This is a genomic window from Rhodococcus sp. PSBB066, from assembly GCF_017068255.1.
Taxonomy (GTDB): Bacteria; Actinomycetota; Actinomycetes; order Mycobacteriales; family Mycobacteriaceae; genus Rhodococcus; species Rhodococcus aetherivorans.
In genome coordinates this window covers 340,037-395,812 of the sequence record NZ_CP070859.1, presented here as the reverse complement: position 1 = coordinate 395,812, position 55,776 = coordinate 340,037, and the positions used below count along the sequence as shown (strand labels likewise).

At 69.4% G+C, this 55,776-nt stretch carries 59 protein-coding genes (2 of these 59 only partly in view); 30 read left to right on the top strand and 29 right to left on the bottom strand.

The window, feature by feature from the left end; all coding sequences use genetic code 11:
• The 9 genes in view from JYA75_RS01930 to JYA75_RS28665 are tightly spaced (each overlapping or abutting the next) and all read left to right on the top strand, a layout consistent with a single transcriptional unit that may run on beyond the window.
• Positions 1-784: the 3' portion of an ABC transporter permease gene (locus tag JYA75_RS01930; RefSeq protein WP_006947487.1), read on the top strand. Its footprint begins 77 nt before the window's first position; the window shows 784 of its 861 coding nt (coding positions 78-861); the start codon falls outside the window, past its left edge; the stop codon is at positions 782-784.
• Positions 781-2,079 (top strand): MCE family protein, encoded by a 1,299-nt coding sequence (locus JYA75_RS01925; protein ID WP_239010520.1) that lies wholly within the window; start codon positions 781-783, stop codon positions 2,077-2,079. The genes JYA75_RS01930 and JYA75_RS01925 overlap by 4 nt, the downstream gene beginning before the upstream one ends.
• Entirely contained in the window at positions 2,076-3,098 is a 1,023-nt protein-coding gene (locus tag JYA75_RS01920; protein ID WP_203329630.1) for an MlaD family protein, read from the top strand. Before JYA75_RS01925 ends, JYA75_RS01920 begins: the two co-directional genes overlap by 4 nt.
• Positions 3,095-4,132 (top strand): MCE family protein, encoded by a 1,038-nt coding sequence (locus JYA75_RS01915; RefSeq protein WP_006947493.1) that lies wholly within the window; start codon positions 3,095-3,097, stop codon positions 4,130-4,132. Before JYA75_RS01920 ends, JYA75_RS01915 begins: the two co-directional genes overlap by 4 nt.
• Positions 4,129-5,256 carry an MCE family protein gene (locus JYA75_RS01910; RefSeq protein WP_231772082.1) on the top strand — a complete coding sequence of 376 codons (1,128 nt, stop codon included), beginning with the start codon at positions 4,129-4,131 and terminating at the stop codon, positions 5,254-5,256. The genes JYA75_RS01915 and JYA75_RS01910 overlap by 4 nt, the downstream gene beginning before the upstream one ends.
• Positions 5,253-6,308, top strand: a complete 1,056-nt coding sequence (locus tag JYA75_RS01905) for an MCE family protein (RefSeq protein WP_203329629.1) — start codon at positions 5,253-5,255, stop codon at positions 6,306-6,308. Before JYA75_RS01910 ends, JYA75_RS01905 begins: the two co-directional genes overlap by 4 nt.
• On the top strand, positions 6,305-7,516 hold the full coding sequence (locus JYA75_RS01900) for an MlaD family protein (RefSeq protein ID WP_203329628.1): 1,212 nt from the start codon (positions 6,305-6,307) through the stop codon (positions 7,514-7,516). The genes JYA75_RS01905 and JYA75_RS01900 overlap by 4 nt, the downstream gene beginning before the upstream one ends.
• On the top strand, positions 7,516-8,055 hold the full coding sequence (locus tag JYA75_RS01895; RefSeq protein WP_161995538.1) for a hypothetical protein: 540 nt from the start codon (positions 7,516-7,518) through the stop codon (positions 8,053-8,055). Before JYA75_RS01900 ends, JYA75_RS01895 begins: the two co-directional genes overlap by 1 nt.
• Positions 8,045-8,560 carry a hypothetical protein gene (locus JYA75_RS28665; RefSeq protein WP_239010519.1) on the top strand — a complete coding sequence of 172 codons (516 nt, stop codon included), beginning with the start codon at positions 8,045-8,047 and terminating at the stop codon, positions 8,558-8,560. The genes JYA75_RS01895 and JYA75_RS28665 overlap by 11 nt, the downstream gene beginning before the upstream one ends.
• A gap of 46 nt (positions 8,561-8,606) precedes the next feature.
• On the opposite strand, the gene JYA75_RS01885 is transcribed toward JYA75_RS28665, so the two are convergent.
• Both JYA75_RS01885 and JYA75_RS01880 read right to left on the bottom strand, forming a co-directional pair.
• Entirely contained in the window at positions 8,607-8,747 is a 141-nt protein-coding gene (locus JYA75_RS01885; RefSeq protein WP_006934528.1) for a hypothetical protein, read from the bottom strand.
• A 216-nt stretch (positions 8,748-8,963) separates the two neighbouring features.
• Positions 8,964-9,197, bottom strand: a complete 234-nt coding sequence (locus tag JYA75_RS01880) for a hypothetical protein (RefSeq protein ID WP_043801681.1) — start codon at positions 9,195-9,197, stop codon at positions 8,964-8,966.
• Between the two features lie 257 nt (positions 9,198-9,454).
• On the opposite strand from JYA75_RS01880, the gene JYA75_RS01875 reads away from it, so the two are divergent.
• Positions 9,455-10,171, top strand: a complete 717-nt coding sequence (locus tag JYA75_RS01875; protein ID WP_161996970.1) for a GAF and ANTAR domain-containing protein — start codon at positions 9,455-9,457, stop codon at positions 10,169-10,171.
• Positions 10,172-10,345: 174 nt separating this feature from the next.
• Here JYA75_RS01875 and JYA75_RS01870 read toward each other — a convergent pair whose 3' ends face one another.
• Positions 10,346-11,053 (bottom strand): glutamine amidotransferase, encoded by a 708-nt coding sequence (locus JYA75_RS01870; RefSeq protein WP_203329627.1) that lies wholly within the window; start codon positions 11,051-11,053, stop codon positions 10,346-10,348.
• Positions 11,046-12,299 carry a Mur ligase family protein gene (locus JYA75_RS01865; RefSeq protein ID WP_203329626.1) on the bottom strand — a complete coding sequence of 418 codons (1,254 nt, stop codon included), beginning with the start codon at positions 12,297-12,299 and terminating at the stop codon, positions 11,046-11,048. The genes JYA75_RS01870 and JYA75_RS01865 overlap by 8 nt, the downstream gene beginning before the upstream one ends.
• Positions 12,300-12,500: 201 nt before the next feature.
• Here JYA75_RS01865 and JYA75_RS01860 point away from each other — a divergent pair, with 201 nt between their 5' ends.
• Positions 12,501-13,874, top strand: coding sequence for an NAD(P)-binding protein (locus JYA75_RS01860; RefSeq protein ID WP_006932597.1), 1,374 nt, complete (start codon positions 12,501-12,503; stop codon positions 13,872-13,874).
• A gap of 49 nt (positions 13,875-13,923) precedes the next feature.
• Entirely contained in the window at positions 13,924-14,451 is a 528-nt protein-coding gene (locus JYA75_RS01855) for a DUF488 domain-containing protein (RefSeq protein ID WP_203329625.1), read from the top strand.
• Here the strand turns inward: JYA75_RS01855 and JYA75_RS01850 are convergent.
• From JYA75_RS01850 to leuA, 3 genes are all read right to left on the bottom strand, one after another.
• Positions 14,448-15,230, bottom strand: a complete 783-nt coding sequence (locus tag JYA75_RS01850; protein ID WP_203329624.1) for a crotonase/enoyl-CoA hydratase family protein — start codon at positions 15,228-15,230, stop codon at positions 14,448-14,450. The genes JYA75_RS01855 and JYA75_RS01850 overlap by 4 nt on opposite strands.
• Before the next feature lie 25 nt (positions 15,231-15,255).
• Positions 15,256-15,630: an SHOCT domain-containing protein gene (locus JYA75_RS01845; RefSeq protein ID WP_006932600.1), complete on the bottom strand. Its 375-nt coding sequence runs from the start codon at positions 15,628-15,630 to the stop codon at positions 15,256-15,258.
• 155 nt (positions 15,631-15,785) lie between these two features.
• Positions 15,786-17,594, bottom strand: coding sequence for a 2-isopropylmalate synthase (gene leuA, locus JYA75_RS01840; protein WP_050034480.1), 1,809 nt, complete (start codon positions 17,592-17,594; stop codon positions 15,786-15,788).
• A 355-nt stretch (positions 17,595-17,949) separates the two neighbouring features.
• Here leuA and JYA75_RS01835 point away from each other — a divergent pair, with 355 nt between their 5' ends.
• Entirely contained in the window at positions 17,950-19,167 is a 1,218-nt protein-coding gene (locus JYA75_RS01835; RefSeq protein ID WP_050034481.1) for a DUF4185 domain-containing protein, read from the top strand.
• Positions 19,168-19,182: 15 nt separating this feature from the next.
• Here the strand turns inward: JYA75_RS01835 and JYA75_RS01830 are convergent, their stop codons facing one another.
• Entirely contained in the window at positions 19,183-20,385 is a 1,203-nt protein-coding gene (locus JYA75_RS01830) for a low temperature requirement protein A (protein WP_203329623.1), read from the bottom strand.
• A gap of 175 nt (positions 20,386-20,560) precedes the next feature.
• Here JYA75_RS01830 and JYA75_RS01825 point away from each other — a divergent pair, with 175 nt between their 5' ends.
• Both JYA75_RS01825 and JYA75_RS01820 read left to right on the top strand, forming a co-directional pair.
• A complete protein-coding gene (locus tag JYA75_RS01825) occupies positions 20,561-21,826 on the top strand; it encodes an aspartate kinase (RefSeq protein ID WP_006932606.1) in 1,266 nt (421 codons plus the stop codon).
• 5 nt (positions 21,827-21,831) lie between these two features.
• On the top strand, positions 21,832-22,863 hold the full coding sequence (locus tag JYA75_RS01820; protein WP_006932608.1) for an aspartate-semialdehyde dehydrogenase: 1,032 nt from the start codon (positions 21,832-21,834) through the stop codon (positions 22,861-22,863).
• An 86-nt stretch (positions 22,864-22,949) separates the two neighbouring features.
• Here JYA75_RS01820 and JYA75_RS01815 read toward each other — a convergent pair whose 3' ends face one another.
• Entirely contained in the window at positions 22,950-23,336 is a 387-nt protein-coding gene (locus JYA75_RS01815; protein ID WP_050034482.1) for an SPW repeat protein, read from the bottom strand.
• Positions 23,337-23,437: 101 nt separating this feature from the next.
• On the opposite strand from JYA75_RS01815, the gene JYA75_RS01810 reads away from it, so the two are divergent.
• Entirely contained in the window at positions 23,438-23,995 is a 558-nt protein-coding gene (locus JYA75_RS01810; protein WP_065923112.1) for a TetR/AcrR family transcriptional regulator, read from the top strand.
• 82 nt (positions 23,996-24,077) lie between these two features.
• On the opposite strand, the gene couM is transcribed toward JYA75_RS01810, so the two are convergent.
• From couM to couN, 3 genes are read right to left on the bottom strand one after another with little or no spacing between them, the layout of a single operon-like run.
• The gene (couM, locus tag JYA75_RS01805) at positions 24,078-24,557 is read right to left on the bottom strand and encodes a p-hydroxycinnamoyl-CoA hydratase (RefSeq protein WP_006932658.1); all 480 of its coding nucleotides are present in this window, start codon (positions 24,555-24,557) and stop codon (positions 24,078-24,080) included.
• Positions 24,558-24,586: 29 nt separating this feature from the next.
• Positions 24,587-25,477 (bottom strand): 4-hydroxyphenyl-beta-ketoacyl-CoA hydrolase, encoded by an 891-nt coding sequence (couO, locus tag JYA75_RS01800; protein WP_006932660.1) that lies wholly within the window; start codon positions 25,475-25,477, stop codon positions 24,587-24,589.
• Positions 25,474-26,385, bottom strand: a complete 912-nt coding sequence (gene couN, locus JYA75_RS01795) for a 4-hydroxyphenyl-beta-hydroxyacyl-CoA dehydrogenase (protein WP_029547165.1) — start codon at positions 26,383-26,385, stop codon at positions 25,474-25,476. Before couN ends, couO begins: the two co-directional genes overlap by 4 nt.
• Positions 26,386-26,500: 115 nt before the next feature.
• Between couN and JYA75_RS01790 the strand changes: the two genes are divergently transcribed.
• The gene (locus JYA75_RS01790; RefSeq protein ID WP_050034484.1) at positions 26,501-26,950 is read left to right on the top strand and encodes a MarR family transcriptional regulator; all 450 of its coding nucleotides are present in this window, start codon (positions 26,501-26,503) and stop codon (positions 26,948-26,950) included.
• Positions 26,951-26,989: 39 nt separating this feature from the next.
• On the opposite strand, the gene JYA75_RS01785 is transcribed toward JYA75_RS01790, so the two are convergent.
• The 3 genes from JYA75_RS01785 to JYA75_RS01775 all read right to left on the bottom strand — a co-directional run bounded on the left by JYA75_RS01785 (position 26,990) and on the right by JYA75_RS01775 (position 29,528).
• The gene (locus JYA75_RS01785; protein ID WP_065923111.1) at positions 26,990-27,607 is read right to left on the bottom strand and encodes an AmiS/UreI family transporter; all 618 of its coding nucleotides are present in this window, start codon (positions 27,605-27,607) and stop codon (positions 26,990-26,992) included.
• A gap of 73 nt (positions 27,608-27,680) precedes the next feature.
• Positions 27,681-28,799: an acetamidase/formamidase family protein gene (locus JYA75_RS01780; RefSeq protein ID WP_037202250.1), complete on the bottom strand. Its 1,119-nt coding sequence runs from the start codon at positions 28,797-28,799 to the stop codon at positions 27,681-27,683.
• A gap of 297 nt (positions 28,800-29,096) precedes the next feature.
• Complete coding sequence (locus JYA75_RS01775; RefSeq protein WP_203329622.1) at positions 29,097-29,528, bottom strand: MarR family winged helix-turn-helix transcriptional regulator; 432 nt, start codon at positions 29,526-29,528, stop codon at positions 29,097-29,099.
• Positions 29,529-29,614: 86 nt separating this feature from the next.
• Here JYA75_RS01775 and JYA75_RS01770 point away from each other — a divergent pair, with 86 nt between their 5' ends.
• Positions 29,615-30,667, top strand: coding sequence for a substrate-binding domain-containing protein (locus JYA75_RS01770; protein ID WP_006932670.1), 1,053 nt, complete (start codon positions 29,615-29,617; stop codon positions 30,665-30,667).
• A 193-nt stretch (positions 30,668-30,860) separates the two neighbouring features.
• On the opposite strand, the gene JYA75_RS01765 is transcribed toward JYA75_RS01770, so the two are convergent.
• Entirely contained in the window at positions 30,861-31,883 is a 1,023-nt protein-coding gene (locus tag JYA75_RS01765; protein ID WP_006932671.1) for a helix-turn-helix transcriptional regulator, read from the bottom strand.
• Between the two features lie 136 nt (positions 31,884-32,019).
• On the opposite strand from JYA75_RS01765, the gene JYA75_RS01760 reads away from it, so the two are divergent.
• The gene (locus JYA75_RS01760; protein WP_029547170.1) at positions 32,020-33,456 is read left to right on the top strand and encodes an amidase family protein; all 1,437 of its coding nucleotides are present in this window, start codon (positions 32,020-32,022) and stop codon (positions 33,454-33,456) included.
• A gap of 398 nt (positions 33,457-33,854) precedes the next feature.
• Positions 33,855-35,087, top strand: a complete 1,233-nt coding sequence (locus tag JYA75_RS01755; protein ID WP_139310938.1) for an SLC13 family permease — start codon at positions 33,855-33,857, stop codon at positions 35,085-35,087.
• 89 nt (positions 35,088-35,176) lie between these two features.
• Here JYA75_RS01755 and JYA75_RS01750 read toward each other — a convergent pair whose 3' ends face one another.
• Together JYA75_RS01750 and JYA75_RS01745 are read right to left on the bottom strand one after the other, a co-directional pair.
• Positions 35,177-35,506, bottom strand: a complete 330-nt coding sequence (locus tag JYA75_RS01750; protein WP_037201361.1) for a hypothetical protein — start codon at positions 35,504-35,506, stop codon at positions 35,177-35,179.
• 124 nt (positions 35,507-35,630) lie between these two features.
• Complete coding sequence (locus JYA75_RS01745; protein ID WP_006942042.1) at positions 35,631-36,275, bottom strand: dihydrofolate reductase family protein; 645 nt, start codon at positions 36,273-36,275, stop codon at positions 35,631-35,633.
• Positions 36,276-36,797: 522 nt separating this feature from the next.
• Between JYA75_RS01745 and JYA75_RS28660 the strand changes: the two genes are divergently transcribed.
• Positions 36,798-36,968 (top strand): hypothetical protein, encoded by a 171-nt coding sequence (locus JYA75_RS28660; protein WP_231385998.1) that lies wholly within the window; start codon positions 36,798-36,800, stop codon positions 36,966-36,968.
• A 256-nt stretch (positions 36,969-37,224) separates the two neighbouring features.
• Here JYA75_RS28660 and JYA75_RS01735 read toward each other — a convergent pair whose 3' ends face one another.
• The 5 genes from JYA75_RS01735 to JYA75_RS01715 all read right to left on the bottom strand — a co-directional run bounded on the left by JYA75_RS01735 (position 37,225) and on the right by JYA75_RS01715 (position 42,044).
• Entirely contained in the window at positions 37,225-38,064 is an 840-nt protein-coding gene (locus JYA75_RS01735) for a CoA ester lyase (RefSeq protein WP_006942036.1), read from the bottom strand.
• A 27-nt stretch (positions 38,065-38,091) separates the two neighbouring features.
• Positions 38,092-38,880, bottom strand: a complete 789-nt coding sequence (locus JYA75_RS01730) for an SDR family oxidoreductase (RefSeq protein WP_006942030.1) — start codon at positions 38,878-38,880, stop codon at positions 38,092-38,094.
• A 90-nt stretch (positions 38,881-38,970) separates the two neighbouring features.
• Positions 38,971-40,332 carry an MFS transporter gene (locus tag JYA75_RS01725; protein WP_006942028.1) on the bottom strand — a complete coding sequence of 454 codons (1,362 nt, stop codon included), beginning with the start codon at positions 40,330-40,332 and terminating at the stop codon, positions 38,971-38,973.
• A 38-nt stretch (positions 40,333-40,370) separates the two neighbouring features.
• Positions 40,371-41,375: an alcohol dehydrogenase catalytic domain-containing protein gene (locus JYA75_RS01720; protein ID WP_065923109.1), complete on the bottom strand. Its 1,005-nt coding sequence runs from the start codon at positions 41,373-41,375 to the stop codon at positions 40,371-40,373.
• A 132-nt stretch (positions 41,376-41,507) separates the two neighbouring features.
• The gene (locus JYA75_RS01715) at positions 41,508-42,044 is read right to left on the bottom strand and encodes a 2,4'-dihydroxyacetophenone dioxygenase family protein (protein ID WP_006942026.1); all 537 of its coding nucleotides are present in this window, start codon (positions 42,042-42,044) and stop codon (positions 41,508-41,510) included.
• A 250-nt stretch (positions 42,045-42,294) separates the two neighbouring features.
• Here JYA75_RS01715 and JYA75_RS01710 point away from each other — a divergent pair, with 250 nt between their 5' ends.
• Positions 42,295-43,356 carry a LacI family DNA-binding transcriptional regulator gene (locus JYA75_RS01710; protein WP_050034490.1) on the top strand — a complete coding sequence of 354 codons (1,062 nt, stop codon included), beginning with the start codon at positions 42,295-42,297 and terminating at the stop codon, positions 43,354-43,356.
• 266 nt (positions 43,357-43,622) lie between these two features.
• Positions 43,623-44,288, top strand: a complete 666-nt coding sequence (locus tag JYA75_RS01705; protein WP_006942023.1) for a GAP family protein — start codon at positions 43,623-43,625, stop codon at positions 44,286-44,288.
• Positions 44,289-44,403: 115 nt separating this feature from the next.
• On the opposite strand, the gene JYA75_RS01700 is transcribed toward JYA75_RS01705, so the two are convergent.
• The 3 genes from JYA75_RS01700 to JYA75_RS01690 all read right to left on the bottom strand — a co-directional run bounded on the left by JYA75_RS01700 (position 44,404) and on the right by JYA75_RS01690 (position 46,960).
• The gene (locus JYA75_RS01700) at positions 44,404-45,519 is read right to left on the bottom strand and encodes a nitroreductase/quinone reductase family protein (protein WP_203329621.1); all 1,116 of its coding nucleotides are present in this window, start codon (positions 45,517-45,519) and stop codon (positions 44,404-44,406) included.
• On the bottom strand, positions 45,513-45,728 hold the full coding sequence (locus JYA75_RS01695) for a hypothetical protein (RefSeq protein WP_006942019.1): 216 nt from the start codon (positions 45,726-45,728) through the stop codon (positions 45,513-45,515). The genes JYA75_RS01700 and JYA75_RS01695 overlap by 7 nt, the downstream gene beginning before the upstream one ends.
• A 602-nt stretch (positions 45,729-46,330) precedes the next feature.
• Positions 46,331-46,960 (bottom strand): TetR/AcrR family transcriptional regulator, encoded by a 630-nt coding sequence (locus JYA75_RS01690; RefSeq protein ID WP_235194115.1) that lies wholly within the window; start codon positions 46,958-46,960, stop codon positions 46,331-46,333.
• A 50-nt stretch (positions 46,961-47,010) separates the two neighbouring features.
• On the opposite strand from JYA75_RS01690, the gene JYA75_RS01685 reads away from it, so the two are divergent.
• The 3 genes from JYA75_RS01685 (at position 47,011) to JYA75_RS01675 (ending at position 49,420) form a co-directional block, all read left to right on the top strand.
• Positions 47,011-48,252: an oxygenase MpaB family protein gene (locus JYA75_RS01685; protein ID WP_043802265.1), complete on the top strand. Its 1,242-nt coding sequence runs from the start codon at positions 47,011-47,013 to the stop codon at positions 48,250-48,252.
• Between the two features lie 167 nt (positions 48,253-48,419).
• Entirely contained in the window at positions 48,420-48,932 is a 513-nt protein-coding gene (locus tag JYA75_RS01680) for a GNAT family N-acetyltransferase (RefSeq protein ID WP_203330139.1), read from the top strand.
• A gap of 80 nt (positions 48,933-49,012) precedes the next feature.
• Positions 49,013-49,420: a hypothetical protein gene (locus tag JYA75_RS01675; protein ID WP_203329620.1), complete on the top strand. Its 408-nt coding sequence runs from the start codon at positions 49,013-49,015 to the stop codon at positions 49,418-49,420.
• Positions 49,421-49,438: 18 nt separating this feature from the next.
• Here JYA75_RS01675 and JYA75_RS01670 read toward each other — a convergent pair whose 3' ends face one another.
• Complete coding sequence (locus tag JYA75_RS01670; RefSeq protein WP_203329619.1) at positions 49,439-50,119, bottom strand: NUDIX hydrolase; 681 nt, start codon at positions 50,117-50,119, stop codon at positions 49,439-49,441.
• Positions 50,120-50,195: 76 nt separating this feature from the next.
• On the opposite strand from JYA75_RS01670, the gene JYA75_RS01665 reads away from it, so the two are divergent.
• Entirely contained in the window at positions 50,196-51,194 is a 999-nt protein-coding gene (locus tag JYA75_RS01665) for an ADP-ribosylglycohydrolase family protein (protein WP_072634143.1), read from the top strand.
• Positions 51,191-51,700 carry an O-acetyl-ADP-ribose deacetylase gene (locus tag JYA75_RS01660; RefSeq protein ID WP_168578999.1) on the top strand — a complete coding sequence of 170 codons (510 nt, stop codon included), beginning with the start codon at positions 51,191-51,193 and terminating at the stop codon, positions 51,698-51,700. The genes JYA75_RS01665 and JYA75_RS01660 overlap by 4 nt, the downstream gene beginning before the upstream one ends.
• Positions 51,701-51,784: 84 nt before the next feature.
• Here JYA75_RS01660 and JYA75_RS01655 read toward each other — a convergent pair whose 3' ends face one another.
• A complete protein-coding gene (locus tag JYA75_RS01655; protein WP_006942004.1) occupies positions 51,785-54,217 on the bottom strand; it encodes a glycosyl hydrolase family 65 protein in 2,433 nt (810 codons plus the stop codon).
• Between the two features lie 37 nt (positions 54,218-54,254).
• Positions 54,255-55,070 carry a trehalose-phosphatase gene (otsB, locus tag JYA75_RS01650; protein WP_006942003.1) on the bottom strand — a complete coding sequence of 272 codons (816 nt, stop codon included), beginning with the start codon at positions 55,068-55,070 and terminating at the stop codon, positions 54,255-54,257.
• A gap of 160 nt (positions 55,071-55,230) precedes the next feature.
• On the opposite strand from otsB, the gene JYA75_RS01645 reads away from it, so the two are divergent.
• Together JYA75_RS01645 and JYA75_RS01640 are read left to right on the top strand one after the other, a co-directional pair.
• A complete protein-coding gene (locus JYA75_RS01645; protein ID WP_029547178.1) occupies positions 55,231-55,623 on the top strand; it encodes a metalloregulator ArsR/SmtB family transcription factor in 393 nt (130 codons plus the stop codon).
• Between the two features lie 72 nt (positions 55,624-55,695).
• Positions 55,696-55,776 carry the beginning of a hydrogenase maturation nickel metallochaperone HypA gene (locus JYA75_RS01640; protein WP_006941999.1) on the top strand. Its footprint extends 249 nt past the window's final position, so the window shows 81 of its 330 coding nt (coding positions 1-81); its start codon is at positions 55,696-55,698; the stop codon falls past the right edge of the window.

Below are 55,776 nucleotides of genomic sequence, written 5' to 3'. Positions count from 1 at the left end.
GGTAGGTCGGCACGTGGTGTTCGCGGTCGAGGCGATCGCCGGTGTCCCCACGGCGCTGCGCCGCTACTTCAAGCACGTGATGTACCACGTGGGGGAGGTCAGCTTCGGCTACGCCTCCCTGCTCGCCGGGGGCGGCACCATCGGCATCGTGTTCGCGATGTCCGCCGTCGCCGCGATGATGGTCGGAGTCGAAACCCAGCGGGGTCTCGAACTGATCGGGATGACCTCGCTGTCGGGCATGCTCTCCGCTCTGGCCAACACCCGCGAACTGGCGCCGGTGGTCGCGTCCATCGCCCTGGCCGCGAAGGTGGGCACCGGCTTCACCGCGCAGCTCGGCGCCATGCGGATCTCCGACGAGATCGACGCCCTCGACGCCATGGCCGTGAAGTCGGTGCCCTTCCTGGCCAGCACCCGGCTCATCGCCACGGCCGTGTGCGTGGTCCCGATCTACATGGTGGGCCTGCTGTCCGCGTTCGTCGCGACGCGCCTCGTGGTCGTCACCTTCCAGGGCAACTCGGCCGGCACCTACGACTACTACTTCCACCTCGCGCTCTCCCCGGCCGACCTGTGGTACTCGCTGACCAAGGCCGTCGTGTTCGCGGTGATCGTCGGCATCGTGCACTGCTCGTACGGCTACCACGCCACGGGCGGCCCGGAGGGCGTCGGCCGGGCCGCCGGGCGCGCACTGCGCACCAGCATCCTGGCCATCGGCATCACCGACGTGGTCCTGACCTTCGCGTTGTGGGGTCTCGTGCCCACCGTGCCGGGGGTGGGGCTGGCGTGACGACCCAACGCGACCGGACGACTCCGTCCGGCACGGGCATCCCGCCGAACGGCCGGACCCGGTCCGCGGCGCCCCGCCGCAGTCGCCGGCTCGGACTGCGCACCGGCACGCTGGCCTTCGTCGGTGCGCTCGCCGTCGCGGTGCTCACCGTCACCGGCGGACTGCTCGTCGTCTCCGGATCCGGTGGGCTGTCGAGGGATCCGGAGATCACCGCCGTCGTCCCGGCCGGCGCCGGGGTGATCTTCGGCGCCGCGGGTGTGCAGTACCAGGGCGTGCACGTCGGCCGTCTCGCCCACCTGGACGCGGGCGTCACCGGCTCGCGTATCACAATGCAGCTCGACCCGGACGCGATCCGGAACATCCCGGCAGCAGTGCGGGTGCGAATCGTGCCGCGCACCCTGTTCGGTGACGTCTTCCTCGAACTGGTGCCGCCCCACGACCCCGCCGCCGGGCCGCGCCTGCGCGACGGTGCGCAGGTCACCGCGGACACCTCGGCCGAGGGCGTGCAACTGGCCGGCCTGTACTACACCACCACGGAGCTGCTGCAGGAACTGCGCCCGGACCGGCTCGCGGTCGCGCTCGACGCGATGAGCCAGGCGCTCGCCGGCCGCGGTGAGACCCTCGGCCGGACCCTCGACCGCACCGCCGCGCTCACCGAGCAGCTCGGTCCCCGGATCGACGCAGGCCTGGCGGCGTCGCCGCAGCTGGCGGCGGTGACCGAGGCCATGGCCGCAGCGACGGACGACATGATCGGCACGATGCAGAACGCGGCCGCGCTCTCCGAGATCGTCCTCGAGCGCCGGGACGGCATCGCGCGGCTGCTGCGCGGCGGCGCCGGCCTGGCCGCCGAGGGCTCCGCGCTGATGTCGGAGAACACCGACCGGATCATCTCGGTCGTCCGCAACGGCGGCCCGGTGCTCGGTACGTTCGCCGCGGACACCACCGGCCTCGACGACACCCTGCGCTACCTCACGACCTTCGGCGACGCCGGCGCGCGGGTCTTCGCCACCGGCCGGTTCGACATCACCGCGGTCGTGGATTTCTCCGATCCGATGCCGTATACCGCGGCGGACTGCCCGCGCTATCCCGGGCTCGACGGCGCGAACTGCGGTGACCCGGTCGACGGCCGGCCGGTCCTCTCGGCCGCCACCGAACGCGACACCCTCGGCTACCTGGAGCAGATCGCGGGCGGTGTGGATCCGTCCGACCCGAAGGCGACGGAGGTGGACCCGTCCACCGCGGCCTCGGTTCTGCTGGCCCCCCTGGTCCGCGGCACGGAGGTGGCGGTCTCGTGAACACGCTGCTCCGGCCGGCGCTGCGCCTGGCGGCGTTCTGCACGGTGGGGGTCCTCGCCGCGGTCGTCGTCGGCAACACCCTCGACAGGACCGTCACCGGGCCCACCCGCGACTACGCCGCCGAGTTCACCGACGTCGAGGGGCTGAGCCCCGGCAGCGACGTCACGCTCGCCGGCGTGCGCGTCGGGCGCGTCTCGGACGTGACGTTCGCCCCCCGGGACGACGGGACCTCGCGGGCAGTGGTGGATTTCGAGATCGACTCGGAATTCGAGCTCACCACCGATGTCACCGCCGACATCAACTACGGCGACATGATCGGCGTCCGGTACGTCGCGCTGACACTGCCGGAGCGCAGCACCGGCACGGTACTGCCGGAGGGCGCGACGATCCCGATCGAGCAGACCGCACCCGCCCTGGATCTCACCGCGCTCGTCAACGGATTCGAGCCGCTGTTCGAGTCGATCGATCCGGCGCAGATCAATGCGCTCGCCACCGCGGTGATCGAGGCGTTCCAGGGGCAGGGCGGCACCCTCGATTCCCTGCTGCTGCACATCGCCGCGGTCAGCAGCGACATCGCCGACCACGAGCAGGTCTTCGACAGTCTGGTCGGCAATCTCGAGACGCTCGTCGCCGTGGCGGACCGGCGCAGCGAGGACATCAGCCGGCTGCTCTCCGGGCTGGCCGTCGTCGGTGACGCACTCGCCGGGGACGGTGAGCAACTCGCCGCGCTCGTCGACCGTGGCAGCACCGCGGTGCGTTCGACGGCGGTGCTCATGGCCGGCGCGATGGCGCCCCTCGACCGGTCCGTCACCGATCTGCGGGTGATGACCGACGCCTGGATCCCGCAGACGGAGAACTTCGAGCAGGCGGTGCGCCGGCTGCCGGAACTGGCCGACAGCCTCAACCGCATCAGCGACTACGGCGGCTGGCTGAACCTCTACATGTGCAACTTCACCATCAAGGCAGGCGATTTCGAAACCAACATCTTCGGTTCGAAGTACTCGGAGGTGTGCCGATGAGGCGCGCGCAGCAGATTCGCGACGCGCTGCGGGCCGTGTTCGCGGGCCGCCGCGGCCGCGCCGGCAACCCGCTCGTCGTCGGGGCCGTGGGCATCGTCCTCGTCGCCCTGGTGATGACCGTCGCCCTGGCCGCGCCCCGGGCCACGTACCTGCTCCGGACGAACGGCTACACCGCGGAATTCGCCAACGCCGCCGGTCTGCAACCCAACGATCCGGTGTATGTGGCGGGTGTGCCCGCCGGACGGGTGGAGAGCCTCGAGCTCGCGGCGGACCGGGTGATCGTGACGTTCCGCGTCGACGGCGGCCAGCCGCTCGGCGACCGGACGACCGCCGAGGTGCGGCTCAGGACCATCCTCGGGAAGATCTACCTGGCGGTGACGCCCGCCGGTGCCGGAGAACTGCCCGGCGGGCGTATCCCCCTGGCGCGGACCTCCGTTCCGTACAGCCTCGACGACCTCGCGTCCGAGGCGCAGCACGTGGCCCGGGAACTCGACGTGCCCGCCCTCGAGGCGATGATGCACACCCTGGCCGAGGCCGTGCCGTCCGACCCGGGCCGGATCGCCGATGCGCTCGCCGGAGCCACCGCCGCGGCGGAGATGCTGTCCCGCAACGACGCCCGCATCCACTCCCTGCTGCAGGCGTCGAAGTCGCTCACGTCCATCGTGGCGGGCCAGAGCCGGGACGTCGAGCTGCTCGTGCAGAACGCCACGACCGTGGTGTCGATCCTCGAAGCCCGTAAGGAATCCCTCGTGCAACTCGTCGAGGATCTGCGGCTGCTCACCGAGCACACCGCGACGTTCCTGACCGACAACTCCGGCGAAATGGACGCGTTGCTGGGGAACATGCGGTCGGTGACCGACACGCTGAACCGCAACGCCGAGCAGATCGACGTGCTGATGACCCGGCTTCCGCCCGCCCTGCGCGCCGCGGCCGACGCCTCGGGCAACGGCAACTGGGTCGACGTCCACGCCCCGGCCGGGCCGATCCCGGACAACCTGCTGTGTGCCCTCGGAGTGATGGAGGGTTGCCGGTGACCACCGTCGGAACCACGCGGAAGACCCGTCTGCTGCGCGGCATCGGGATCGTCGTCGTCGCGGCGCTGTGTGCTGCCGCTGCCTGGTACGTGTTCGTCGGGACCGACCGCACCCGCACCGTGACCGCCGAGTTCGCGTCCGTCGGAGGCATCTACCCGGGGAGCAAGGTCGCGGTCCTCGGCCTGCCCGTCGGCACCGTCGAAGCCGTGGAACCGGCCGGAACGGTGGTCGAGGTGACGATGCGGATCCCCGACGACATCACGCTGCCGGCCGACGTGTCGGCGTTCGTGATGAACCCGTCGATCATCAGCGACCGGTTCGTGGAACTGAGCCCGGTGTACACCGCCGGACCGCGGTTCGAGGGCGACGATGTCATTCCGCCCGAACGCAGTCACGCGCCGATCAACTGGGACGAACTGCTCGAGAGCGTCGATACGATCGCCGCGGCGCTGGGACCGGAATCCGGGTCGCTCGGATCCACCCTCGACCTCGCCGCCGGCGCCACCGCAGGTCTCGGGCCGGAGATCAACCGGGCGTTGCGCGCGCTCGGGGCGGCCGGCTCGGTGCTCGGTGCCCGGTCCGAGGACATCGGTGCCCTCGTCGACGACCTCGGCGTCGCGGTTGCCGCCGTCGACGCCCGGCAGGGCTCCCTGTCCGAGCTCGCCGGGGGGCTGTCCGAACTCGGCGCCGAGATGCAACGACAGAACCTCGACGTCGCCGGGCCGATCGGTCAGCTGACGACCATCCTCGATCGGCTCGACGTCCTGCTCGGCTCCCGCGGCGAGGACATCGCCGCCGTCGTCTCGAACGCCCAGGTCCTCACCGGGCAGTTCGCACAGCACGAGGTCGACTTCGCCGAGTTCATGGACGTGCTGCCGCTGGCGATGCAGAACATCGACAACACGATCGGCGCCGACACCACCGCGCGTATCCGCCTGAACATCTCCACCCAGGTCGGCCAGTTTCCCCGCGCGAGGGAACTCTGCGAGCGCGAGCGCCTTCCCCTGTGCACGGGCGCCGGCTTCACCAACCCGATCACCGTTCCCTTCGACCTGTCCGATCCGTTCCAGGACCTCGTGCCGGAGTCGCTCGACCGGGCGCTGAACGAGGGAGGCGTCCGGTGAGCCGTTGGGGGAGAACAGGATTCGTCGCTGCGCTGACCGCGGTGGCCGTCTCGGTGACCGGCTGCGGACTGGGTCTGCATCAGTTGCCGACGGGACGCAGCGGCGCCGGCGAGACCTACCGCGTGATCGCCGTGTTCGACGGAGCCGATCGGATCGATCCCGGCACCGAGGTGCGGGCAGGTCAGGCTGTGGTCGGCCGGGTCCACGGGATCTCGACGGACGGGCACCGGGCCTTCCTCGAACTGAGTTTGAGTGAATGGGCCGCGCTTCCGTCGAACGTCGGTGCCTCCGTGCGGCTCCCGTCCGCGCTGGGCAACCCGTTCGTCCAGATCGATCTGCCGGAGCAGCCGTCGCCGGAGTTGCTCGCCGACGGCGACGTCATCGACCGGACGGAGATGGGGCCGGAACTCGAGGCCACGTTCGCGATGCTCGGACAGGTGATCAACGGCAGCGGTCTGGACCAGCTGCGCACGATCACCACCGAGCTGAACGCCGCCTTCGGCGGCCGGGGGCAGACCGTTCGGGGACTGCTCGAGCGGACGGACCGGACGATGGCGCTGGCCGCCGAGAACGGCGACGACATCTCGCGGGCGCTGCGGGCCACCGACGCGGTGGCCGCGCGGCTGGCGCAGCAGCAACAGCTGATCGACGACGGTCTGGCGAGCAGCGCGGAGGTCGTGGACCTGCTCGCCGCTCAGGAGCAGGACCTCCGGTCGCTGGTCTCGAGCACCTCGTCGGTGCTCACCTCGCTGGACACGGTGCTGGCGGACTCCGGCCGGATCGGCGGAGCGGTCGACGACCTGGACGAAATACTGTCCGGGATAAGGGACTTCAACAACACCGTCGGGTCTGCGCTGACCAACATGAACGCCTTCATGGACGGCTTCGCGCGGTCCGTGCACGGCGACTACCTGTTGTTCGACGGCGCCCTGGACGTGCCGGGAGCGATCGACATGCTGCTCACCGGCGGCGTTCCGGTGATGCTCCGCGAGTCGCCGCCGGTCACCGTCCCAGCGGGGCTGCCGGACCTGCTTCGGGGCGGTGTTCGATGAAACGCCCGGTGCTGGTGCAGGTTTCACTGTTCGTTGCGGTAGGCTTGCTGGCCACCGCCTTCGGCGTCCGTTACGTCCTGGGCCCGCAGAGCTTCGGTGGCGGCATCGAGGTGCGAGCGCACCTGGTCGATGCCCGCGGTATCGGCCCCGGAACGACGGTGACCTACCGCGGGGTCGCGGTTGGGGAGATCGAATCGGTGACGATCGACGACGGCGGTCGCGGCTCGACGGCGGTGCTCGTGCTGGATTCGGACACCCGCATCCCGGTGGGCAGCACCGGACGGATCGCCACCGCGACCGCGATCGGCATCCTCACCCTCGACATCGAACCGCAGACCGCCGACGGCCCCTACCTGACGGACGGCGACACCGTCGAGGTCCCGGCGGACGAGCAGGGACTGCGCCTCGATCAGCTGCTCGTGCGGATGAGCGCACTGGTCGAGAGCATCGATCCGCAGTCCGTCGCCACGCTCGGCGAGACGTGGGGCACCGCCCTCGCCGGGACCGGAGCGGACCTGCAGTCGATGATCGAGAACGCCGACGCCCTCTCCACGATGGCATCCGAACGGGCGCCGGCCCTGGCGGCGCTCCTCGAACAGGGTGTCGATCTGGTGAACACGCTCGCCGAGGACGCCGGCACCTTCCCGGGTGCGATGCGCGCCGTCCGGGACGTCTCCGACCAGCTCGTGGGCAGCCGGGACGCGCTCGTGTACCTGCTGGACCGGTCGCCGGACGCGCTGGCGAAGACGGAGGAGCTGTTCGCCGAGACCCGCGACGACTACGGGCTGCTGCTGACGAACCTGGTGACCGTGGGCGATGTGCTCGCCCCGCGGACCCCGGCGCTGGCGGCCGGCCTCGACTCGATCCCTGCGGCACTCGGCGATCTGACCTCGGTGGTCAAGGGCGACCGCGGCGACTTCTCGCTCGTCGCTACGCAGGGTCCGGTCTGCTACTACGACACACAGCGCCGCACGGTCGGCGACGAAAGCCCCCGCACGCCGAACCTGTCGCTCTACTGCCCGCCGGGCGAAGACCTCGCCCAGCGCGGCGCCCGCGTCGCGCCGCGGCCCGACGACCTCGGACTGCAACACCAGAGCACCCCGGGAAGGGTGACCGGGCCGGACATGGCGCAGGACCCGCTGCTCGTCCCGACCGGAGTCGAGGTGCTGCAGTACTGGCAGAAGCTGTTGGAAGGACTGGGTAACTGATGCCGACCACGGACCATACTGTCGACGACACCCCCGCGACCGCGCCGCCGGATCCGCCGGCCCCGCGCTCCCGGGTGCGGCGATGGCTGACGCCCGCACTGATCGTGCTGCTCGCCGCGGCCGCCGGCTTCTGCGGATTCCGGTGGTGGCAGGCCGAGCAGGCCGAGGGCCTGCGCGCCGACGCGCTGGACCGGGCGCGGGAGTACGCGATCGCCCTCGGCACCTACGACTACCAGCATTTCGACGATGCGCTGGCCGCGGTCACCGACGTCTCCACCGGGGAGTTCGCCGAGAAGTACCGCTCGGTGGCGGGGGACCTGCGCGGGCTCGTCGAGAACGGGCAGGGCGTGTCCGTCGCGACCGTGTCGCACGCCGCGGTCGAGACACTGGACGCGGATCGCGCGACGGTGCTCGTGTTCCTCGACCAGGACGTGAAGAACGTCGCGGTGCCGGACGGGCGGGTCGACGCGACGCGGTTCCTGATCACCCTCGCTCGAATGGACGACCGGTGGCTGCTGCAGGGAGCGGATGCGAAATGACGGCGTGCGGGGCGGTGACATGCCGCGGGGCGGTGACATGCCGCGGGGCGGTGACATGCCGCGGGGCGGTGACATGCCGCGGGGCGGTGACATGGCGGACCTGACCGGACCCGGCGACGGTACGTCGGGACGGATCAGGAGGCTGACACAGGCCGCGCTCAACGCGGACGTGACGATCGCCCGGGTCGAGGGCGTGGCCGACGGCATCGGCGTCTCGCTCGCGAACTTCGACCGGGTGCTGGGGCGGTTCGACGAGCAGCTCGGGGATTTCGCCGTGGCGGTGGACCGGTTCGGCGCGTCGATCGAGCGGGTGGACCTCACTCTCCGGAAGGTCGAACGGATCGTGGACACCGCCGATTGGCTGCTCACCCCGGTGTCGGCAACCCGCCGGCAGCTGACCCGGTTGCCGGCGGAGATACTGCCGGTCCTGCACGGACCGTGGCGCGACGTGTCGGGACTGGCCCGCACGGTGCTCCGAGGGCCGGGCCGTCCGGGCCCGGGCTGAGAAGACCCGCCCGGGAGAGGAGTCTCCCCGGGCGGGTGCCGTCTCGTCAGTACCGGGGCCGGGGGCCCAGGTCGTCGGACAGGTGCGGATGCTCGGAATCCGATCGCACCAGGTAGGCCTTGAAGGCCGCGGTGCCGCCCAGTGCGGCACCGAGCAGTAGCAGTAGCTGGACCACGTTCGCGTTCATTTCGGTTCTCCTCTCGACGTGTGGCCCGAGTTGCCGAGGGTCAGTCGGCCGTCGGGTGCTCCTGCTGGTCGTGTTCCGCGAACATGGCCTCGATGCGGGCCTTGATCTCCTCGGTGCTCATGGAGCGACGGGCCGCGGCGACAGCGGAGGTGTGCATCTGTGGTGTTGTTCCTGTCTGTGGTGTCGGAATGGACGGGGCTCGGTCGACCGGGACGATCAGTTCGTCCGGAGGAAGGACACGAGACCCGTGACGGTGGTGGTGGCGCCGATCGCCGTCAGGCCGGTGACCATGAGGGCCGCGGCGCTGACGGAGACGGCGGTGCCGAGTGCGTGCCCGAGGGCGGAGCGCCACCCCGACGTCGATGCGCCGGTGGTGGACGTGAGCACCAACGGGGTGCTCCGGGCGTCCTCGTCGTGTGCTGTGTGGCGGCGCGTTGCCGTGCCTGTCATATTCGGTTTATCCCCCTGCAAACAAATCGTGACTTGGTTCACAAAACCAATGCCGATGTGTTGTACCGCATCACAGCGACCGGCGCCACTCGAACGGATGTCCAACTCGTGCCGCGGCACCGCCGGACCGCCCCGAATTCGCATGTAGGAAGCGAATTCGCCGTCCGGGCGAATCGGGGGGTGTTCCGGCGTGTCTGGTTGAATGGCGATCCGACGCCCCGCACGGAAGGGCGCGGCGAAGAGGTCGAGGAGCGCTCATGCAGAACGGACAGTCCGCGGCTGATCCGGCGACGGTGTTCGCCGCACTGGCCGAGATCGTCTATCGCGGCGCCGAGCCCTCGGAGGCGTACGCGGCGATCTGTGTGGCCGCCACGATGCTGGTTCCCGGCTGCGACCATGCGAGCCTCATGCTGCGGGAAGGCAGGGCGTACGTCACCGTCGGCGCCTCCGACGTCGTCGCGCGGCACGTCGACGACCTCGAGCGCGCCACCGGCGAGGGGCCGTGCCTGGATGCGATCGAGGAGGAGGCCGCCCAGATCGAGCCGGACCTGAGCGTCTCCGAGCAGTGGCCGCACCTGGCTCCCGGCGTCGTGAAGCAGACGCCGGTGCGGGGGGCGATGGGATTCCGGTTGCGGGTCGACGACCGCAAGGTCGGGTCGCTGAACCTGTTCTCCGACACGCCGGGGGCCTTCGACCTCGCGGCCGCCGCGAACGGCACCGTCCTGGCCGCCTTCGCGGCCGTCTGTGTCGCCGCCGTCTCCCGCGGCGAGGACGTCGCCTCGCTCCGCAACGGCATCGAGAGCAATCGGGAGATCGGCAAGGCGATCGGGCTCCTCATGGCGCTGAACAAGATCTCCGACGACGAGGCTTTCGATCTCCTCCGCCGGACGTCGCAGCAGGTCAACGTCAAGGTTGCGGAGCTGGCCCGCACCGTCGTCGACCAGCATCGCCGCGAGATCAAGGGGAGTAGCTGAACCCCGGATCCCACCCCTTGCCATCGGGGTGTGATGCAGGTAACATCAGTAGTGCGAATCGAGCAGACGTCCGAGGACGACAGAGGCTCGTGAAGCAGAGATCCGGCCCGGAGGTTGCGAAAGCGATTCCCGGGCCGAACCCCTGTCCGGGGGCGGTCTCGTCCGAGCGGCGGGTCAGGCGAGCCGCTCGCGGCGTAGCTGCTCGACCTCCGGCAGGTCCAGCGGCGGCAGCGAGTCCACACCGAGCGCGCGGGTCAGCAGCAGGTCCGCCAGCTCGGGATTGCGGGCCAGCACCGGGCCGTGCATGTACGTGCCGACCACCGAGCCCTGGACGACCCCTTCGACGCCGTCGCCCACGCCGTTGCCGACGCCCCGGGTGACCCGGCCCAGTGCACGGGCGGCGGGGCCGAGAGTCGTTCCGCCGCGGTGGTTCTCGAATCCGGTCAGCGGCAGTCGCAGGCCCTCGACGAGGGGAGTGGTGACCACCTCGCCGATGGCCCGGGTCTGCCGCGGAGCGGTGGTCACGTCGAGCAGGCCGACGCCGTCGACGCGCTCGCCCGCCGACGTCTGGTACCAGTTGCCGAGCACCTGGATCGCCGCGCAGATCGCCAGCACCGGCGCCCCGCGTTCGACCGCCCGTTGCAGGCCCGGATGGCGCTGCAGGTGCCGAGTGGCGAGGCGCTGCGCCGAGTCCTCGGCCCCGCCGAGGGTGTACAGGTCCAGGGACTCGGGCACCGGGTCCGTCAGGTTGATCGACACGACCTCGGCGTCCTGCCCGCGCATCCGCAGGCGCTGCCGCAGGACCAGCGCGTTGCCGCCGTCGCCGTAGGTGCCCATCACGTCGGGCAGCACGAGCCCGATCCGCACGGTGGACTCAGACATGCGCGGCTCCCTTCGCCAGGGCGGTGTTCAGATCCCGGAACGCGGTGTAGTTGGCCAGGACCTCGACCCGTCCCGGCGGGCACGACGCGATGGCCCGGATCGGATCCGCCACCAACGTGTGCTCGACCCCGGCGTAGGTCAGCCGCACGGCCAGGTCGGTGCCGCGCTCGCCGGACGCCACGACGTGCACGCCCTCGAAGTGCTCGAACCGCACGTCCCACAGCCACGACAGGTCCTCCCCGTCGGGCACCTGCCCGTTGACCGCGATGACGAGACCGTCGACCGTCGGGTCGATCATCGACAGGGCCTCCTGCCACCCGGCCGGGTTCTTCGCGAGCAGCATGTGCACCGAATGCGGACCCACCTGCACGGTCTTGTACCGGCCGGCGACTTCCTCGACGACACCTGCGGCCGCGACGGCCGCGGCCGGATCGGCGCCGAGGGCGACCGCCGCGGCCACCGCCTGAGCGGCGTTACCGCGGTTGGCGCGCCCGGGCAGGGTCAGCGTCATCGGCAGCACCAGACCGTCCGGCCCGTAGAGATTCTCGTCGTCGACCCACCAATCCGGTTCGGGCCGTGCGAAATCCGAGCCCGTACTGTGCCAGCGCCCGTCTTCCCAGAGGATCGGCTCACCGGTGCGGGGGCAGCTGACCGAGTCGCCCGACCAGCCGGCACCGGCCGCCACCCAGACCACGTTCGGGTGGTCGTAGGCGACGGAGGTGACGAGCACGTCGTCGCAGTTGGCGACGACCACCGCGTCCGGGTGGCGTTCGAGGCCCGCACGCAGCTTGCGTTCGATCATGTTGATCTCGCCCACGCGGTCGAGCTGATCGCGGCTGAGGTTGAGCAGCACGATCGCTTCGGGGTCGAGGGCGCCCGCGACGTGCGGGGTGTGCAGCTCGTCGACCTCGATCGCGGCGAGCGGCGCCTCCTGGTGGGCGACCAGCGCGGCGACGATGCCGGCGTCCATGTTCGCCCCGTCGGCCTGCGTGGCGACGGCGTCCATCGTCTCCAGGGCCGCCGCCGTCATCCGGGTGGTGGTGGACTTGCCGTTGGTGCCGGTGACCAGGACGGTGCGACGGCCGCGGCCGAGCTGTTCCATCAGGCGCGGATCGATCTTCAGCGCGACGAGGCCGCCGATCATCGACCCCTTGCCGCGCCCCGCCTTCTGCGACGCCCACGAGGCGGCCTTCGCCGCGCGCAGCGCCAGCCGCCCGCGCCCGGTGATTCGAGTGCTTGTACCCACGTCGCGAGTTTTCCACAGCGGCGCCTCCACCGCCGCGGCGCGGCCGTGTCCACCGCCGCGGCGCGGCCGTGTCCACCGCCGCGGCGCGGCCGTGTCCGCACGGTCACACGCCGCTACGCTGCGGGAATCGCTCACAGCGACCGCGCCGCCGGATGCGCCGCCGCAGGTTGCGTGGTCCCCTGAGGCGGGGAGGTGGTCGCCGTGGCGGAGGCGGATACAACCGGCGGGAACACCGGGACGTACGTCGTGGTGGGCGACACCACCGTCGCGCGCCGGGTCTGCGCCTCGCTCGTCGACCTCGGCTGCGCGGTGCGGCACGCGCCCCGGCCCGACGACGAGGAGCTGCGGGCCCTCCTGGACCGGCCGCCGGTCGCCGGGATCGCGGTGCTCCTGCAGGACGACGTGGTCGCGCTGCGGTATGCGCTCGCCGCGGCGCACCTGCAGCCGGACGCACCGATGGTCGCGACGATCTTCGACCGCACGATCGGCGATCAGCTCGCACGGTTCCTGCCGCAGTGCGACGTGACGTCGCCGGCGGATCTCGCCGTGGCCTCCCTGGCCGGGCCGTGCGTGGCACCCGGCCTGCTGGCCGTGACCTCCACCCGCGAACCGCGCGGCATCCGCGTGGCCGGCGACGTGCTCGACGAGGTGCCCGTCGCGGTACCGCGACGGATGGTGTGGCAGCGGTGGGCCGGGCAGCTCACCGCGGTGCTGCGCACCCACGAGACCGGCACCCGCATCCTGCTGGCCGGGCTGCTCGGCCTGGCGGCGGTGCTGTTCGGCGACTGGGCCTGGCTGACCTTCGGGGAGGGCAAGGGGGCGATCGACGCGTTCCACGAGGCGGTCCGCGTGGTCACGACGGTGGGCCCGGCGGCCGATCCGCACGGCAACGAGGCGTACGCCGCGATCGCGTCGACCGCGATGCTGGCGACGATCGTGTTCACCGCCATGTTCACCGCCGGGGTGGTGGACCGGCTGCTGGGCCCCCGCCTGACCGCGCTGCTCGGCCCCCGGTCGCTGCCCCGCTCCGGGCACGTGATCGTGGTGGGCCTCGGGCAGGTGGGCCTGCGGCTGTGCCGGGAGCTGCGGGACCTCGGCATCCCGGTGGTGGGCGTCGAGCGGGACACCAATGCCCGCAACCTGCGGCTCGTGCGCGACCTGAACATCCCCGCTGTGGTCGGCGACGGCGGCGACCGGCGGCTGCTCGAACGCGTCGGGGTGCATCGCGCGGCGGCGCTCGCCGCGGTCGGCTCCGACGACCGGGACAACGTCGCGGTCTCGCTCGCCGTCCAGGGCGTCGCGCCGGGCCTGCGGCTGGTGTTGCGCGCGGGCGAGCGCGAGGTGCTCGCCGAGACGGGCTCGCTGCTGCCGCTGGGCGTGATCCGCGACGTGACCAGCCTGAGCGCGACGTACGTGCTCGCGCGCCTGCTGGGTCGCGAGCCGCTGGGGGTGGTCGCCGGTGCGGTGCACGTGCACCTGCGCTTCCCGGACGGCCGGTTCGAGGAGCTGCCGATCGCGTCGCCGGGTGGATGCCGGCACACGTCGGCTGCAGGCGTGGGGACGAGCCTGCGGTAGCCGTCGGTGGTATGCCGGAGAGAACCGATCTGAGGGAAGGATCATCGAGGTGTTGCTCTCCGTGGGTCACGGACGGCTGGACCGGGCGCAGCTGACCGAGCTGCTGCGATCCGCCGGCGTGGAGTCGCTCGTCGACGTCCGGCGCTTCCCGGGCAGCCGGCGCAACCCGGACCTCGCCGGCGACGCGATGACGGAATGGCTGACCGATGCCGGCATCGGCTATCGGCTCGAGCGGCGGCTCGGGGGCCGGCGACGGCTACCCGCCGGGACGGCGCCCAAGGATTCGTGGTGGCGGGTCGAGCAGTTCGCTGCCTACGCCGCCCACACGCGCACCGAGGAGTTCGCCGACGCGCTCGACGGCCTGCTCGTGGAGTCCGCGCGGCGCCGGACCGCGATGATGTGCAGCGAGAGCGTGTGGTGGCGCTGCCACCGCCGCCTCGTCGCGGACATCGTCGTGTTGCGTTTCGGCCGCGACGTCGAACACCTCATGCACGACGGCCGCCTCGTCGCGCACGAGGCGGCCCCCGGAGCCCGCGTGCGGGCCGACGGCCATGTGGTGTGGGACGGCTCCGGCTAGCTGCCGGATTCGCCGAAGCTGCCGTGCCGCCCGGCGCCGGCGGCGAACCGGGAGGCGCCGTCGAGCGTGTCGTGGGCGAGGGAGACCGTGCCGTGCCGGAACTCGTTGAGCAACGCCTGGTCCTCGTCGAGACCGTGCTGTTCGAGCAGGGAGAGACGATCCCGGCGCAGGCAGATCTGGGGGAAGGCGGCGATCTCGGCGGCGAGCGTGCGGGCCGCGGCGAGCGCCTGCCCGGCGGGCACGAGCCGGTTGACCAGCCCGATGCGCAGCGCCTCGTCGGCTTCGACGGGACGGCCGGTCAGGACGAGATCCATCGCGCGGCTCTCGCCGATGAGCCGCGGCAACCGCACCGTGCCGCCGTCGATCAGCGGCACGCCCCAGCGGCGGCAGAACACGCCCAGCACCGCCCCCTCCTCGGCGACGCGCAGATCGGCCCACAGCGCCAGCTCGAGCCCGCCCGCGACGGCGTGGCCCGAGATCGCGGCGATGACGGGCTTGGACAGCCGCATCCGCGACACGCCCATCGGCCCGTCACCGTCCGGGGCGACCCGGTTCGCGCGTCCCTCACTGATCGCCTTCAGGTCGGCGCCGGAGCAGAAGGTGCCTCCCTCGCCGTGCAGGACGGCGACCGCCGCCTCGTCGTCGGCGTCGAAGGCGCGGAAGGCGTCGGCGAGCGCCTGCGCCGTCTCCCGGTCGACCGCGTTGCGGACCTCGGGACGGTTGATCCCGATGGTGGTGACGGGCCCGTCGCGGCGGACCCGAACCGGATCGGACGTCATCGTCGTGATCCCCCCGGGGGCGGCGTCAGGCCAGCGCCTTGGCCTTGAGGGCCTGGTATTCGGCCTCGGTGATGGTGCCCGCGTCGAGCAGGGCCTTGGCGTCGGCGATGTGCTCGGCGGGGGACTTGCCGGCGACCTCGCGGATGTAACTGTCCTGGGCCTGCTTGACCTGGGCGTACTCCCGCGCGGAGCGCTCGGCCATGCCCTTGCCGTTGACGATCAGATAGATCAGGGCGGTCAGGAACGGCAGGAAGATCAGGAAGACGATCCAGATCGCCTTGATCCAGCCGGACTGCTGGTGGTTGCGGAACAGGTCCCCGATGATGGAGAAGAGCACCATCAGGTACGCGATGAACGCGAAGCTGACGATGATGAACCAGATGATGTCCCAGAAATCCATGTGACGCTCCCTTTCGTGGGGCACGTGCGGAGACGGATCCGAACCGAGATTCGCCCGGCCGACAAACGGACACGCGGCGGCACTCCTGCGAAAGAGTACCGCCGCGTTCGTCCGAATTCGCGCCGTTTGCCGCGGTGTTCGCGGGACCGGAGGGCTCAGTGGGCCCGGTTCACCGCCGAGACCACCGCGCGCAGCGACGCCGTCGTGATGGACGGCGCGATTCCGACACCCCAGACCAGGGCCGAGACCCCGTCGGGCCGGGTCACGTCCGCCTCGACGTACGCGGCCGCGAGGGCGTCGTCACCGGCCGACATGGCGTGCTCGGCGTAGCCGCGGACCGCCACCTGGTAGCCCAGGGTCTCCAGGGCGTCGACGAAGGCGGCGAGCGGGCCGTTGCCGGACCCGGTGATCTCCTGTTCCTTGCCGTGGTACTTCACGACCGCGGTGACGGTGTCGGTGCCGTCGTCGGTCTCGGCCGCGGCGACCTTCTGCCGGATCCGCTCGAGCGGGGTGATCGGGGTCAGGTACTCCTCGTGGAAGATGTCCCACATCTCCTTGGGGCTGACCTCGCCGCCCTCACCGTCGGTGACGCGCTGCACCGCCTGCGAGAACTCGATCTGCAGCCGCCGCGGCAGGTTCAGGCCGTGGTCGTGCTTCATGATGTACGCCACGCCGCCCTTGCCGGACTGCGAGTTCACCCGGATCACGGCCTCGTAGCTGCGGCCGACGTCCTTCGGGTCGATCGGCAGGTACGGAACCGCCCAGGTCAGGTCGTCGACGTCGGTACCCGCCGCGTCGGCGTCGGCCTTCATCATGTCCATGCCCTTGTTGATGGCGTCCTGGTGGCTGCCCGAGAAGGCCGTGTACACCAGGTCGCCGCCGTAGGGGTGCCGCTCGGGCACGGGCAGCTGGTTGCAGTACTCGACGGTGCGGCGGATCTCGTCGATGTTGGAGAAGTCGATCTGCGGGTCCACGCCGCGGCTGAACATGTTCAGGCCGAGGGTGACCAGGCACACGTTGCCGGTGCGCTCGCCGTTGCCGAACAGGCAGCCCTCGATGCGGTCGGCGCCGGCCTGGTAGCCCAGTTCGGCCGCCGCGACGCCGGTGCCGCGGTCGTTGTGCGGGTGCAGCGACAGGATGATCGAGTCGCGCTTGGCCAGGTTGCGGTGCATCCACTCGATCGAGTCGGCGTACACGTTCGGCGTGGCCATCTCGACCGTCGCCGGCAGGTTGATGATCACGGGGTTCTCGGGGGTCGCGCCCAGGGTGTCGACGACCGCGTCGCACACCTCCTTGGCGTACGACAGTTCCGTGCCGGTGTACGACTCGGGGGAGTACTCCCACCGCCAGTTCGTGTCGGGGTGGTTCTTCGCCTCCTCGAGTACCAGTTCGGCCGCGTCGGTGGCGATCTTCTTGACCGTGTCCTTGTCCGCCTTGAACACCACGCGGCGCTGCAGGATCGACGTCGAGTTGTAGAAGTGGACGATGGCCGTGTGGGCCCCGGCGCACGCCTCGAAGGTGCGCTTGATCAGCTCGGGGCGGGCCTGCGTCAGCACCTGGATGGTGACGTCGTCGGGAATCGCGTTGTCCTCGATGATTTCTCGGACGAAGTCGAAATCGGTCTGGCTCGCCGACGGGAAGCCGACCTCGATCTCCTTGTAGCCCATGCGTACCAGCAGGTCGAACATGCGCCGCTTGCGGGCGGGGCTCATGGGGTCGATGAGCGCCTGGTTGCCGTCACGCAGGTCCACGGCGCACCAGGCGGGGGCCCGGTCGATGACCTTGTCCGGCCAGGTGCGGTCCGGCAGCGTGACCGGCTCGACCTCCTCGGCGAACGGCCGGTACCGGTAGGTCGGCATCGAGGAGTTCTTCTGCGTGTTCCACGCCGGCTGATCGGCGGGGGCGGGCTTGCTCGGCGGCGTGATAGTGCGCGAGCCGGAGGTGAATGCGTCGGCGGGTGACATGACGTAACTCCAAAAAAAGGGGACCGGTGAGTCCGGATGAGGATACGACCGGCGCGACCACACCCCGCGACGGGAAGCCGGTCTGGTCAGATCCCGCCGCGGCGGCCGAGGAGAAGCGCGCGCTGCATGCCAGGCAGTGTACTCGCTCGCCCCCGCCGGAGCCCACCCGGGATGCGGGGATTTCGCTGCCGGGGCCGGGCGGAGCAGGCCGTACGAACGTGACCCGATCGATACGGAGGGCGCTGTCGCGAGCCCCGCCGATCCAATACGTTGACCTCATTTGTCACGCAGACACCATTGGTCACAGGAGTATCAGGGAAGACGCGTTTCGGTCACCCGGCCGGGAGGAGGGCTCATGAGGGCGGTCCGGTCGGCGACGACGTTCTCCTCGGCGCTGCTGCTCGCGCTCGGCTGCGCGGTGCCATTTGCCGCCACCGCTCAAGCGGAACCGTGCGGGGGCTCCGGGTCCGGAAGCAGCGGCTTCGGCAGCAGCAACCCCGGTGCCGGGACGCCGCAGGGACCGCTGCCGACGATCACCTCCGGGCCCACCCGCACCGTCGCCTGGGTCACGGGACCGCGCAGCCCGAACCGGACCGACACCCGCTTCTCCGTCTCGGGCACCGACCTGGGAATCATGTGGGACAACGGCGGGACCGGCCCCGGCCGGCAGGTGCTCGCGGCCTTCGGAGACACCTTCGGCGACTGCTCGGTCGAGGGCGACGAATGGCGCCGCAACATCCTCATGCGCAGCGGCGACACCGAGCTGTCGGACGGCATCGCCGTGCCCGACCCCCGACCCGGGGATCGCTACTCCGGGGCGCCGGTGCTCTCCTCCGACCCGAACTTCGCCCGCGAGGTCCTCGGCAGCGTCGGCATCGACGGGGTCGAGACCACCGTCGTGCCCACCGCCGGCATCTCGGTCGGCGGCACGCAGTACATCAACTTCATGTCGGTGCGCGCCTGGGGCGAACCGGGCGAATGGTGGACCAACGCCTCGGCCGTCGCGTACTCGACCGACAATGGTGAGACATGGACCGTCGACCCGGCCACCGCGCGGGTGAACACCCCCGTCGAGGTCCCCGGCGTCCAGCAACTGGCGACGGGCAACAGCAACTTCCAACAGCACGCGTACGTGAAGCACGAGGGCTACGTCTACGACTTCGGCACGCCCGACGGGCGCTTCGGTCCGGCCCACGTCTCGCGCGTGCCCGAGGCGCAGATCCGCGACCTCACCGCCTACGAGTTCTGGACCGGCACCCACTGGATCCTCGGCGGGATCGATGCGGCGGTCCCCGTCGTCGACGCCCCGGTCGGCGAGATGTCGGTGCACTGGACCGGCAGCACCTTCGTCCTCCTCTACGGCAACGAGGAACGCGGGCAGATCGAGATGCGCACGAGCGCGCGCCCGGAAGGCCCGTGGAGCGCGCCGCGGGCGGTCGTCACCGGCGCCCAGATCGGCGGCCTGTACGCGCCGTACATCCATCCGTGGTCCAGCGGCAACGACCTGTATTTCGTCGCGTCCCGCTGGAGCGACTACAACGTCATGCTGCTGCGCACGACCGTCGCGGGATGAGCCGCCCGTCCGGTCTCAGCCCCCGTGACGGATCGTCTCGCGCGGCTCGGCGTAACGGACGGTCTCGTACCCGATGAGGACGAGCAGCACCGCCACCAGGATGCCGAGGGTCGCCAGCGCCGGGACGTGCCCCACCACGGGAAGGAGTGCGAGCAGGACGACCGCCGTCGTCGCCCGGGGAACCTCGACGCGACCGGTCGCGTAGGCGCGGAAGAACACCAGGGCGAGGAGATAGAGCGCGGCCCCGCCGTACAGGCCGGCCAGCGGCCAGCCCTGGAGGGGATCGGTGAGCCGATGATGGTTCCCGTCCCCGACGTAGGCGAGGATCTTCTTCAGGCCCAGCGAGAGCATGACGATTCCGATCACCATCGGCAGGTGGGCGTAGCTGTAGCAACGCTGGGCGATCCGGATCAGCCGGGTCCCGGTCGCCGCGTCGAAGACCTTCTCGACGGCCAGGGACGTGACGTCGAAATACGCCCACCACAGCAGCGCCGAGACGGACAGACCCAGCAGTGACGCGACGATGATCGCCCAGGAGATCGGCAGCGCCGCGACGCCGATCCCGATCGAGACGATCGACTCACCGAGGGCGACGATCACCATGAGTCCGTGCCGCTCCGCGAAGTGGCTCACCGAGCGGAGCCGCCACCCGGTGCCCCCGGCCAGGGTGCCGAGGTAGTCGCCCGCCAGGGCGAGGATCCACAGCACCGTCTGCGCGGGTCCGGACAGCTGCGAGGCGATCAGCAGGAACGCCGTTCCCACCAGCATGCTCGGAAGGAATCGGAGCACCTGCCGCCGCAGCTGCGGATCGTCCCGGCTCAGGACGAGGAACATCGCCAGGTGGATCAGGCGCACGGTGAAGTAGCCGACCGCGAAGATCACCGGTCCGTCGAGGCCACCCGGCATGTCGTCGAACGCCTCGGGAATCGTCAGGGCGACGACGAACACGGCCCCCATCGCGGCGAACATCACGACTCGCATGAGGCCCTCGTCGGCGCGGGCGAGATTGCCCAGCCACGAGTAGCCGACCCACACCCACCACAGCACCGCCATGACGAGGGCGGCGCGCAGCACGTCGACGCCGCTGGTGTCCACCGCCATGAGGTCGGTGACCCGGGTCAGGGCGAAGACGAACACGAGATCGAAGAACAACTCGATGGGGGAGGCGGAGGAACGTTCGTCCACCGCTCGGACCTGCAGGCGTCTGCCGATGCTCACGCCGGAGATGCTGTCACCACCCGAGACCGCTGTCACGCCCGACGGTTCCGGCCCTCGCCGCAGGCCGGGAGCGGACGGCTGCCGGGTGCCGGGGCAGGTCGAGCCCCGTCCCTCCAGGCCGCATCGGTAAGCTGATCCCCTGGACTTGCACCCAAGACCCCGGAGGTTCGCCAGCGTGGCACTCGTCGTCCAGAAGTACGGAGGATCCTCGGTCGCGACGGCCGAGCGGATCCGGCGCGTCGCTGAACGGATCGTCGAGACCAAGAAGGCGGGCAACGACGTCGTCGTCGTGGTCTCGGCGATGGGCGACACCACCGACGAGCTGCTCGACCTCGCCCAGCAGGTGTGCCCGGCGCCGCCGGCGCGGGAGATGGACATGCTCCTCACCTCCGGTGAGCGGATCTCCAACGCCCTGGTCGCGATGGCGATCCACTCGCTCGGCGCCGAGGCGCGGTCGTTCACCGGCTCGCAGGCCGGCGTGATCACCACGAGCAGCCACGGCAACGCGAAGATCATCGACGTCACCCCCGGCCGCGTCCGGGCCGCGCTGGACGAGGGCAGCATCGTCCTCGTCGCCGGCTTCCAGGGCGTGAGCCAGGACAGCAAGGACATCACCACCCTCGGCCGCGGCGGCTCCGACACGACCGCCGTCGCCCTGGCCGCGGCGCTGAATGCCGATGTCTGCGAGATCTACACCGACGTCGACGGCGTCTTCACCGCCGACCCGCGCATCGTCAAGGACGCGCAGCGGCTCGAGAAGGTCTCCTTCGAGGAGATGCTCGAGCTCGCGGCGTGCGGCGCGAAGGTGCTCATGCTGCGCTGCGTCGAGTACGCCCGCCGCTACAACGTGCCCGTGCACGTTCGTTCGTCGTACACCACCAAGCCCGGCACCATCGTGTCCGGATCGATGGAGGACATCCCCGTGGAAGAGGCTCTGATCACCGGCGTCGCGCACGATCGCGGCGAGGCCAAGGTCACCGTCGTCGGCCTGCCCGATACCCCCGGTTACGCCGCGAAGGTGTTCCGCGCCGTCGCCGACGCCGAGATCAACATCGACATGGTGTTGCAGAACATCTCCAAGGTGGAGACGGGCAAGACCGACATCACCTTCACCCTGCCCAAGGGCGACGGCCCGCGCGCCGTGGAGCTGCTGAGCAAGCAGCAGGAGGAGATCGGCTTCACCCAGGTGCTGTTCGACGACCACATCGGCAAGGTCTCGCTCGTCGGCGCCGGCATGAAGAGCCACCCGGGCGTCACGGCGAAGTTCTGCGAGGCCCTCGCGGGTGCGGGCATCAACATCGACCTCATCTCCACGTCGGAGATCCGTATCTCGGTCCTCGTCGACGACACGGAACTCGACGACGCGGTGCGCGCCCTGCACGCCGCGTTCGAACTCGGCGGCGAGGAAGAAGCCGTCGTCCACGCCGGAACGGGACGGTAATCGCTGTGACCACTCTCGCTGTCGTCGGTGCCACCGGACAGGTCGGCATCGTCATGCGCACCCTGCTCGAAGAGCGCAACTTCCCCGCCGACCGGGTGCGGTTCTTCGCCTCGGCCCGCTCGGCCGGCAAGAAGCTGCCGTTCCGCGGCGAGGAGATCGTCGTGGAGGACGCAGCGGCGACCTCCGACGAGGATCTGAAGGGCATCGACATCGCCCTGTTCTCGGCCGGAGCGACCCTCTCGCGCGCGCAGGCGCCGCGGTTCGCCGCCGCCGGCGCGACCGTCGTCGACAACTCCTCGGCCTGGCGCAAGGATCCCGAGGTTCCCCTCGTCGTGAGCGAGGTGAACCCGCAGGAGGCGAAGAACCCGCCCAAGGGCATCATCGCCAACCCGAACTGCACCACCATGGCCGCGATGCCGGTGCTCAAGGTCCTGCACGACGAGGCCGGACTGCAGCGGCTGATCGTCTCGAGCTACCAGGCCGTCTCCGGCAGCGGCATCGCCGGCGTCGACGAACTGCTCGGCCAGGCGCGCGCCGTCATCGGCGACGCCGAGAAGCTGGTGCACGACGGCAGCGCCGTCGACTTCCCGGCCCCGGACAAGTACGTCGCGCCCATTGCGTTCAACGTGCTGCCGCTGGCCGGCTCCCTCGTCGACGACGGCAGCGGCGAGACCGACGAGGACCAGAAGCTGCGCAACGAGTCCCGCAAGATCCTCGGACTGCCGGACCTGCTGGTGTCGGGTACCTGCGTGCGCGTGCCGGTGATCACCGGCCACTCCCTGTCGATCAACGCCGAGTTCGAACGCCCGCTGTCGGTGGAGCGCGCGAAGGAACTGCTCGCGAACGCCCCCGGCGTGCGGCTCGTGGACGTTCCGACGCCGCTGCAGGCCGCGGGCCAGGATCCGTCGCTGGTGGGCCGGGTCCGTCAGGATCCGGGTGTGCCGGACGGGCGTGGTCTGGCGCTGTTCGTCTCGGGGGACAACCTGCGGAAGGGCGCCGCCCTCAACACCATTCAGATCGCCGAGCTGCTGGTGTAGGTTCATCCGCCTCGAGATGGTCACCGAGGGGGAGGTTGTCGCGACATCGATCGAGTGATGTCGCCGACAACCTCCCCCTCGGCGTTTCAGCGGGCCGTCGACGCATACGTGCGTCGTTCCTCTTCCCGGGTCGCCGCCGCGACGTCGGCGGACTCGTCGGCGAGGTACGCGGCGCCGCCGACGAGCATGATCAACGCCCCCGCGATCCACGCGGTCCAGGCCGCGCCGTCGCCGGCGAACTGCCCGATCCACGGCGAGATGAACAAGATCAGGCCGACGACGGACAGGGACCAGTGGTCCTTGGTCGGATCCCGGGCGATCAGCGACCACAGGGCGTAGATCGCGGCGATGGCGCCCAGTCCGAGAGTGACCCCGGAGCCGACGGGGGTGGTGTCGAACCATACCGATGCGGTCATGGTGACGATGCCCAGGATCAGGGCGATCGCTCCGGCCGACGAGTTCGAGATCTTCATGTGCGTCCCTCTCTTCGAATCGCTACATGTTGCGTAGCTACATATAGTGTAGCGCTATTGTAGGATTGTCGTAAGTCGAGACAGCGGACAGGAGGGGGCGCATGCGGCAAGGTGAGGGGACTGCCACGCCGGAGGAACGCATCGCCGACGCCGTGCTCGAGCTGCTGCGTCGCAAGGGGCCCAAGGCGGTGACGATCGAGGCCGTGGCCGCACACACGGGCATGGCCCGCACCACCATCTACCGCCGCTACCGCGACCGGGACGAGATGCTCACCGCGGTGATGGAGCCGATCGCGCAGCCCGCGCCTCCCGCGCCGGATGCCACCGCGCACCAGGTGCTGACGTGGCTGGCCGAGCAGTCCCTCCGTTCGGTCGACGGGGGCGTCGGCTTCGGCGGCCTTGCTGCGCTGGTGACCGATGCGGATCCCGCGTTCACCGGTCTCATCCGCTCGGTGCTCGTGCGCCACCGCAGCACCTTGACCGAGGTCGTGCGACACCACATCTCGCGGGGACTGGTGCGAGCCGACCTCGACGTCGAAACATTTCTGGACTGCATCGTCGGTGCCTACTTCGCGGAACGGGCCCGGAGCGGTGACATCGACGCCGACTGGAACGAACGGGTCGCGCAGACGCTGCTGCCCGCGTTCGTGCAACCGTGAGCCGTCCTGGAACGAGCGAATGTACCCTTCCCCCTTGTAGATCGACGGAAGGGTACATTCGCTCGGCTGCAGGCGGCGGCCGCTAATCGAACATGCGGTAGACCGCCTCGACGACGACGGCGGGCCGCTCGCTGCCCTCGAGCTCGATCATGCCGTCGATTGTGATCTGCACGCCGCCCTTCGGCAGCTTCTCGAGCGACTTCAGCGTGGCGTTGAGGCGGACCTTGCCGCCGGCCGGAACGGGGTTGGTGAAGCGGACCTTGTTCAGGCCGTAGTTGACGGCCATGGTCACGCTGTCGACCTTCAGCACCTCGCTCCACATCGGGATGATCAGCGAGAGCGTGAGGTAGCCGTGGGCGATGGGGCCGCCGAAGGGGCTTTCCTTCTTCGCCCGTTCGACGTCGAGGTGGATCCACTGGTGGTCGTCGGTGGCGTCGGCGAAGGTCTGGATGCGGTCCTGCTCGACGGGCAGCCACGAGCTGACACCGAGCGGTTGCCCGACGAGTGCCTCGAGATCGTCCAGGGTGGCGACGTGGGTGGTGGCGGTGGCGGGAATGGTCATGGGAACTCCTCGGTTCGCAGGTACCGACGTCAGCGCTCGATGCCGAGAACGCGCAGCGCGTTCTGCTTGAAGATCATCGGGGCTACGTCGGGTTTGATGTCGAGAGTGGCGAAATCGTTGCGCCATCGATCCACTTGGATGACCGGGAAGTCGGATCCGAACAGCACCTTGCGGCGCAGCATCGTGTTCGCGGCCTTGACCAGTTGCGGCGGAAAGTACTTCGGCGACCAGCCGGACAGGTCGAGGTAGACGTTCGCCTTGTGGGTGGCGATGGAGATCTGCGCGTCGACCCACGGTACAGCGGGGTGGGCCATGACGATGGTCAGATCGGGGAAGTCGGCCGCGACGTCGTCGAGCAGCATCGGGTCGGAGTAGCGCAGCTTGATGCCGTGCCCACCGGGCAGCCCCGCGCCGATGCCGGTCTGCCCGGTGTGGAACAGGGCCGGCACCTGTGCCTCGACAAGGGCCTCGTACAGCGGGTAGAAGCGCCGGTCGTTGGGCTCGAAGCCCTGCATGCTCGGGTGGAACTTGAAGCCCTTGACGCCGTACTCGTCGACCAGGCGGCGCAACCGCTGGACGGCGGCCTTGCCCTGCAGGGGGTCGACGGAGCCGAACGGGATGAGCACGTCGTTGTTCTCGGCGGCGAACTCGGCGATCTCCTCGACCGAGTTCGGGGCGTGCCCGGTGGCCGACTGCGCATCGACGGTGAACACGACCGCGGCCATGTTCCGCTCGCGGTAGTGCTCGGCGATGGACTTGATGGTCGGGGTGCGTTCCTCGCCGGACTTGAAGTACTTCTCCGACGCGGCCATCAGTTCGTCGTCCATGGACCGGTGGCCGCAGCCGTCGATCTCGACGTGGGTGTGGATATCGAGGGCGTCGATCTTGTCGAAGTCGATGCCGTACTCGTAACGGCTCACTTGGCGAGCACCTCCTCGGGGAATTCCTCGCCGACGGACTCGACGCGGTCGGCGAACACGATGGGCCACTGGGCGGCGACGTCGTCGGCGGAGAAGCCGCCGTCGTGGAAGGCGGTGGCGGTCAGCTGCGGGTGCGACCACAGTGCGAGGCGATCCCCGCCGACGGAGAACGCCTGACCGGTGATGGCGGCGGCGTCGTCGGAGGCGAGGAAGGCGATCAGGCCCGCGACGTCCTCGGGGGTGCCCATGCCGACCTCGCGGCGGATGACCGCGGGCAGCTCGCCGGTCTGCTTCATCTGTTCGATGTAGGGCGCGAAGATCGGCACGGTCTCGGTCATCGCCGTGACGGCGACGGGGCACACGGCGTTGGCGGTGATGCCGGCGCGCTGCAGTTCCATCGCCCAGGTGCGGACCATGCCGACGACGGCGGCCTTGGCGCCGGCGTAGTTGGTCTGGCCGAAGTTGCCGCGCTGGCCGGCGGGGGAGCCGATGGCGATGATGCGCCCGCCCTCGCCCTGCTCGCGGAAGCGCAGCACGGCCTCGCGCACGCACGTGAAGGTGCCGCGCAGGTGCACGTCGATCACGGCGTCGAAGTCGTCGTCGGTCATCTTCCACAGCACCTTGTCGCGCAGGATGCCGGCGTTGGTCACCATCACGTCGAGGCGGCCGAAGTGCTCGACCGCGGCCGCGACGAGCTTCCTCGCCGTCTCTGTGGGGCCGACGGGGGCGACCACGGCGACGGCGCGTCCGCCCGCGGCGGTGATCGTCGCGACGGCGGCATCGGCGGTGGCCCGGTCGACGTCGTTGATCACGACCGCGGCGCCGTGACGGGCCAGCTCGGTGGCGTAGGCGAGGCCGAGGCCCTGTCCGCTACCGGTGACGACGGCGACTTTGTTGCTGAGGTCCACGAGATCCTCCGTTGCTCGAGCTGATGTACTCCCAATCACATAGGAACATCTATTATTGAAAAAGTCAACGATTGAGGAACTGTTACCCTGAGGGTCACGACGAAAGGCTGTCGGAATGGAACGTCGACGCGTCCTCGAGGACGACCTGGGATTTCTGCTGACGCGTGCCAGCGCGATGGTGGTGCGATCGGTGAACGAGGCCCTCGCCCCGCTCGGGCTGCGGGTGCGCCCGTACACGGTGCTCTCCCTCGCGTGCGACGAACCCGCCGGTGTGGCGCAGCGCCGCATCGCCGCGGACATGGGACTGGATCCCAGTCAGATCGTCGCGATCGTCGACGAACTCGAGAGCCGTGGCCTCGTCGCGCGCACCGCGGATCCGGGCGACCGGCGCAACAAGCTCATCGTCGCCACCGACGAGGGGCGAAAGCTGTGCGACGAGGCGCGCCGGCTCAGCGAGGAGGTGTCGGACCGGCACTTCGCCGGCGTGAACCCGGCTCTTCTCACCGAAATGCGCAATGTGCTCGGCCGCATGGTTTTTCCCGAGTCGGTGAACTCGGTCTCCTGAACGGCCGCAAGCCGCCTCGCCGACGGCGCTGGGTGCATGTCAGCCTTGCCGGGCAGGAGTCGACGCATCGATCGATGCCGGACGGGTGACCAGCCACAGCGCCGCCACTACGGTGCCTCCGAGTGCGGTCGCGGCAAGAGCGGCGGCGGCGGAATCGATCCACAGTCCGGCAAGTGCGAGGCCTGCCGGAACAGCCGCGGTCAGCACCCCCTCCGTGATCGCCACGGCACCGGTGAAGCGGGTGAGTTCGGTGCGGCCGAGAGCCAGGACCAGAAAGAAGAGCAACCAAAGCCCGGCCCAGGCCAGCCAGAATACGACGAAGAGCCGGCCGCCGTCGTACCAGGTGCGGGCGGCAAACCCGACCGCGGCCACCGCAACGAAGAGGGAGAACCAGCCCAACCCTTCCGGAGGCCATCCCGTCGCAGCGTTGATCCCGACCCACAGGTACGTGAAGCCGAACAGGTAGAGACCGGCTGCCCCGGCGATTGCGGCGCCGCCACCGTCCGTGGTGACGATCAGGGCGGTCGGGATCACCACCTGGAGGGTGCCGACGCACAGGTTCAGCGGCGCAGCGGCGCGGGCGGAGATCCGCCCGAGAAGCATGATGCCGTTCACGATCAGGACGGCACCGACGTAGAACAATCCGACATCGGTCATCTGCGGTCGCTTTCCGCCGAGGCGCCCGCGGTGCCGGGGTGTCCGAGCATCCCGGCACCGCGGACCCGTCGACTTACTGGGGGAGGATGTCCTTGTCGAAGATGTCGAGCGGAATCTTCAGCGTGACAGCCGCGTTCGGAATGTCGACGATGCCGCCGACGTGCATCTCGCACGGTGCGACGCTGATGATCGTGTACGCCTGCTCGGGCGCGTAACCGAACTTACCGAGGTAGTCGATCGCCTGTTCGACGGCGTCGACCGCGGCCATGGTGGTATCGATGTACTTCTGCTCCCGGCCGCGCGCGGACAAACCGGTGAACGACAGGTACCGGGTACCGAAGTTCGGGTCGACAGGAGAGGGTCGCAGCATCGGGTTCCGCACCCCGTACTTCGCCATGCCACCCTTGATCAGGTTGAACCGCAGCCACGTGGACCCATCCATTTCGATGGCGTTCCAGGTGATTTCACCATCGCCCTCGGCGAAGTGAAGGTCGCCGCACGAGAAGAGCGCCCCCTCGACGAAAACCGGGAAGTACACCCGCGAGCCGCGGGAGAGGTTCTTGATGTCGAGGTTGCCGCCGTTCTCTCGGGGCGGCACCGTGCGCGCCGCCGTGGCGGCGACCCGCGCCCATTCGTCGCCCTCCAGGGTGCGCAGCACCGACGTCGCGATCGCGTCCTCCCGCGGGCCGGCCAGGCCGTCGGCGATCAGCGGATCCTCCCGCTCGTTCCAGATCTGCAGCAGCTCGTGCGACGGCGCCACGCCGATCACACCGGGGTGGCTGATCGCGGGGATCTCCACGCCCGGGATCTGCCGGCTCGTCGCGAACAGACCGTGCAGGTCCCACACCGTCTTGAAGCCTCGAGGGAACCAGCTCGCCAGTGGTCCGCCCATTCCGGGCAGGATGTTCGAGTATCCGATACCCGAGAGCGGCTGCACGTCCAGAACATCGACCACCAGTAGGTCGCCGGGCTCGGCGCCGTTGACGTAGACCGGTCCGGCGATCGGATGGGTACGGGTCAGGTCCAGATCCCGGATGTCCTGGTCCTCGTCGGCATCCTGGAGCTGGTAGTCGTCGTAGCCGGGGGTTTCGAGGATCACCTCGTCACCCGGATCCAGTTCGTGCAGCGGCGGAATGTCGGGATGCCAGCGGTTGTGCCCGAGCTCCTTCTGCTCGGCAAGGGGGACGCCCACCTCGCAGCAGAATCTCGGAACGCCGAGATCGCGGTTGGGGAAACGGGATACGCCCGAGCGCGTGAAGTCCACGTCGGCTCCGAGCGAACGGGGGAGAGCAACATCGCTTGACATCTGTCCGACCTCCAATGGGGGATGTTCGTGGTGCGGCTCACAATTTACTTCCATTTGGAACTGTGTCAAGTGGAAATAATCTCGGAGCGGACGCCGCTACCTCCGTGCGCAGGGGTGCGTGGCGCGCGAGGAAAGCTGCCGCGCGGCACGCGGCAGCATCCGTGAGTCACACGGGGGCGACGGTCAGCGAGTGGTGAGCTTCTCCAGAAGCGTTCCCAGTTCACGCAGCTCCGCAGGCGCGAGCGGGGCGAACGCGTCCGCGAGCGCGGCGGTCACCGCCGGGGCGAGTGCACGATGACGAGCGATGCCGTGGGCACTGAGGCGGACCATCATGCGTCGCCGATCGTAGGAATCCAAGGTCCGGTACGCCAGCGCGGCGTCGACGAGCCGATCGACCGTCCGGGTCAGGCTCGGCCCCGGGATGAGGGTGACGGCGGAGATCGCACTCATCGTGGCCTCTTCCACGGAGGCGAGGTGGTCGACCACCCGCCACTGGTCGAGGGTGAGATCCGACCCGGTGAGGGCGCCCCGCACGGCCGCGCGGACCAGGGCGGCCGCCCGATCGACCGCCAGCGTATCCACCATGACCGCGTCGTCCCGATCAGCCTGCACCATGGGCACCCCTTGCTGAGACATCGTTCCGAACGCAATACTTCCAGATGAATATTCCACCGCGCGTGCAGCGGCCGCAAGGAGGCTCGATGATGTCGAGGAGCTATCGCATCGGACTGGTCATTCCACTGCGCGGGCCGGGCGGAATCTACGGTCCGTCGTGTGAGGCCGTCGCGAACCTCGCCGCCGCGACCCTCAACGACAACGGCGGCATCCTCGCCCGCGAGGTGGAAATCGAGGTGATCGACGCGAGCCTGCCCGCGCCGGAGCTTCGCGCCGAGATCGCTCGACTGCTGGCCGCAGACCGCATCCACGCGGTGACCGGCTGGCACATCTCGACGGTACGCGAGCAGCTCTCCTCGGTCCTGGCCCATCGGATCCCGTACGTGTACACCTCCCTCTACGAGGGCGGCGAGTCGCGTCCGGGCATCATCTGTTCCGGTGAAACCCCGGGCCTGCAAATCGGTCCCGCGTTGCGATGGCTGCGGGAGCACGCCGGCATCCGGCGCTGGACGGTCGTCGGCGCCAACTACGTGTGGCCGCGACGGACCGTCCCCGCCATCCGCGCCTACTGTCACGAGCTCGATCTGCAGGTCGTCGAGGAGATCTACGTCGACTACGGCACCACCGACTTCTCCCGGGTGCTGCCGCGTATCGAAAAGAGCGGCGCCGAGGGCACCGTCATGTTGCTCGTGGGTCGTGACGCAGTCGCGTTCAACCGGGCGTTCTGCGGACGGGGTCTGCATCAGCGGCTGTTGCGGTTCAGTCCGCTGATGGAGGAGAACATGCTACTGGCAAGCGGGGCGGACGCTACCGAAAACCTGTTCGTCGCCGCGAGCTACTTCACATCACTCGTCACCGCGTGTGCGCAGGATTTCATGTCCGCCTATGTCCGTCGGTTCGGTCCGGGCGCACCACCGCTGAACAACGCCGCCGAATCGTGTTACGAGGGCGTGACCACTCTCGCCGCGCTCACCGCCGCGGCCGGATCCAACACGATCGACGAGATCCTCCGTCACTCGGGCACATTGAGCTACGACGGCCCCCGCGGGTCGGTGCACGCCAGCGCCGGGTTGATGCACCAGGACGTGCACATGGCCGTGGCCGACGGGTACGAATTCGACGTCGTGGCCACGCTCTGACGCTCCTGCTCCGGGCGCAGGACTCCCGATGGTCATCAGCACAGGAGACCAGCCGGACAGATGCCATGCCTCGGTTCGAACAGGACTGGAAGCACATGCATTTCCGCGGGGATCCCGGGGCGGAGCAGGAACACACCGGCCGGTCCCACGGCGCCTCGGCGAGGATCGGACTCAGCGAGGCCATGGGCCGTGGTCACGACGCCGGCGCGTTGCCGGCGAGGACTGGCGGCGCGGCGCGGTCGACGAGCCGCAGCTTCCACTCGGCAGCACGCACGGCTGCAACCGTGCGGTTGGCGGCGCCCGTCTTGCGCAGCACGTGCTCCAAGTGGGTGGACACCGTCGACGGGCGGATTCCCAGCTCCCGACCGATAGCGGTATTCGACGCGCCGTCACGCACCAGGCCGAGCACCTGCAGTTCCCGCACGGTCAGACCGTCGGGCGGTGGCACGACACGCGCCCGCACGAGGACCCCTCCGCCGCGGGCGGGCGCTAGGTGGGCGTCGTAGACAATGCCGGTGGCGATGAGCAGGTAGTCGGCGGCGCGCCCGCGGCGACGCACCTCGGCCGCGACCGCACGCAGCCCGTCGCCCGCGGCTACGAGCGCGGCGGCGGCGGGCTCCGGGGGCGCGTCGAGGGGGCGGTCGATCGCGCCGGATGCGGCGACAACGAGCACGATCCCGCGCCCCGGATCTCGGTCAGCGGGGCCGGGCGCGGCAGCCGGGTCGACGACGCAGGCGAGGTCGGCGGCGAGCAGCGCCACCATGACCAGGTCTTCCCGATCGAACACCCGTCCACCGGCAGCGCTCAGGTTCAACATCCCCACATAGCGCCCGTCGGGGGCAAACAGGCATTGGCTGAGGCCGTCGGTGTACTGCTGCGGCACGATGACCTCGTCGAAGACGGGACCGTGGCGCAGCCGCGGGGGCACCGTGCACAGCTGCTGCGGCAGGCGCCGGCCGAGCATGTCGTCGAACAGCGGGTGGCGGGGCAGAAAGCGATTGATCGCGTCGACGATCGGCCGCGGGTAGCCGAGGCTGGAGGCGGTGCGGTGGCACCCGCGCGCCGCGTCCCAGCGAGAGATGGCGCCATGCGCGAACGGCACGCACGCGGACAGCTCGAACAGGACGCGAGCTGGGTCGGTCGGGTTGTCGTCGCGGGCGAGGCGTGCACTCAGTGCCAGCGCGGCCGCGAGGCGTTCCGTGTCGGCGCGGGACATGAGGTGATCATCCCCGGCGCGTCGCGCGTTGGCCAGGGGCATCGTTTCGGCGTTCGCGCATCGGTCGTTCGGCCGATGTTGTGTTACGGGCGTCACCCTACTGTCGGGCCGTTCGTTCCCCCGAATGGAGATCACCGTGGACATCAACGACTACACCGCGCACGACGCAACCGGCCTGGCCCGCCTCATTGCTGACAGGCAGGTGAGCCCGGCCGAGGTGCACGACGTCGCGGCGCGGGCGATAGACGCCGTCGATCCGGTTCTCGGCGCAGTCGCCGGCGAACGGTTCGCCACCCCGCTCGATCACAGCAGCGACGGCCCGTTCGCGGGCGTACCGTTCGCGATCAAGGACCTCATCGCGCACGCGGCCGGCGTCCCGCAGCGCAACGGAAGCCGGCTGTTCGGCGACGGTCTCGTGCCCGCGGAGGACACCTATCTGATGGCGCGTTTCCGCCGCGCGGGCCTGGCCACCATGGCCGTGACCACCACGCCGGAGCTGGGGTTCAACGCGTCGACGGAGGCGGCCGCCGCGTACGGGCGCCCCACTCGCAACCCGTGGGACACCGACCGCAGCCCGGGCGGGTCGAGCGGCGGGTCGGCGGCGCTGGTGGCGGCGGGTGCACTACCGATGGCACACGCCAATGACGGGGGCGGGTCGATCCGGATCCCCGCCGCCGCGTGCGGGCTGGTAGGCCTGAAGCCGACCCAGGGCCGCACCACCCCCGGACCCGAATACGCCGACCCGCTCATGGGCCTGGGCATCGAATTCGCGGTGACGCGCACCGTCCGCGACAGTGCCGGGCTGCTCGACGCGGTGCACGGCAGTGAGCCGGGCGATCGGTATCTGCTCCCGGCGCCCGAGCGCCCGTTCGCCGAGCTGGTCGGGCAGGACGTGCGGCCGTTGCGGATCGCGGTGTGCACCACCCCGTATGACCCGTCCCGCGCGGTCGACCCGCAGTCCGTCGCCACGGTGCAGGAGGTGGCGGCAGTACTCGAGCGACTCGGCCACCACGTCGAAGAGGCGGCCCCGCGTATCGACGCGCAGACCTTCGACGACGCGAACTTCACCGCCTGGTGCAGCTTCCTCGCCGACGGCGTCTACGCAACCGCAGAATTGCTGGGCGTCACCCCCAGCCGCGAGCACCTGGAGGCGACGACGCTCGAGTGCGCCCGGTACGGCGCGACGCTCACCGCGCGCGATCTGTACGCCGCCGACCGGGTGTTCAACACGGTGCGCCGCGAGGTGGCACGCTTCCTCGGCGAGTACGACGTGCTCCTCACACCGACGACCGCGCAACCGACCGTCCCGCTCGGGCACCTCGACGCCGACAACCCGGAGCTGGACGCGCGCGGATGGTACGACCGCATCTTCGACTACGGAGCGTTCACCTCGGTGTTCAACACCACTGGGCATCCGGCGATCTCGCTGCCGCTCGGGCAGTCCGACGAGGGCTGGCCGGTCGGGGTGCAGTTCGCCGGGCGCTACGGAGACGAGGCGACCCTGCTGCAACTGGCGGGCACGATGGAGCGGGCGATGCCGTGGGCGCATCGCCGTCCTCGCGTCCACGCCTGACCGGCGGCGGCCCCGGCGTCGAGGCGCGAACCGGGGCCGCCGCTCGCACGCCGCGAGTCCGAGCCGGCGAAAGACCTGGGTGCGACGGTGCCGGGCCGATTCCACGCGTCTCTTTCGGTGAACCGCCCTCGATCCGCCCGTAGCCCCCCATAGTCGTGGGTGCGCCGTTCGGGCATGCCCTGACGGCGCACCAGCGCTGACCCCGGCTCGTTGGTGGAATGGGCAGGGCGGGGCGAAGGTGCAGGGCGTAGCGAGACCGCTTGTGCCGCTGCCGAGGCGAGCAGGACCTCCGGCAGGGAACATGCCGGCTTGCTCCTGTCGGCGCGCCGATTCTGGACGTTCATCGCGTGCTCGGAGTTCGGTGCCCGAGCATTTCGTGCGCTGGCACTATCGACCTTGTGGTTGCTGTAGCGGTGGCGATGCTCGCCGGGGTGCTCGTCTTCGCCGTGATGCGTCCGTGGGGACTGCCGGAGGTGTTCGTGGCACTGCCGGCCGCGGCCGCAGTCGTCGCATTCGGCGTCGTAACCCCGCACGAAGTAGAGCAGCAGCTGCGCACGCTGTTCCCGACCGTTGCGTTCCTCGCCGTCATACTCGTGCTCGGGCATCTCGCCGACGCGCTCGGCGTGTTCGCGTGGGTGGCGTCGGTTCTCGTCCGGCGCGCGAATCACGACCCGCGACGTCTGCTCAACGCTGTGTTCGTCACCAGCGCCGTCGTGACCGCCGTGCTCAGTCTCGACGCCACCGTGGTCCTGCTGACGCCGATCGTCCTGCGGGCCGCGACGGCGCTGCGGATGTCGCCCCGACCGCACGTCTACGCCACCGGGCACCTGGCGAACTCGGCGTCGCTGCTGATGCCCGTCTCCAACTTGACGAACCTGCTGGCCTTCACCGCTACCGGACTCACATTCCTGCACTTCACCGTCCTCATGACGCTGCCGTGGCTCGCGGTGGTGCTCGTCGAGGGTCTCGTCTTCCGGTGGTTCTTCGCGCGCGACCTCGCCTCGTTGCCACCGCTGCAACCCGACCCGATACCGCCCGTGCACGCGCCGCGTTACGCGCTCGGGATCGTCGCCGCCACCCTCGTCGGATTCGCGGCGACGGGGCCGCTGGGGATCGAACCCGTGTGGGCGGCGGCGATGGGCGCGGCGGCCCTTGCCGTCCCGGCCCTGCGGCGGCATCGCACCACCCCTCGGCGAGTTCTCGCCGCCGCCGATCTGTGGTTCTGCGTGTTCGTCTTCGCGCTGGCCGTCGTTGTCGCCGGCGTCTCGTCCGGCCCCGTCGGCGACGCGTTGGCGAACGTGCTGCCCACCGAGCCGAGCCTCGGGGCGCTGCTCGGGGTGGCGGCCGCAGCCGCGGTGGCCGCCAACGTCGTCAACAACATTCCCGCGACGTTGATGCTCCTCACCGCTCTGGGCCCCGGGGCCCCGCCCGCTCTGATCCTTGCTGCGCTGCTCGGTGTAAACCTCGGTCCGAATCTCACCTACGTCGGTTCCCTCGCCACGATGCTGTGGCGACGTCTGCTCGAAGGCTCCGCCGGCCGTCCGGACCTTTACACCTACACCCGGCTCGGCGTGATCACGACGCCGCTCACCCTGGTCGTCGCGGTTCTGGCGCTGTGGATCGTCACCTGACTCCGCGTCGGACCTGACCGACCACCTCGGCGCAACCTCCGGGTCGAACTCGTTGCACGGTGCAGCGTCCCGGCTCCGGCGACCAGCCCTCAGCGGTGAACCGGCGGCACGTCCCGTTGCTCCAGCCGCAGACGGGCGGCGGGAATGACCCCGGGAAAGTAGTAGTGGCCCTCCGGAGACTCGACCAGATCCTCGGCATCGATACCGTGGACCTCCCACACGTCGACCGCGCCGCCGGTGTTGTTCATCTGCACGAACCAGTCCCGCTCCCACTCGCCGGCGCAGAGGAAGCAGCCCTGCTGCTCGGGCCGTCGGCTACCGGCGATACCGGGCGCGGCATCCATCCGATTCCAGTCCAGGCCGTATCGCGAGATGGAAGCACGGTTGAGCACGGAGGTGACGTGGTAGCGGACAGCCATCCGCCGACGGTAACAACGACGAACTATCCCCGGATAGTAGATTTTTTCGGAACCCCTGGGTATGGAACGCCGCACACCGGACTCGGCTGAGGTGACTTCGATGCGAGAAGTCCGTGCCCGGGCGTCACCTTCGCCAGAACAGGTGGTGCGTCACGCCGCTCGGGCTGGGCACGACCTCGAGATGGAACCGGTCGAGTAGCTCATCGGGTGACTCCCAGAGTCGTACTCCGGATCCGAGCTGCACCTGCGAGACTGCCACGTGCATGGTGTCGACGAGGTCGGCCTCGAGAAACTGCCGGATGGTGGTAGTCCCGCCACCGAGTCGGACATCCTTGCCCCGCGCCGCCTCCCGCGCCCGCTCGAGGACCGTGGCCGGGTCGCCGTCGACGAAGTGGAAGGTGGTGTCGGAGAGGGTGAACGACGGGCGCGGGTGGTGGGTCAGCACGAAGACCGGGGTGCGGAACGGGGGTTCGTCGCCCCACCATCCGCGCCACTCGTGGTCGTGCCAAGGCCCGCGTTGGGGACCGAACTTGTTGCGGCCCATGATCTCGGCACCGATATTGCGGGCGTAGTCCCGCGTGAAGTAGTCGTCGAGGCCACGGCTGCCGCCAGGGTCTGTGCGCATGGGCCAGCTCGCCGTCGCGCCGGCCCACGCGAACATCTCGCCAGGGTCGGCGTGTCCGAACGGCCTCTCGAGGCTCTGGTGTACACCGGCCCCGAAGCCGTCACACGAGACGGTGAAGTTCTGGACTCTCAGCAGCTGATTCACTCGGTTCCTCCCGCACTCTCGATGAGGATGATACGGAGATTGAGACTCCATGGGGTGGACAAACTCATCGGTGGGGTGGCAATCATCCGAAATTCGGATCACTTCGAGAGACGACGGGAGGAACATCCGGGGAACAGAGTTCCTTGTCGGGGCGTCGGCCGCCCGGCCATGGTGATCGCAGGTGACACCGGGTCCGTGGCCGTCGTGCCGCGGTTCGTCGAGTACTCGAGGCATGAGATGCACAGGTTCACCGAACCGATCCCCATCCCTCCTGCGGCATTCATCGCAGCCCGACGTGGTTCACCCGCGACCTCGACACCACGGGACGGATCGAGACCGGTGTACTGATGGAGGTGGCGGTGCCGCGCTGATGGGAACCGACTCGTCGATCCTCGCCGACAGCACGCCGTCGCCACCGTCGGCCAACTCTTGGACGGCATCGCCTGCCGGGACCGAGGGTCGATCGCCCGGCGGTCGACCGGCCCACTCCTCGATGAGCTGCTGCCGGGCAGCAGCCAGCCCTTGTCCACAGGTCAGCACAGCCGGTACCACCCCGGTCTCGGCGGGGCGCCCATTGCCGTCGTCGAGGACGACGTTGCCGTGGTGCTCGGCGCCACCGACGAATCCGCCGAGCGTGCACCGAGGCCGGTCACGGCCGTGCTGGTCGCATCCTCCTCCGCGCCTCGAACGTGACGCTGGGACGATCCCACCGTGATCCTTGGACCGACGCGCGGACAACACGGTCGCGGACGCGGTCGCCGAACCGGCCGAGTGGGACCGGAATGCCTGGCCGTGGATCGCCGACGACTGCGCGCTGTGGTGCGGTCTGCATCTGCGAGCTCGCCATCCCGAACTCGTCCGCCGGTACTGGGTGCTGTCTCCGTTGTCATGACACCCACCGCCGCTGAGTGCTGCCGACTGGGTTCTCGTCACGCCTGTCCCATTATCCTCACGATCGAGCGAAGACGGAGGCGAGGCGGTGGATCGCTCGGGCTCGGGCCAGCCGGGGGATGTCGCTACCGTCTCTGACACGGGTGCCGTCCGCGCCGAGTTGGTCGATGACGTCGCGGGCCCAGTCGATGTCGGTCGGGGTAGGGCTCAGGGCGCGGTTGATGACGGGGGCCTGCTCGGGGTGCATGCACAGCTTGCCCGACAAACCCATGGTGCGGGACACGGCGAGCGCGTCGGTGAGCGCGTCCTCGGCGGTGGTGAGTGTGGGGCCGTCGATGGGGCCGGGCAGTCCCGCTGCTCGGCTCGCTACCACCAGTCGTCCCCGCGCGTAGGACAGGGCCGGTGCTAGATCGGCTGCCCCGGTGTCGCGGCGGAAGTCGCCGCTACCGAAGGCGAGCCGGAAAGTTGGTTCTGTGGAAGCGATGTCGTAGGCGCGTTCGATGCCGAGTGCCGACTCGACGAGTGCCAGGACGGGGGTGCCGGCAGGTAATCGTATGAAGGTCTCGGTGACCTGTTCTGCCGATTCGCATTTGGCGAGCATCACGCCCAGCAGTCCGGGTGCTCCATCGAGTGCGTCGAGGTCGTGGTTCCAGTCCTCGCTTCCGGCGGGGTTGATTCGGACCCAGCCGGTGCCGCCGCGAGTGAGCCACAGGTAGAAAGCTTCTCGTGCCGCGGGTCTCGCGGAGGGGACGACACCGTCTTCGAGGTCGTAGATGACGGCGTCCGCCGCTCCGGTGCACGTGTCACCGAGATGCCGGCTGTGGGCTGCGGATACGAGCAACCACGATCGGGCATCGGTGGCGGGGACGACGGGATGGTCCGGGGGCATCGGTGCCATGGGCGGTCCTCCAGGTAGTCGCTGTTGTTATCGGGACAGCCATCCACCGTCGACGGACAGGGCGGTGCCGGTGACGTAGGCGGACGCGGCCGAGGCGAGGAAGACGACCGCGCCGGCGAGGTCTTCCGGCCTTCCCCAGGTGCCGGTGGGGATGCGACGCAGCATGTTCTCGGCCCGGGTGGGGTCGTCGCGGTGGGCGGCGGTGAATTCGGTTTCCATGTAGCCCGGGGCGATCGCGTTGACGCGGATGTGGTGGGACGCCCACTCGTTTGCCAAAGCGCGCGTCAAGCCGAGGATTCCGTGTTTGGAGGCGGCGTAGGACGGGACCTCCATCCCGCCCTGGAACGAGTTGACCGATGCGATGTTGATGATGCTGGCGGCGGCGTTGTCGTCGAGGGCGGACCGCGCGAAGGCCTGGCTGAGTAGGAAGGGGGTAGTGAGGTTGAGGTCGAGCACCGCCGACCAGTCCGAGGGTGTGGTTTCGGTCGCGGGACCACGGCGGATGATGCCGGCGTTGTTGACCAGGATCGTCGGGTGCGGGAACTCGGTCTTGGCCCAGGAGAAGAGTTCTGCCGCCGATTCGGGGGTCAGGCCGCTGAGGTCGGCGGTGCGGGTCGCGCAGCGGACTCCCCGGGCGCGCACTTCCTTGGCGACCTGATCGAGTTCCCCGATGTCGACGGCGACGATGTCGGCTCCGGCCTCCGCGAGTGCGATGGCGAGCGCGCGGCCCAAACCGCGCGATGCCCCGGTCACGATGGCCGCGTTGCCGTCGAGTCGGAACAGGTCCAGGACCGGGGTGTGGACGGGTGCGTTCATGCGAGAGCTCTTTCTGCTCGGATCGGGAGACGAGACCTTTTGGCCGGGCCGGTGTGCGGGTGAGCGCCGCACACCGGCCCGGCGGCGTTGTCAGTTCCGGGTGGCCTCGTCGAGGACCCGGTCGTGGACGAGGGAGGTGCGGGCGGTTTCCTTCGCGGCGATCACGGCGATGATGGTGATCACGGCCAGGATGGCGAGGTAGATGCTGACCGCGATCGTGTTCTTCTCCTCGACGGTTCCCAGCAGTGAGACTGCGATGACGGGGGCCAGACCGCCGGCGAACACCGAGGCGAGTTGGTAGCCGAGGGAGGCGCCGCTGTATCGGACGCTGGTGCCGAACAACTCGGAGAACATCGCCGCCTGTGGCGCGTACATCAGTGTGGTGAAGATCAGGCCGATGAAGATGGCCGCCGCGATGATGGTCTGGTTGCCGGTGTCGATGAGGGGGAAGAACACGAATCCCCATATGCCGGCGCCGAGTGCGCCGGTGAAGTAGAGGGGTCGACGGCCGACTCGGTCGGACAGGGCGCCGATGAGCGGCGTGAGGAAGAACTGGGCGACGGAGGCGATGAGCACACCGGCGATCGCGGCACTCTTGGGCATATCCAGGTAGGTGACCATGTAGGTCATCACCACGACGGTGAAGATGTAGTACGAGGTGTTCTCCACCAGTCTCAGTCCCATGGCGATGAGCACCTCGCGCGGGTACTTGCGCAGGACTTCGATGATGGGGGCGTGTTCGCTCTTGTGGTTTTCGAGGGCCCTCTTGTTTTCGGCGAAGACGGGGGATTCCTCGATGCTCAGACGGATCCAGAGACCGATCAGGACCAGTACTGCACTGAGCAGGAAGGGAACTCGCCATCCCCAGGAATCGAAGGTTTCGTCGCTCTGGACCAACGCCAGCACCCAGAGAACCACCGCGGAGAGGAGGTTTCCGAGAGGAACGCCGGCCTGGGTCCACGAGGTCCAGAATCCGCGACGATCGTTGTCGCCGTGTTCGGCGGCCATGAGCACTGCTCCGCCCCATTCGCCTCCGACGGCGAAGCCCTGCAGTAGCCGGCAGCCGATGAGCAGCATCGGCGCGGCGATGCCGATGCTCGCGAAGGTCGGCAGCAATCCGATGGCGAAGGTCGCGGCGCCCATCATGAGCAGGCTGACGACCAGCATCTTCTTGCGGCCGAGTTTGTCGCCGTAGTGACCGAAGACGATGCCGCCGAGCGGTCGGGCGAAGAATCCCACCGCGAAGGTCGCGAACGCGAGCAGGGTGGCCGTGGCAGGTTCGCTGTCGGGGAAGAACAGGGGCCCGAAGACGAGCGCGGCGGCGGAGCCGTAGAGGAAGAAGTCGTACCATTCGACGGCTGTGCCGATCATGCTGGCGAAGGCGACCTTGACGATCGACGTGCGCCCGGCCGCGTGAGTAGCTGGTTCGACAGCGACATCGGAACTGGACATGGCGTGGCCTTTCGGGACAGGGGTGGGGTCCGGTGTGGTCATGGGACGAGCACGACCTTCATGTCGTGGCCGGCCGCGGCACGTTCGAGTGCCGAAGCCGCGTCAGTGAGGGGAATCTCGGTCACCAGCTGCGGCCACGGTGTCGGGTCGACGGCCATGGCGGTGGCAGCGGCCCGGTAGTCGACCTTGGTCGATCCGTAGCTGCCTTGCAGGCGAATCTCCTTGCGGGTGACGGCGTTGAAGTCGACCGTTCCGGTGCGGGCGAACAGGCCGACGACGGAGATGGGGCTGCCGGGGAGGACGGCAGCGATGGCGGCGTCGAGTGCCGCGGTCGAACCGGAGGCGTCGACCCAGGCGGTGGGGGTGAACGGCAGCTCGTCCCGTCCGGCGATCACGGTGCGCAGACCGAGGGAACGGGCGAGCGGCAATCGCCCGTTCTCGTCGTTGTCGACTCCTGAAAGTACGACATCGTGGCCTCGCTGGGCGAGGACGAGAGCAGCCATCGTGCCGATCGGTCCGGGTCCGGAGACCACCACCTGGGTGGGGCCCTCGCCGGCGTTCTCGATGTGCGCGACAGCGCGGCAGGCGACCGAGAGTGGTTCGGTCAGGGCCAGTGTCGACGCCGGCAGGTCGCGGTCCACCTCGACCAGGCGGACCTCGGAGACGACGAACGATTCGGCGGCGGCGCCGTCGAAGGACAGCCCGAGGACAGTGCGTTGGGGACAGATCTGGCGGAAGCCGCGCTCGCACAGCGTGCATACCCCACAGCCGTCGATCGCCACGGGCACCACTCGCTTGCCGAGCCAGTTCGGGTCGACACCATCACCGAGAGCTTCGACGCATCCGACCGCCTCGTGTCCGAGCACTACCGGGGGGCGGATCCATTCATAGCCGGTGTCGTGACGCCAGGCGTGCACGTCGCTGCCGCACAGGCCGCAGGCCTCGGTGCGAACCCGCACCTGTCCCGGGCCCGGTTCGGGCTTGGGCAAATTCTGCACGCGGACGTCGCAGGGGATGGCACTTTTCTTGGTGAGAGCTCGCATGGGGAACCTGTACTTTCGCCCGCGGGCGGGCTCAGGGCTGAAAGAGGGTGAGATGCCGGCGGACACCGCCCCCGCGTGCGTAGAGCACTCGGTGTGGTTGCACCAGGCCGGGCGGTGTCCGCCGGAGCGGCGTCAGCGGATGAAGCGGTCGACGTAGTCGGCGCCGAGACCGACCGTCTCGTAGTGGGCGCGGGCCTTGTCGATCTTGCTGAAGACGTCCTCGATGCCGACGGTGTTGCCGTCGACGTCGACGTAGATGTAGGCGCCGCTCACGTGGAACAGGGTGGCCATCTCGGTCACGTCTTCGGGGACCTCGAGGGTGTGGATGTCGCCGGGCGGCTCGAAGGCGTAGGTGCCCTCTTCGGCCCACCAGTCGTATTCGAGGTAGTGCCAACGGCCGCGCAGGGTGAACGCGTGCACCGCGCCGGCGTGCCGGTGGCGGGACAGGATTCCCGAGCGGCGTACTCGCAGGATGTTCACGAAGTAGCCCTGGCTCGCCGACAGCACCAGCGGGCGGAATTCGACGTCCTGGGACTGGGGGACCCACAGCCGTTCGTCGCAGTCGAGGTCCAGGGCACCCGGAACGATCAGGTCGTCACTCATGCCATACGGCTTGGGCCCCGTGTACGCGACCGCGGCCTCGTCCCTCATCTCAACGGTGGAACTCATGATGCTCTCCTTTCGCTTAATCGCATAAGTTACGGTACAGCCCTGTGTTTCAGCGCACAAGCCCCAAAGATGTCGGGGAGGTATTACGCGTCCACCTGGTCATATGCGGGCGGCGTCGCGTTCGTATGGGGCGACTCGAGTCCGCCATACCGGTAAGTCAATCCGATTAACCGAATCAGTCGGACCTGGGCGCACGCTGTGGCAGGAAGTCCCGGCCTGTGCCGAGTGCTTAACCGACTAAGCTTTCGGTATGGCTGATGTCTCCCACCCCCAGAGCGGGGACCGTCCCCGCGGAGGGCGTCCTCGCCGAGTGACGATGAGCGATGTCGCTCGTCGGGCAGGGGTGTCCTCGGCAGCAGTCTCCTACGCGCTCAGTGGGGCGCCGGGGGTGAGCGAGGAGCGACGTCAACGGATCCTCGCCATCGCCGAAGAAATGGGATTTCGGCCCAGCAGAATCGCCCGGGAGCTTCGCGCCGGTACCACGAAAGCCATCGGACTGCTCCTCGCCGACATCGCCAACCCCTTCTACACCGAGGTCGCCGGCGGTGTGGTCGCTGCCGCCGCCGAAGAAGGCTACGAGGTGTTCGTCTCCCATGTCGGCGTGGATGGCTCCCGCCAGGCCGATGTCGCACTGGCCCAGGTCGATCGAAACTGCAGCGGCCTGATCTTCACCTCGCTCGTCGCCGACGACAAGCCGCTCCTCGACAAGCTCCGGCACGAGAACATCCCCGTGGTGCAGCTCTATCGCAAGGTCGAGGACGAGCCCTCCGACTGGGTCGGCATCGACGACTATTCCGCCTCGTTCGAAATGGCTTCCCACGCCGTCGCCACCGGCCGACGCAAAGTCGCGATCCTCGGCGGTCCCGACACGTCCAGTGTGTCCGTCAACCGCATGGCGGGATACCGCGACGCCCTCACCAAAGCAGGCCTGCAGGCGATCAACGAACCAGACCTGTGGGGCGAACTCACCCGCGCCTCCGGGGCGCTGCGCGCACGGGCGCTGTTCGCCGAACACCCCGAAACCGATGCGATCGTCTGCGGCAACGACCTGATCGCCCTCGGCGTTCTCGACGTCTGCCGAGAAATCGGCAAGCGCGTGCCCGAGGATGTGGCCTTGACCGGTTTCGACGACATGAGTTTCTCGAGCGCAGGCCCGTTGCAGCTGAGCACCGTGACGGTGCCGCGGGACCTGATGGGGCAACGAGCCGCCCGCATGCTCATCCAACGGATCACCGGCGACGAGAGTCCCCCACGAAACGAACTACTGCCCTACAGCATTCAGGTACGGGAAACGACCGCCCGCCGCGGATAGTTCGCTCAACCGGAGCGTCGTAGCGATCCGGTTGAGCGCTGCGCACCGCCGAATGGGCGAACCGATGCGCAGGCATGGCCGAACGAGGGCGAGGCGTGCTCGATACGTCGTTGGAAGGGCAGCCGTCCCGGTACGGGCATGGTGGCTGCACCTGCGCACAACCCCCTTTCCACAGGGACCGGAGAAGATCGCGTGCCTGTGCCGTCCCCACCGGATAGCTGAGGCGACTACCCTTCGTCGATGATCGGTACTCCGAGGAGTGACTCGTGACAGGCGCGATCGGGCAGTCCCTACCGATTGCGGTCGGCCTGCTGCTGGCCGCGATGCCGATGGTGATGCTGTCGGTGCTCCTGGTCACCAAGCGGCCGGTGAGCGTGTCGTACGCCTTCGTCGGTGGCTGGGTTGCGGGCCTGCTCGTCGTGGGCGCCGTGGTGCTCGCGGTGGCGGATGTGATCATGCTGGCCGACGAGCCCACCTGGTGGGCCGGTGCTGTGAAACTCGCGCTCGGGATCGTGCTGGTCCTGATGGCTGTCCGGAAGTGGCGGGCGCGGCCGCAGGCCGGAGAGGAGTCCACCGTGCCAGGGTGGATGGCGGCCGCACAGACCATGACCGCTCGACGGGCTCTGCGTCTGGGGTTTCTGTTTGCGGCGGCGAATCCGAAGAACCTCGCCCTGGTCGCGGCGGGCGCAGCGGTCATCGCGGACGCGACTGCGCGGGTACTCGAGCAGGTCGTGGCGCTGGTTGTCTTCACGGTCGTGGCGAGCCTGGGCGTGGCCGCCCCGGCCGTGGTTCGGGGCGTGTTCACCGACCGCGCTGATCGCGCGCTCGCCGTGGCCGATGAGTGGATGACCCGGCACCACGCGGCGATCATGGCGGCGGTCCTGCTGATTCTGGGCGTGCTTCTGATCGGCAACGGGATCGCCGGGCTGTAGACGCCTGCCCTGAAGCTCCGTCGTCGGCAGGCTTGTTGCCGCCGGATCGATGCAACGACGTCGGCAATTCTGCACTGCGGTGGTGGTCTCCACGGTGGCGAGTTACGGGTTTGCGCTAGACGGTTTGGATGAGACGCAGGAGCGGAAGTACGCGATCGGTGCGGCGAAGATACCTGGCATAGTCGGGGGCGGTCTGCAGTATCCGCGGCCAGAACGCGGCTGCCTGCTGGGGTGTCAGCTCTTCGGCGCGAACCTGTTTCGTCTCGCCGTCGACCTCGACCTGGGCCTGGGGGTCGGCTTTGAGGTTGAAATACCAGCCCGGATGGGTTGGCAGCCCGCTGTTCGCTGCGACGACTATCAGGTCTGGGCCGTCCGGGAAGTACTGCAGTAGTACCGTGCGCGGCAGGCCGGAGCGTCGCCCACGGGTGGTGAGGATGAGCGCTCGGCGGTGCCACGGACGCACGATCCGGCCCCGGGTCCGTCGGATGAGCCATGCCCCGATCCCGACCGAACGGGTGTCGACGACGTGTTCGATGCGTGTCTCGAGCCGTTCGACGCGCCGGGCAGCACTGTTCGTGTGGTCGTTCGAATCGGAGTTGCGCAGCTCGGTGGCGAGCAGCCGTAAGGCGCTCCGGCGGATCAGGCCGCTGAAGGGACCGACGACGGTCCAATAGCGGCCGAACCGCCGTCTGCTCTCCGCATCGGTCACGGCGACGCGCGTTTCTACTGTGAGAATCGACGACTCGGCGCCGTATGGGGCGACTCTGAGGTTGAGCACGATCTTGGCAAAGCCCGGCTCTTCGAAGGTGGCGAAGCCATCCGGGCTGACGTTCGGACCGGACGAGGCGTCGGCAGCCGCCCACGGGCGACCGATCTGGCCGAGGACCATCTCGAGATTCGGTGCTTCTGCGAGCAGAACCCAGCCATGGTCGGTCATGTCCGTGAGCCGGAAGGTCGGTGCAGCGGCGGCAGCTACTCCCGGGCCGGTCCAGTGCGCGATGAGGCGTTGGGGGAGGGCGCGCAGACCGATGAGCGTCCGGATCAGCGGGGCCTGGAACAGGTCGAGCTGACGCGCGGCGCGGTAGCACGATCGGGGGTGGGCGCGGACGATGTCGGCGTGTGCGATGGAGTAGTCGTAGTGCGGTAGGAACTCATCGATCAGCATCGCTGACGCGGTCGTCGGGGCGGGCGCGGGGTGCGGCCGCGGGGCCGATTGCTCACCGGTCACCACGATGCCTTCGGCATCCCGGGTACCGGCGGCTGCGACGGGGACGTCACTGTGCAGCGGAAGCGGGTGCCGACACCGATCAGCCCATCGATGAGCTTGTTCGCACGTAGCATCCGCGGGGTGTAGGCAGGTTCGTTGCGCTTGTCTATGACGACGTCGAACACTTCCTCAACCGGCCGGTGGATGAGGATCTCCCCGGTGATGGTCGCCATGGTGCTCTCCTGTCGACCTTCTCGGATGCTTGGGAAACTACCTCGAATGATACGGCCGGCAACTCCAGTAGTTCGCAGAAGAACTCAGCGAACTACTGGGGCGCAGCGGTGTGGTCGCGGGTTCATATCCTCCGAATCGGTACTGTTCGCCGGCGAGGCGCAGCTTGCGGTCCTCGACCATCGGAGTCGCACGCCCCGAGGTGGCAGCCGTGACCGGCGCGCCGGCGTGGACGCGGCGACATGCCGGTCCAGCACCCGCACGCACGCCGCGTCCCGCGGTGGATCCACATTAACGGCATACCGACTGTGGATGCGGCTATCGGCCGAGCCGGCAACACCTGCCGACTGATAGCCGGCGACCCACCGCTCGAGTGTGCTCACCGACACGTGCAGCTCCTCGGCTTGGTGGCCATGGCGCCGATCGGAACATTCCGGCGTCGTCGCGACGGGACTACCGGTGTCCTGCACGTATCCGACCTCGACTTCGCCGGTCCGGGCACGATTCCTGTGTTGACCCCGAGGGACATCGAACCGCATCGAACTCGGACCGGTTTCATTCAGCTGCCTGATCGGTCGACGACAAGCGGGCGAGGTGTCGAGTGTCAGTCCAGCATTTCCTTGAGATAGGCGGTGATCATGGCCGTCAGCTGGTCCGCGATGACGTCCGGCTCGATGGGCGGCTGATCGAGCACGTAGCCGACCGCGACGTTCTCGACGGTGCGGACGAGCATCCACGCGATGGCCTCGGGATGCTCGATCGGGCGCCGGCCGGGATTGAAGCGCAGCCACATGGCCAGCAGCGCGTCGATGCGGTGTTCGAACGCGACCAGCCGGCTGTCCGGCGTGCGGGGGAGTTGCTCGATGAGCACGCGCAGCAGGCGGGGGTTCTCGCCGAGTGCCTCGAGCAGCACCCGCATGTTGGTTCGCACCGATTCGGTCCAGGTGGGGGCGTCGAGCGCACCGGTGAACACGTGCGAAATGCGAGCTTGCACCTCCTCGGTCCAGCGGTCGACGACTTCGGTCACGATGGCGTCCTTGCCGGGGAAGTACTGGTACAGCGATCCGGGGCTGATGCCCGCCGCGGCGGCGATCCGATTGGTGGAGGCGCCCTCGTATCCGTCGGCGAGCAGGACCTCCCGGCCGGCGGCGACGATGCGTTCGACCATCTCCTGCGAGCGGCGCTGCTGCGGTACGCGGCGCATCCGGCCCTGCTCCGCCGGTCTCACCGGCACCGTCCGGATGCGAATTGAACGCGAGTAATTGCTCGTGTAAGCATCGGCCCATGGTGGCACAGGAGATTCGACAGGACGCGCAGGCGGTGCGTTACCCGCACCGATACGTCGGCATCCGACCCAGAAACGAGCGCATCGGGCGGCCCCTGCGTGCCTACGCGCGGATCGGTGCCGTCGACGAGGAACTGCTCGACCGGATCGGCCGCCGGATGGTCGCCCGCGACGAGGTGGGCGCGGACCTGGTGCGCGCGATGCGCCGCCCCCGGACGGACGCCGAGCGGGTGACCATGGCGCAGTTCCATCGGGCGCTCGAGCACGGCCTCGACGCGGTGCCGGACGCGCCGGACGCACTGCGACGGTTCTTCGCCGTGGTCGATCACGTCCCCGAATGGGTGGACTTCGACCTGGTGGAGAAGGGTGCCCGGGCCTTCCGCCGGATGGGCCGCAGCCGCATCGACGTGCTGCTCCAGCTGTCGCTCATCGGCGGTTACCGGTTCGGTGGGCCGCCGGATCTGCTGGTCGAGACCGGGGGCCTGACCGGTTCGACCGCGATGCGACGCCTCGGCGAAACCCAGAAGTGGGGTACGGCGGTCGGCGAGCCCGGTGGGATGCGCCGGGACGGTGAGGGATTCAAGCTCACCGTGCACGTGCGCGCCATGCACGCGCTGATCAACCACCAGTTCGAGACCAACGGTCGATGGGACATCGAACGCTGGGGGCTGCCGATCAACCAGACCGACCAGGCGGCAACCCTGGGGCTGTTCAACGGCACGCTGCTGCTCGGCATGCGGGCGCTCGGCTACTTCGTCACCCGTGAGGAGTCCCGGGCGGTGATGCACCTGTGGAAATACGTCGGATGGCTCATGGGCATCGACGAGGACTGGCTGTTCGACACCGAACGCGAGCAGCACGTGTTCAACTACCACGTGCTGTTGGTGCAGGACGACGTCACACCCGCGGGGGCCGCGCTGTCCGGGGCCCTCGTGGAGGGCCAGCGCACCCTCGACTACGGCCGGTTCGGCGACGTGCGCGGCCGGTACGAGCGGCAGCGCCTGCTGAGCATGCTCCGGTACTTCCTCGGCACGCAGAGCCTGCGGGAGCTGGGTCTGCCCGTCACCCCGGCATGGGCGGTTCCGCCGGTGGTGGTCAAGAACGTCGTCTTCTCCACAGTGGTCGCACGCACGCGCACCGGGAGGCGGTTCCTCGAGCGGCTCGGCGACCGGGCCGCACGGCGCGAACTCGCCTCGAAGTTCGGGGCGTCGAGGCCCGCCGTCGGCGCGCTGCCCGGCTGAGCTTTTCCCGGCCGCCCACCGGGGGCCGGATCGGTCGCGTCGTCCCGGTCGCTAGGCTTGTCCCGGCAAGCCGGACCGCCGGTCTCCAGCAGCTGCGGGCGGCGGTCGTCGAGTGGAGCGGGTGAAAGACGTTGACGGACTCCGGAGAGCTGAGCATCGGGCCCCTTGTGCGCCCGTCCGACGGCAGTGACGACACGGCGAAGGTGGTCGCCGACCTCGTCAATGCTGTCTATGCGGTCGCTGAGGAAGGCATGTGGCCGGAGGGAGCCACCCGGACCTCGGCGAGTGAGATCGCCGAATTGGCCCGTGCCGGCCGGCTCTTCGTCGCCTCGCTCGGCGACCGGATCGTGGGCTGCGTGAAGGTGGTGCAGCTCGACGCCCGCGTCGCCGAGTTCGGGATGCTCGCTGCCGATCCGGAGGCGCGGGGCGCCGGCATCGGCCGTGCCCTCGTGCGATTCGCCGAGGCCCACGCGGCACGGCTCGGGAGCGAGATCATGCAGCTCGAGGTCATCCAGCCGAGAGACTTCGAGCACCCGTCGAAGGTGTTCCTGTCGCAGTGGTATCCGCGAATGGGGTACGTGCCGGTGCGGACGGACGGGCCCGAGGTCATGTACCCCGAACTGGTCCCGCTGCTCGCGGTCCCGTGCGACGTCGTCGTCTACCACAAGCGGCTCGGCTGACCGGTCCGTCTCCGCGTGGCGCCCGGCGCGGGCGACGACGACGTGCTTCCATGGTCGGACGAGTTCCGCGAGGAGGCGAGATGACGAGCAACCGTATCGGCCGCCATGCCCGGCGCGCGGGAGCCACGCTGCTGCTGACGGCCGCGGCCGTCCTCGGTGCGTCCGGTCCGGCAGCGGCCCAGGACGAGTGGCCCCAGATTCCGTCCTATCCGACACCGATGGTGCCGTTCGAGACCAAGGACTTCCTCACCCCGGCGGACCTCGACTACTGGAATCCGCTGGTGAACCGGAATCGGCTCACGTCACCGTTCGGCACCGGCACCCGGATCGTCTGCGTCGGATTCCACGGCGTGACCACCGACTGCTGGCAGGCCGATCAGAACGGACAGCCGCACAAGCTGATCCGGCTGCCGGCCAATCTGCCGAACGTCACGGGTTCGAGTCTGCCGGGCGGCGGGCCGGGACACTTCGTCTACCCGATCCTCTGAATCCGCACCGCGGACATATCAGCCGGTGAACAACACCGCTGCCTGAGCCGGCAACCGCGCGCCGTCCTTGCGGCGGAACAGTTCCGCCGGCCGGCCGGCGCCCGGACTCGACATGCGCCCGGTGCTGACGAGAGCGTCGACCACGTGGCGGCGGAACGAATCCTTCTGCAGCGGACCGCCGAATATCACCTCGTACAACCGCCTCAGCTCGAGGACGGTGAACTCGTCGCCGAGCAGTCCGTCGGGATCCACGCGCTGCGCGTAGCGGGTTCGCAGATCCGCGACGGCCGCCGCCACCATCTCGGCATGGTCGAAGGCCAACGGCTGCTCGGCCTTTCCGTCGCGCACGCACACGAGGTGGGCGTCGCCCGGAAGGTCCTTGCGAGGCAACGCCACGGCGTGGGCGATCGAGATCACCCAGCCGCGCGGGTCCCGGTCGGGAGCGTCGAACACGCCGATCTGATGGAACCGGATGCCGGTGAGGCTCGTCTTGTCACGCAGTGCACGTCGGGCGGCGTCGGCGGCGCGTTCGCGTTCGTGGAGGAAGGTGCCGGGCAGGGCCAGGTCTCCGAGACTGTGCTCGACCACCAGCACTCGAAGTTCGCCGGCGGAGTAGGTCAGCACGGCGATGTCCACCGCGGTCGAGGGGTGCGGGTACTCGGCCAGCTTCCGGCCCGCCCCGTCCGTCCAGTCGCTCACGGTTGCACTTTAGCGTGATTTTGATCTAAATTGATAGCGCAGATTTGATCGAAATGGTCGGCGGAGGGAGCGGGAAATGGCGTTGACGGCGCAGCAGTGTGACCGGGCGGTGGGGGTGCTTCTCGCGACGGCGGCGGGGGACGCCCTCGGTGCCGGCTACGAGTTCACTCATCCCGCCGCCGACGCGGTGATCGACATGATCGGCGGGGGCGTGTTCGGCTGGGAACCGGGGGAGTGGACCGACGACACCGCGATGGCCGTCGCCGTCGCCGAGGTCGCGGCCACCGGCGTCGACCTCGGCGGCGCAGCAGGTCTCGACGCGGTGGCCGCGCAGTTCGTGCGGTGGTTCGACTCCGGCCCGAAGGACATCGGCAACCAGACCCGCGCCGTGCTCTCGCATCGCCCCGCCGGCGCCGCGGCGATGCAGGCCCGCGCCCGCGCGCTGACCGGTCGCAAGGGCGGCAACGGCGCCCTCATGCGGACCGCCCCGGTCGCCCTGTCCTATCTCGGCTCGGGCGACGCGGACGCAGCCGTCGCCGCCGCCGGGGAGGTGGCGCTGCTGACCCACGACGACCCGCAGGCGGTTCAGGCCTGCCGGCTGTGGACGTATGCGATCCGCCACGCCGTCCTGCACGGCACCTTCGACGGTGTCCGCGGCTACCTGCAGGTCTGTCCCGCCGACGTCGCCGGTTACTGGGCTCCGCTGCTCGACCGGGCCGAGCACGGCACGCCCGGCGACTTCGCGAACAACGGATGGACCGTCCACGCCCTGCAGACCGCGTGGTGGGCGATCAGCACCACCGACGATTCCGACGCCGGGCACCTGCAGCGTGCCCTCGAGGCCGCGGTCCGCGCCGGCGGTGACACCGACACCACCGCCGCCATCGCGGGCGGACTGCTCGGCGCCCGCTGGGGAGCCTCGGCGGTCCCCGATCGGTGGCGGCGCATCCTGCACGGCTGGCCCGGGCACACCGCGCACGACCTGAACCACCTGGCCACGGACGCCGCGCGGAAGGGATACGACCGCCGCGCCGCCGTCTCCGCTCACCCCACCGAACTCCAGGAGCAATCGTGACCCTCATCGACGTCGTCCACGGCGACATCACCACCCAGCGCGTCGACGCGATCGTCAACGCCGCCAAGTCCTCCCTCCTCGGCGGCGGCGGCGTCGACGGCGCCATCCATCACGCCGGCGGTCCGGAGATCCTCGCCGCCTGCAAGGCCCTGCGCGCGACGACGCTGCCCAACGGTCTGGACGTGGGCGCGGCGGTGGCCACCACCGCAGGAAAGCTCCCGGCGCGCTGGGTGATCCACACCGTCGGGCCGATCTACTCGCCTCACGAGGACCGCTCGCACCTGCTGCGGTCGGCGTACACCCGCAGCCTTGCCGTCGCCGACACCCTCGGCGCCCGGACCGTCGCGTTCCCGTTGATCTCCGCCGGTGCCTACGGCTGGCCGAAGGAAGACGCGATCCGGCAGGCGGTCACCGCCCTCACCGCCGCCCGGACCGCGGTCGAGATCGTCACGCTCGTCGCGTACGACCGGAGCGTCGCCGAACTGATGCGCCGCACCCTGGCGTAAGGCGCTGGAGCCGGCGGCCGAATGTCACACGCGTTCAATTGGATCGAATGCGTGTGACATTCGGCCGCGGCGATCCTGCGGCGCTCAGGACATCGACGGTTCCTGCGACGGCAGGGTGAACACACAACTCTCCCCGGCCCCGAGTTCGCACACCTGGCCGTCGAGACCCACCCGGACGGGGCCGTGGAACCCTTCGGGCTGAGCGAGCACCGTCAACTCGTTGCCGACGATGCGCACCCGCAGTGGCGTGCCCCGGAACCGGATCGAGAAGGACACGCCGTCGAGCCGGTCCACCAGCCGGGGCCGGAACAGCAGCACGCCCTTGTAGACCCGGGCCCCGACGAAGCTGCTCTGGAGCAGGTCCAGCGTGCCGGACATGACCCCCATGTGGATGCCTTCCTTGGTGGTTCCGCCCTGGATGTCACTGACGTCGCTCTCGAGAGCCACCATGAAGCGCTCCCACGAACTGGGCGGGTGGATGTCGGCGAGCACGCCGGCGAACGTGACGTGGCTGAGCGTCGACCCGTGCGAGGTCCGTTGGTCGTAGTACTCGATGGTGCGCCGGGCCAATTCCTGGTCGTACGGATAACCCAGCCGCTCGAACGTCGCGTGCAACTCGTCGTCGTCGAACAGGAAGAACAGCATCACCGTGTCGGCCTGCTTGGCCATCTTGAACCGGTTCGGATCCTCGCCCTCCGCCCGGAGGATGCGATCGAGCCGCTGGATGTTGGGGTAGGCGGCACGGTAGTGCTCCCAATCGAGCTCCTCGAGCTCGTCGTAGCCCTCGAACTGGCTGATGACCCCCTCGTGGAAGGGCACGAACATCCGCCGGCTCATGTCGTCCCACGTGTGCAGCTCCTCGTCGGTCACCGCGAGCTGGGCGAGCAGGGCGCTGCGGCGGCTGGCCGAGAGCGAGTCGAGCACCGACGGCACCGTCGCCATGATCCAGGCCACCATGACGTTGGTGTAGGCGTTGTTGCGCAGTCCGTCCTCGGACGCGCCGGGATGGCGCTCGTGGAACTCGTCCGGCCCCATCACGCCGTGGATCTCGTAGCGTTCGCGCTCGGGGTTGAAGTGGGCGGTCGACGCCCAGAAGCGGGCGATCTCGAGCATGAGCTCGGCGCCGTAGTCGGCCAGGAACTCCGTGTCGTCGGTCGCCTGCAGGAAGCGCCACACGTTGTAGAAGATCGCCGCGTTGACGTGCCGCTGATTGCGGCTGAGGTCTGGATCCCACTGTCCGGAAAGGGGATTGAGATGGACGGCCTGGGTCTCCTCGGTGCCGTCGCTGCCGCTCTGCCAGGGGAACATCGCACCGCGGTACCCGGCCTCCTCGGCCGCGGCCTGGGCCTCCGACAACCGTCGGTACCGGTAGAGCAGCAGGCTTCGGGTCACCTCCGGCATCCGCAGGTTCAGGAAGGGGTAGATGTACATCTCGTCCCAGAACACGTGCCCCCGGTAGGCCTCCCCGTTGAGGCCCCGCGCCGGCACCCCGACGTCGTGCCGCGCCGTGTGCCGGGAACAGACCTGCAGCACGTGCGCCACGTGGAGCCGCAGCAGCAGGTGGGCGCGCGGCTCGCTGGGCAGCCGGACGTCGCAGATGTCCCACAGCTCGTCCCACGCCGCCTCGTGCTCGGCGTACGCGGCGGCGAAGTCGGGGTACCGCAGCACGTGCCGGCCGGACGCGGCCAGCGCCTCGGTGATCGCATTGTCCCGGGAGGTGAACAACGAGACCATCTTCTCCACGCGTGTCGGCCGGCCCTCCTCGACATCGAAGCAGAGCACCTGCTGGATGTAGTCCTCCATCTGGTACAGCGAGCGGTCCACCTCCACGGGTCCGTCGTCGTAACCTTCCCCGCGGAAGACCCGGGTGCGTGCGGCCTCGGCGACGTAGATGTCGGACTGGCGGGTCTGCACCCGCAGGGCGATCGTCTCGGTGCCGAACGTGCGCGGGGACACCGGATCCAGATGGCGGCCTTCGAGCTGCCGGTAGCGGGCGACGATCTGGTTCGTGACGCGACCGTCCAGCGCGGAGACCACCTCGATCTGTCCCGACCAGTTCTCCGGGACGAGCGTCCACTCGATCCCGGCCTGGTGGCTGTGGGCCATGCTCACGAAGCGGCGGCTCCGCAGGGTCGTCTCCCGCCCGAAGCGGTCCCGGAACCGCAGCTCGCGCATCACCGTGGCGAGCCGGATGTCGTAGGTGTGCCGGTAGGACAGCACGTCGACGTTGTCGAGCCGGACCGCGTCCTGGCCCTCGATGCGCAGCTTGAGGACGAGCCAGTTGGACACGTTGACCAGGTCCTCGTTGAGCACCGGGCGTCCGCCCATGATCGTGGTCTCGCGGTTGTAGATCCCGTGCACGTAGGTGCCGGGATAGTGGATGGGGCTCATGTCCTCCCACTCGGCGGTGCCGCGCGTGCAGAAGTAGCCGTTCCCGGTGGAGGTCAGCGCCTCCCGCAGTCCCTCCGACGCGCTGTCGAACCGGTCGTAGTCGAGCTCGAACTTCGGCTCCTGCACGACGTTCCCTCCCGGACTCCCGTGGCGTGGTCCGCGATCACCGCGCCAGTGCGGTCAGAAAGCGCTCCACCTCGTCGACGGAGGAGAGCACGAACTCGGCGGCCGTGGTCCGGCCTGCCATCTCCGGATCGTCCGCCCGGCCGACGAGGATGCCGATCCCACGTCCGCGCAGCGCCCGGAAGGCGTCCTCGTCGGTGATGTCGTCGCCCAGGTACACCGGTACGGTGCCGGCGGAGTCGAGGTCGAGCACCTCGATCAGGTACAGCACGGCTCGGCCCTTGTCCCAGTCGACGGCGGGCGCGAGCTCGTACACCATCTTCCCCGGGGTGACCTTCAGCTCGCCGCGGTACTCGGCGAGCAGCCCCTGCACGACCGTCGCGATCCGGTTCCGGTCGGCGGGTTCGGCGAGCCGGTAGTGCACGGCGACCGACGCCCGTTTGGGCTCCACCAGCGCCCCGGGGATCGCCCCGATCTCGGTGCGGAGCCGGTCGGTCACCGCCGCGACGAGGTCCGCGAACCGGGCGACGCGGTCGTCGGAGACGGAGCCGCGTTGCGGGGTCCAGATGTCGAAGCCGTGGCTGCCGGCCACCACCAGGTCGTCGATACCCATCAGCTGCTGCACCACCGCCCGGTCCCGGCCGGTGACGACGCATACCGGGCAGCGTGACGCGAGTTCCCGGACCACGGTGCGCATGCCGTCCGAGATCACCGCGTCCTCCGGTCGCGGCACGATCGGGGTGAGTACTCCGTCGTAGTCCAGGAACACCGCCGGCCGGCACTCCGCCAGCCGACGGGTCAGGCTTTCGTTCCCCAGCGCGCGAGGCAGATCGCGGACCGAAGTTTCCTCCATCATCGGGGCACCCCCTGTGGCGCGGCGGACGCCGCGCGTGCGGCACGGCCACGGTCTACCCTTCCACTGTAGGACCGTGTCGTGGGACGAGGGGGGTATCCCGTCCGGACCCGCGGTACGGGTGTGGGCACTACGACGGCCCGCGGGTTCGTAGACTTCAGCCATGACGTCCGGCGCAATGTTCGACCCCGCCGACGTGCAGCGCGCCGTTGCGGCACTGCACACGCCGGACATCGACCGGTGGGCCCACCGCTTCGAACTGTTGTCCGACGTGAACCGGCTGCGCTTGCTGCTGTGCCTGCACCACGCACCGGGCATCTGTGTCACGGACCTTGCCGCAGCCCTGGAGATGACCGGCACCGCGGTGTCCCACGCGCTGCGCCTGCTGCGCAACCAGGGCTGGGTGGCGGCGGAGCGTGAGGGTCGTATGGTGCGGTACCGCCTCGTGGACGAGACGGTCCACGAGTTGCTGCATTCGATCGGCGCGACCCACCAGCACGCCGGGCACACGCACCCGGACCGTGACCACGCCGCCCCGGAGAACGGAAGCATCTGATTCCGCGTCCCCGGGGCGGGCCCGCGGCCTATCGTGAAGACGAGCCCGTGAGGTGGGCGGAGTGGGGCCGCGATGCATGAATTGTCGATCGCGCAGAGCGTCGTGGACGCGGTGTGCGAGCACGCCGGCGACCGTCGCGTGCACAGTGTGCGC

Bases quoted from the DNA above. Each gene is read 5' to 3' on its own strand.
- JYA75_RS01770 (WP_006932670.1), top strand. From the start codon at position 29,615: ATGATGTCGAGGAGCTATCGCATCGGACTGGTCATTCCACTGCGCGGG.
- JYA75_RS01850 (WP_203329624.1), bottom strand. From the start codon at position 15,230: ATGACGTCCGATCCGGTTCGGGTCCGCCGCGACGGGCCCGTCACCACC.
- JYA75_RS01735 (WP_006942036.1), bottom strand. From the start codon at position 38,064: ATGGCACCGATGCCCCCGGACCATCCCGTCGTCCCCGCCACCGATGCC.
- JYA75_RS01730 (WP_006942030.1), bottom strand. From the start codon at position 38,880: ATGAACGCACCCGTCCACACCCCGGTCCTGGACCTGTTCCGACTCGAC.
- JYA75_RS01875 (WP_161996970.1), top strand. From the start codon at position 9,455: ATGCAGAACGGACAGTCCGCGGCTGATCCGGCGACGGTGTTCGCCGCA.
- JYA75_RS01675 (WP_203329620.1), top strand. From the start codon at position 49,013: ATGACGAGCAACCGTATCGGCCGCCATGCCCGGCGCGCGGGAGCCACG.
- JYA75_RS28665 (WP_239010519.1), top strand. From the start codon at position 8,045: ATGCGAAATGACGGCGTGCGGGGCGGTGACATGCCGCGGGGCGGTGAC.
- JYA75_RS01915 (WP_006947493.1), top strand. From the start codon at position 3,095: ATGAGGCGCGCGCAGCAGATTCGCGACGCGCTGCGGGCCGTGTTCGCG.
- JYA75_RS01900 (WP_203329628.1), top strand. From the start codon at position 6,305: ATGAAACGCCCGGTGCTGGTGCAGGTTTCACTGTTCGTTGCGGTAGGC.
- JYA75_RS01715 (WP_006942026.1), bottom strand. From the start codon at position 42,044: ATGAGTTCCACCGTTGAGATGAGGGACGAGGCCGCGGTCGCGTACACG.
- JYA75_RS01695 (WP_006942019.1), bottom strand. From the start codon at position 45,728: ATGGCGACCATCACCGGGGAGATCCTCATCCACCGGCCGGTTGAGGAA.
- JYA75_RS01765 (WP_006932671.1), bottom strand. From the start codon at position 31,883: ATGTCCCGCGCCGACACGGAACGCCTCGCGGCCGCGCTGGCACTGAGT.
- JYA75_RS01810 (WP_065923112.1), top strand. From the start codon at position 23,438: ATGCGGCAAGGTGAGGGGACTGCCACGCCGGAGGAACGCATCGCCGAC.
- couM (WP_006932658.1), bottom strand. From the start codon at position 24,557: ATGACCATTCCCGCCACCGCCACCACCCACGTCGCCACCCTGGACGAT.
- JYA75_RS01880 (WP_043801681.1), bottom strand. From the start codon at position 9,197: ATGACAGGCACGGCAACGCGCCGCCACACAGCACACGACGAGGACGCC.
- JYA75_RS01845 (WP_006932600.1), bottom strand. From the start codon at position 15,630: ATGGATTTCTGGGACATCATCTGGTTCATCATCGTCAGCTTCGCGTTC.
- JYA75_RS01685 (WP_043802265.1), top strand. From the start codon at position 47,011: ATGGTGGCACAGGAGATTCGACAGGACGCGCAGGCGGTGCGTTACCCG.
- JYA75_RS01785 (WP_065923111.1), bottom strand. From the start codon at position 27,607: ATGACCGATGTCGGATTGTTCTACGTCGGTGCCGTCCTGATCGTGAAC.
- JYA75_RS01710 (WP_050034490.1), top strand. From the start codon at position 42,295: ATGGCTGATGTCTCCCACCCCCAGAGCGGGGACCGTCCCCGCGGAGGG.
- JYA75_RS01750 (WP_037201361.1), bottom strand. From the start codon at position 35,506: ATGGCTGTCCGCTACCACGTCACCTCCGTGCTCAACCGTGCTTCCATC.
- JYA75_RS01885 (WP_006934528.1), bottom strand. From the start codon at position 8,747: ATGAACGCGAACGTGGTCCAGCTACTGCTACTGCTCGGTGCCGCACTG.
- JYA75_RS01870 (WP_203329627.1), bottom strand. From the start codon at position 11,053: ATGTCTGAGTCCACCGTGCGGATCGGGCTCGTGCTGCCCGACGTGATG.
- otsB (WP_006942003.1), bottom strand. From the start codon at position 55,070: ATGATGGAGGAAACTTCGGTCCGCGATCTGCCTCGCGCGCTGGGGAAC.
- JYA75_RS01790 (WP_050034484.1), top strand. From the start codon at position 26,501: ATGGAACGTCGACGCGTCCTCGAGGACGACCTGGGATTTCTGCTGACG.
- JYA75_RS01645 (WP_029547178.1), top strand. From the start codon at position 55,231: ATGACGTCCGGCGCAATGTTCGACCCCGCCGACGTGCAGCGCGCCGTT.
- JYA75_RS01725 (WP_006942028.1), bottom strand. From the start codon at position 40,332: ATGTCCAGTTCCGATGTCGCTGTCGAACCAGCTACTCACGCGGCCGGG.
- JYA75_RS01815 (WP_050034482.1), bottom strand. From the start codon at position 23,336: ATGAAGATCTCGAACTCGTCGGCCGGAGCGATCGCCCTGATCCTGGGC.
- JYA75_RS01835 (WP_050034481.1), top strand. From the start codon at position 17,950: ATGAGGGCGGTCCGGTCGGCGACGACGTTCTCCTCGGCGCTGCTGCTC.
- leuA (WP_050034480.1), bottom strand. From the start codon at position 17,594: ATGTCACCCGCCGACGCATTCACCTCCGGCTCGCGCACTATCACGCCG.
- JYA75_RS01775 (WP_203329622.1), bottom strand. From the start codon at position 29,528: ATGGTGCAGGCTGATCGGGACGACGCGGTCATGGTGGATACGCTGGCG.
- JYA75_RS01665 (WP_072634143.1), top strand. From the start codon at position 50,196: ATGGCGTTGACGGCGCAGCAGTGTGACCGGGCGGTGGGGGTGCTTCTC.
- JYA75_RS01720 (WP_065923109.1), bottom strand. From the start codon at position 41,375: ATGCGAGCTCTCACCAAGAAAAGTGCCATCCCCTGCGACGTCCGCGTG.
- JYA75_RS01895 (WP_161995538.1), top strand. From the start codon at position 7,516: ATGCCGACCACGGACCATACTGTCGACGACACCCCCGCGACCGCGCCG.